The organism is Luteimicrobium subarcticum, assembly GCF_002798015.1.
Classification (GTDB): domain Bacteria; phylum Actinomycetota; class Actinomycetes; order Actinomycetales; family Cellulomonadaceae; genus Luteimicrobium; species Luteimicrobium subarcticum.
Genome location: NZ_PGTZ01000001.1, coordinates 1 through 56,333, shown reverse-complemented (window position 1 = coordinate 56,333; position 56,333 = coordinate 1). Strand labels below are relative to the sequence as shown.

55 protein-coding genes (1 of these 55 running past the window's edge) are annotated in these 56,333 nt (G+C 73.6%); 35 read left to right on the top strand and 20 right to left on the bottom strand.

The genetic code is table 11. The annotated features are described in order from the left end of the window. The 9 genes from recN to CLV34_RS00235 all read left to right on the top strand — a co-directional run. Positions 1-926, top strand: the 3' portion of a protein-coding gene (recN, locus tag CLV34_RS00275; protein ID WP_100348300.1) for a DNA repair protein RecN. Its footprint begins 853 nt before the window's first position; the window shows 926 of its 1,779 coding nt (coding positions 854-1,779); the start codon falls outside the window, past its left edge; the stop codon is at positions 924-926. A 37-nt stretch (positions 927-963) separates the two neighbouring features. Beyond that, positions 964-2,145, top strand: a complete 1,182-nt coding sequence (gene steA, locus CLV34_RS00270) for a putative cytokinetic ring protein SteA (protein ID WP_100348299.1) — start codon at positions 964-966, stop codon at positions 2,143-2,145. Between the two features lie 81 nt (positions 2,146-2,226). Then, a complete protein-coding gene (locus tag CLV34_RS00265; RefSeq protein WP_157803629.1) occupies positions 2,227-3,222 on the top strand; it encodes a copper transporter in 996 nt (331 codons plus the stop codon). After that, positions 3,219-4,082, top strand: coding sequence for a hypothetical protein (locus CLV34_RS00260; RefSeq protein ID WP_100348297.1), 864 nt, complete (start codon positions 3,219-3,221; stop codon positions 4,080-4,082). The genes CLV34_RS00265 and CLV34_RS00260 overlap by 4 nt, the downstream gene beginning before the upstream one ends. Then, on the top strand, positions 4,079-5,779 hold the full coding sequence (gene murJ, locus CLV34_RS00255; RefSeq protein WP_100348296.1) for a murein biosynthesis integral membrane protein MurJ: 1,701 nt from the start codon (positions 4,079-4,081) through the stop codon (positions 5,777-5,779). Before CLV34_RS00260 ends, murJ begins: the two co-directional genes overlap by 4 nt. Then, positions 5,776-6,882 carry a glycosyltransferase gene (locus CLV34_RS00250; RefSeq protein ID WP_100348295.1) on the top strand — a complete coding sequence of 369 codons (1,107 nt, stop codon included), beginning with the start codon at positions 5,776-5,778 and terminating at the stop codon, positions 6,880-6,882. Before murJ ends, CLV34_RS00250 begins: the two co-directional genes overlap by 4 nt. Before the next feature lie 77 nt (positions 6,883-6,959). After that, positions 6,960-8,708 carry a CTP synthase gene (locus tag CLV34_RS00245; protein WP_425436150.1) on the top strand — a complete coding sequence of 583 codons (1,749 nt, stop codon included), beginning with the start codon at positions 6,960-6,962 and terminating at the stop codon, positions 8,706-8,708. Further along, on the top strand, positions 8,705-9,406 hold the full coding sequence (locus CLV34_RS00240; protein ID WP_211289310.1) for an NUDIX domain-containing protein: 702 nt from the start codon (positions 8,705-8,707) through the stop codon (positions 9,404-9,406). Before CLV34_RS00245 ends, CLV34_RS00240 begins: the two co-directional genes overlap by 4 nt. A gap of 61 nt (positions 9,407-9,467) precedes the next feature. Further along, entirely contained in the window at positions 9,468-12,977 is a 3,510-nt protein-coding gene (locus tag CLV34_RS00235) for an AfsR/SARP family transcriptional regulator (RefSeq protein WP_157803628.1), read from the top strand. Positions 12,978-13,010: 33 nt separating this feature from the next. On the opposite strand, the gene CLV34_RS00230 is transcribed toward CLV34_RS00235, so the two are convergent. The 5 genes from CLV34_RS00230 to CLV34_RS00210 are packed head-to-tail and all read right to left on the bottom strand — an operon-like array spanning position 13,011 to position 17,742. Further along, a complete protein-coding gene (locus tag CLV34_RS00230) occupies positions 13,011-13,856 on the bottom strand; it encodes an ABC transporter permease (RefSeq protein WP_100348292.1) in 846 nt (281 codons plus the stop codon). Continuing rightward, positions 13,853-14,866 (bottom strand): ATP-binding cassette domain-containing protein, encoded by a 1,014-nt coding sequence (locus tag CLV34_RS00225; protein WP_100348291.1) that lies wholly within the window; start codon positions 14,864-14,866, stop codon positions 13,853-13,855. The genes CLV34_RS00230 and CLV34_RS00225 overlap by 4 nt, the downstream gene beginning before the upstream one ends. 49 nt (positions 14,867-14,915) lie before the next feature. Continuing rightward, entirely contained in the window at positions 14,916-15,950 is a 1,035-nt protein-coding gene (locus tag CLV34_RS00220) for a COX15/CtaA family protein (protein WP_245858830.1), read from the bottom strand. 56 nt (positions 15,951-16,006) lie between these two features. Then, positions 16,007-16,804 (bottom strand): ABC transporter permease, encoded by a 798-nt coding sequence (locus CLV34_RS00215; RefSeq protein WP_100348290.1) that lies wholly within the window; start codon positions 16,802-16,804, stop codon positions 16,007-16,009. Continuing rightward, complete coding sequence (locus tag CLV34_RS00210; RefSeq protein ID WP_100348289.1) at positions 16,801-17,742, bottom strand: ABC transporter ATP-binding protein; 942 nt, start codon at positions 17,740-17,742, stop codon at positions 16,801-16,803. Before CLV34_RS00210 ends, CLV34_RS00215 begins: the two co-directional genes overlap by 4 nt. Positions 17,743-17,984: 242 nt before the next feature. Here CLV34_RS00210 and CLV34_RS00205 point away from each other — a divergent pair, with 242 nt between their 5' ends. The 8 genes from CLV34_RS00205 to CLV34_RS00170 are packed head-to-tail and all read left to right on the top strand — an operon-like array spanning position 17,985 to position 24,872. After that, positions 17,985-18,791: a helix-turn-helix transcriptional regulator gene (locus tag CLV34_RS00205; RefSeq protein WP_100348288.1), complete on the top strand. Its 807-nt coding sequence runs from the start codon at positions 17,985-17,987 to the stop codon at positions 18,789-18,791. 4 nt (positions 18,792-18,795) lie between these two features. Next, positions 18,796-20,238 carry a Fe-S cluster assembly protein SufB gene (gene sufB / locus CLV34_RS00200; protein ID WP_100348287.1) on the top strand — a complete coding sequence of 481 codons (1,443 nt, stop codon included), beginning with the start codon at positions 18,796-18,798 and terminating at the stop codon, positions 20,236-20,238. Further along, positions 20,238-21,479, top strand: a complete 1,242-nt coding sequence (sufD, locus tag CLV34_RS00195; protein WP_100348286.1) for a Fe-S cluster assembly protein SufD — start codon at positions 20,238-20,240, stop codon at positions 21,477-21,479. The genes sufB and sufD overlap by 1 nt, the downstream gene beginning before the upstream one ends. Further along, positions 21,476-21,814, top strand: a complete 339-nt coding sequence (locus CLV34_RS00190; protein ID WP_100348285.1) for a non-heme iron oxygenase ferredoxin subunit — start codon at positions 21,476-21,478, stop codon at positions 21,812-21,814. The genes sufD and CLV34_RS00190 overlap by 4 nt, the downstream gene beginning before the upstream one ends. Before the next feature lie 25 nt (positions 21,815-21,839). Continuing rightward, positions 21,840-22,604: a Fe-S cluster assembly ATPase SufC gene (gene sufC, locus CLV34_RS00185; RefSeq protein ID WP_100348284.1), complete on the top strand. Its 765-nt coding sequence runs from the start codon at positions 21,840-21,842 to the stop codon at positions 22,602-22,604. Positions 22,605-22,616: 12 nt separating this feature from the next. After that, positions 22,617-23,936 (top strand): SufS family cysteine desulfurase, encoded by a 1,320-nt coding sequence (locus CLV34_RS00180; protein WP_100348283.1) that lies wholly within the window; start codon positions 22,617-22,619, stop codon positions 23,934-23,936. A 13-nt stretch (positions 23,937-23,949) separates the two neighbouring features. Beyond that, complete coding sequence (gene sufU, locus CLV34_RS00175; RefSeq protein WP_100348282.1) at positions 23,950-24,462, top strand: Fe-S cluster assembly sulfur transfer protein SufU; 513 nt, start codon at positions 23,950-23,952, stop codon at positions 24,460-24,462. Next, entirely contained in the window at positions 24,459-24,872 is a 414-nt protein-coding gene (locus tag CLV34_RS00170; RefSeq protein WP_100348281.1) for a metal-sulfur cluster assembly factor, read from the top strand. The genes sufU and CLV34_RS00170 overlap by 4 nt, the downstream gene beginning before the upstream one ends. Positions 24,873-25,045: 173 nt before the next feature. Here CLV34_RS00170 and CLV34_RS17300 read toward each other — a convergent pair whose 3' ends face one another. From CLV34_RS17300 to CLV34_RS00150, 4 genes are all read right to left on the bottom strand, one after another. Next, positions 25,046-25,399 (bottom strand): DUF6228 family protein, encoded by a 354-nt coding sequence (locus tag CLV34_RS17300; protein WP_425436151.1) that lies wholly within the window; start codon positions 25,397-25,399, stop codon positions 25,046-25,048. A gap of 43 nt (positions 25,400-25,442) precedes the next feature. Further along, positions 25,443-25,658 (bottom strand): hypothetical protein, encoded by a 216-nt coding sequence (locus CLV34_RS00160; RefSeq protein WP_100348279.1) that lies wholly within the window; start codon positions 25,656-25,658, stop codon positions 25,443-25,445. 50 nt (positions 25,659-25,708) lie between these two features. Beyond that, the gene (locus CLV34_RS00155; RefSeq protein ID WP_100348278.1) at positions 25,709-26,566 is read right to left on the bottom strand and encodes an SDR family oxidoreductase; all 858 of its coding nucleotides are present in this window, start codon (positions 26,564-26,566) and stop codon (positions 25,709-25,711) included. A 129-nt stretch (positions 26,567-26,695) separates the two neighbouring features. Continuing rightward, positions 26,696-27,220: a MarR family winged helix-turn-helix transcriptional regulator gene (locus CLV34_RS00150; RefSeq protein ID WP_245858828.1), complete on the bottom strand. Its 525-nt coding sequence runs from the start codon at positions 27,218-27,220 to the stop codon at positions 26,696-26,698. 112 nt (positions 27,221-27,332) lie between these two features. Here CLV34_RS00150 and CLV34_RS00145 point away from each other — a divergent pair, with 112 nt between their 5' ends. After that, entirely contained in the window at positions 27,333-27,911 is a 579-nt protein-coding gene (locus tag CLV34_RS00145) for an NADPH-dependent F420 reductase (protein WP_100348277.1), read from the top strand. A gap of 95 nt (positions 27,912-28,006) precedes the next feature. Continuing rightward, a complete protein-coding gene (locus CLV34_RS00140) occupies positions 28,007-28,876 on the top strand; it encodes a VOC family protein (protein WP_245858833.1) in 870 nt (289 codons plus the stop codon). A gap of 36 nt (positions 28,877-28,912) precedes the next feature. Here CLV34_RS00140 and CLV34_RS00135 read toward each other — a convergent pair whose 3' ends face one another. Beyond that, positions 28,913-30,562, bottom strand: coding sequence for a bifunctional NAD(P)/FAD-dependent oxidoreductase/class I SAM-dependent methyltransferase (locus tag CLV34_RS00135; protein WP_100348275.1), 1,650 nt, complete (start codon positions 30,560-30,562; stop codon positions 28,913-28,915). A 178-nt stretch (positions 30,563-30,740) separates the two neighbouring features. Here CLV34_RS00135 and CLV34_RS00130 point away from each other — a divergent pair, with 178 nt between their 5' ends. Beyond that, positions 30,741-31,037 carry a hypothetical protein gene (locus CLV34_RS00130; protein ID WP_100348274.1) on the top strand — a complete coding sequence of 99 codons (297 nt, stop codon included), beginning with the start codon at positions 30,741-30,743 and terminating at the stop codon, positions 31,035-31,037. On the opposite strand, the gene CLV34_RS00125 is transcribed toward CLV34_RS00130, so the two are convergent. After that, the gene (locus CLV34_RS00125; protein ID WP_100348273.1) at positions 31,000-31,506 is read right to left on the bottom strand and encodes a glutathione peroxidase; all 507 of its coding nucleotides are present in this window, start codon (positions 31,504-31,506) and stop codon (positions 31,000-31,002) included. The two genes, CLV34_RS00130 and CLV34_RS00125, sit on opposite strands and share 38 nt — an antisense overlap. A gap of 98 nt (positions 31,507-31,604) precedes the next feature. Between CLV34_RS00125 and CLV34_RS00120 the strand changes: the two genes are divergently transcribed. Beyond that, positions 31,605-32,969 (top strand): Nramp family divalent metal transporter, encoded by a 1,365-nt coding sequence (locus CLV34_RS00120; protein ID WP_100348272.1) that lies wholly within the window; start codon positions 31,605-31,607, stop codon positions 32,967-32,969. A gap of 3 nt (positions 32,970-32,972) precedes the next feature. Here CLV34_RS00120 and ypfJ read toward each other — a convergent pair whose 3' ends face one another. Beyond that, positions 32,973-33,848 (bottom strand): KPN_02809 family neutral zinc metallopeptidase, encoded by an 876-nt coding sequence (ypfJ, locus tag CLV34_RS00115; RefSeq protein WP_100348308.1) that lies wholly within the window; start codon positions 33,846-33,848, stop codon positions 32,973-32,975. Positions 33,849-33,961: 113 nt separating this feature from the next. On the opposite strand from ypfJ, the gene CLV34_RS00110 reads away from it, so the two are divergent. Further along, positions 33,962-35,560, top strand: coding sequence for an ABC-F family ATP-binding cassette domain-containing protein (locus CLV34_RS00110; RefSeq protein ID WP_100348271.1), 1,599 nt, complete (start codon positions 33,962-33,964; stop codon positions 35,558-35,560). On the opposite strand, the gene CLV34_RS00105 is transcribed toward CLV34_RS00110, so the two are convergent. Genes CLV34_RS00105 through CLV34_RS00095 form a run of 3 tightly spaced genes read right to left on the bottom strand, consistent with a single transcriptional unit; the run spans position 35,533 to position 37,233 of the window. Beyond that, positions 35,533-36,522 carry an SURF1 family protein gene (locus CLV34_RS00105; protein WP_245858826.1) on the bottom strand — a complete coding sequence of 330 codons (990 nt, stop codon included), beginning with the start codon at positions 36,520-36,522 and terminating at the stop codon, positions 35,533-35,535. The two genes, CLV34_RS00110 and CLV34_RS00105, sit on opposite strands and share 28 nt — an antisense overlap. After that, positions 36,515-36,790, bottom strand: coding sequence for a hypothetical protein (locus tag CLV34_RS00100; RefSeq protein ID WP_100348270.1), 276 nt, complete (start codon positions 36,788-36,790; stop codon positions 36,515-36,517). Before CLV34_RS00100 ends, CLV34_RS00105 begins: the two co-directional genes overlap by 8 nt. Continuing rightward, positions 36,787-37,233: a DUF3099 domain-containing protein gene (locus CLV34_RS00095; RefSeq protein ID WP_100348269.1), complete on the bottom strand. Its 447-nt coding sequence runs from the start codon at positions 37,231-37,233 to the stop codon at positions 36,787-36,789. Before CLV34_RS00095 ends, CLV34_RS00100 begins: the two co-directional genes overlap by 4 nt. A gap of 230 nt (positions 37,234-37,463) precedes the next feature. On the opposite strand from CLV34_RS00095, the gene CLV34_RS00090 reads away from it, so the two are divergent. From CLV34_RS00090 to CLV34_RS00075, 4 genes are all read left to right on the top strand, one after another. After that, complete coding sequence (locus tag CLV34_RS00090) at positions 37,464-38,198, top strand: beta-ketoacyl-ACP reductase (RefSeq protein ID WP_100348268.1); 735 nt, start codon at positions 37,464-37,466, stop codon at positions 38,196-38,198. 95 nt (positions 38,199-38,293) lie between these two features. Next, entirely contained in the window at positions 38,294-39,070 is a 777-nt protein-coding gene (gene fabI / locus CLV34_RS00085; protein WP_100348267.1) for an enoyl-ACP reductase FabI, read from the top strand. Between the two features lie 14 nt (positions 39,071-39,084). Then, on the top strand, positions 39,085-39,645 hold the full coding sequence (locus CLV34_RS00080) for a SixA phosphatase family protein (RefSeq protein ID WP_245858825.1): 561 nt from the start codon (positions 39,085-39,087) through the stop codon (positions 39,643-39,645). A gap of 69 nt (positions 39,646-39,714) precedes the next feature. After that, entirely contained in the window at positions 39,715-40,401 is a 687-nt protein-coding gene (locus CLV34_RS00075; RefSeq protein ID WP_100348266.1) for a flavin reductase family protein, read from the top strand. Positions 40,402-40,415: 14 nt separating this feature from the next. Here CLV34_RS00075 and serB read toward each other — a convergent pair whose 3' ends face one another. Beyond that, positions 40,416-41,096 carry a phosphoserine phosphatase SerB gene (gene serB, locus CLV34_RS00070; protein ID WP_100348265.1) on the bottom strand — a complete coding sequence of 227 codons (681 nt, stop codon included), beginning with the start codon at positions 41,094-41,096 and terminating at the stop codon, positions 40,416-40,418. Further along, positions 41,089-42,327 carry a glucose-1-phosphate adenylyltransferase gene (gene glgC, locus CLV34_RS00065; RefSeq protein ID WP_100348264.1) on the bottom strand — a complete coding sequence of 413 codons (1,239 nt, stop codon included), beginning with the start codon at positions 42,325-42,327 and terminating at the stop codon, positions 41,089-41,091. The genes serB and glgC overlap by 8 nt, the downstream gene beginning before the upstream one ends. 109 nt (positions 42,328-42,436) lie before the next feature. Here glgC and glgA point away from each other — a divergent pair, with 109 nt between their 5' ends. Next, positions 42,437-43,687, top strand: coding sequence for a glycogen synthase (glgA, locus tag CLV34_RS00060; protein ID WP_100348263.1), 1,251 nt, complete (start codon positions 42,437-42,439; stop codon positions 43,685-43,687). Then, positions 43,687-44,097 carry an NUDIX hydrolase gene (locus CLV34_RS00055; protein ID WP_100348262.1) on the top strand — a complete coding sequence of 137 codons (411 nt, stop codon included), beginning with the start codon at positions 43,687-43,689 and terminating at the stop codon, positions 44,095-44,097. Before glgA ends, CLV34_RS00055 begins: the two co-directional genes overlap by 1 nt. Positions 44,098-44,115: 18 nt before the next feature. Here the strand turns inward: CLV34_RS00055 and CLV34_RS00050 are convergent, their stop codons facing one another. Further along, positions 44,116-44,928, bottom strand: a complete 813-nt coding sequence (locus CLV34_RS00050; protein WP_100348261.1) for a hypothetical protein — start codon at positions 44,926-44,928, stop codon at positions 44,116-44,118. A 26-nt stretch (positions 44,929-44,954) separates the two neighbouring features. On the opposite strand from CLV34_RS00050, the gene CLV34_RS00045 reads away from it, so the two are divergent. From CLV34_RS00045 to CLV34_RS00015, 7 genes are all read left to right on the top strand, one after another. Beyond that, positions 44,955-45,785 carry an ABC transporter ATP-binding protein gene (locus CLV34_RS00045; protein ID WP_100348260.1) on the top strand — a complete coding sequence of 277 codons (831 nt, stop codon included), beginning with the start codon at positions 44,955-44,957 and terminating at the stop codon, positions 45,783-45,785. 107 nt (positions 45,786-45,892) lie between these two features. Next, positions 45,893-46,360, top strand: a complete 468-nt coding sequence (locus CLV34_RS00040) for an NfeD family protein (RefSeq protein WP_100348259.1) — start codon at positions 45,893-45,895, stop codon at positions 46,358-46,360. After that, positions 46,357-47,586, top strand: a complete 1,230-nt coding sequence (locus CLV34_RS00035) for an SPFH domain-containing protein (RefSeq protein WP_100348258.1) — start codon at positions 46,357-46,359, stop codon at positions 47,584-47,586. Before CLV34_RS00040 ends, CLV34_RS00035 begins: the two co-directional genes overlap by 4 nt. A gap of 97 nt (positions 47,587-47,683) precedes the next feature. Further along, positions 47,684-48,388 (top strand): TetR/AcrR family transcriptional regulator, encoded by a 705-nt coding sequence (locus CLV34_RS00030; protein ID WP_100348257.1) that lies wholly within the window; start codon positions 47,684-47,686, stop codon positions 48,386-48,388. Positions 48,389-48,495: 107 nt separating this feature from the next. Then, complete coding sequence (locus CLV34_RS00025) at positions 48,496-50,226, top strand: ABC transporter ATP-binding protein (protein WP_100348305.1); 1,731 nt, start codon at positions 48,496-48,498, stop codon at positions 50,224-50,226. Continuing rightward, on the top strand, positions 50,223-52,271 hold the full coding sequence (locus CLV34_RS00020; protein ID WP_100348256.1) for an ABC transporter ATP-binding protein: 2,049 nt from the start codon (positions 50,223-50,225) through the stop codon (positions 52,269-52,271). The genes CLV34_RS00025 and CLV34_RS00020 overlap by 4 nt, the downstream gene beginning before the upstream one ends. A 146-nt stretch (positions 52,272-52,417) precedes the next feature. Beyond that, positions 52,418-53,776, top strand: a complete 1,359-nt coding sequence (locus CLV34_RS00015; RefSeq protein WP_100348255.1) for an MFS transporter — start codon at positions 52,418-52,420, stop codon at positions 53,774-53,776. A 10-nt stretch (positions 53,777-53,786) separates the two neighbouring features. Here the strand turns inward: CLV34_RS00015 and CLV34_RS00010 are convergent, their stop codons facing one another. Next, positions 53,787-55,673: a hypothetical protein gene (locus CLV34_RS00010; protein WP_100348254.1), complete on the bottom strand. Its 1,887-nt coding sequence runs from the start codon at positions 55,671-55,673 to the stop codon at positions 53,787-53,789. 93 nt (positions 55,674-55,766) lie between these two features. Next, entirely contained in the window at positions 55,767-55,949 is a 183-nt protein-coding gene (locus CLV34_RS00005) for a hypothetical protein (RefSeq protein ID WP_100348253.1), read from the bottom strand. Positions 55,950-56,333 lie beyond the last annotated feature (384 nt).

Below are 56,333 nucleotides of genomic sequence, written 5' to 3'. Positions count from 1 at the left end.
TCGGCGACGCCGCGGCCGAGCTCGCGTCGTACGTCCAGGACCTCCAGGCCGACCCGGCGGCGCTCGAGACGGCCCACGCGCGCCGCGCCGAGCTCACCGGCCTCGCTCGGGCGCACGGCGGCTCGGTGGCCGAGGTGCTGGCGTGGGCGAGCCGGTCCGGGTTGCGGCTGCTCGACCTCGGCGACGACGACACCCGGGTCGACGAGCTCGCCGCGCGTGTCGAGGAGCTCGACGCGCAGGTGGTCGAGCTCGCCGCGGCGGTCTCCGCGGGCCGCCGTGATGCCGCGACCGCGCTGGCCGACGCCGTCACGGGCGAGCTCGCCGGCCTCGCCATGGGCGGCGCGCGCCTCGAGGTCGCGGTGGCCCCCGCGGACGCGCCGGGTCCCTCGGGCGCCGACGTCGTCGAGCTCCTCCTCGTGCCGCACGCCGGTGCGCCGGCCCGACCCCTCGGCAAGGGCGCGTCGGGCGGCGAGCTGTCGCGCGTGATGCTCGCGATCGAGGTCGCGCTCGCGACCCGCTCCCACACGGACGGGCCCCTTCCCACGTTCGTGTTCGACGAGGTGGACGCGGGCGTCGGAGGACGCGCCGCCGTCGAGGTGGGCCGCCGGCTCGCGGAGCTCGGCCGCGTCGCCCAGGTGCTCGTCGTGACGCACCTGCCGCAGGTCGCGGCGTTCGCCGACGCCCACGTCGTGGTCGTCAAGCGGACGACGTCGGCCACCGGGGCCGGGCCGGACGGCCGGGGCGACGGCGCCGGACGGGGCGGTGACGACGACGGCGAGGCGCCGGTGACGGCGTCGGGCGTCCGGCGCGTCGAGGGCGACGAACGGGTGCGCGAGCTCGCCCGCATGCTCTCGGGCCAGGAGGACTCGTCGACCGCGCTGCAGCACGCCACCGAGCTGCTCGAGACGAGCGTCGTCGGACGGTGACGGCGGGAGGGGGGCCCGACGTGGGACGATGGGGCCGATGAGACTCACGCTGCGCAGGACGCCGGTGGGCCCTGAGACACACGGTGTGCAGGGCCCGGCCCGCATCGACCGGCGGACCAAGGCGCTCACGAAGAGGCTGCGGCCGGGTGACGTCGCGGTGATCGACCACGAGGACATCGACCGGGTCGCCGCCGACGCGCTCGTCACCGCGCGCCCCGCAGCCGTGCTGAACGCCGCGCGCTCCATCTCGGGCCGGTACCCCAACCTCGGTCCCGAGGTGCTCGTGCAGGCCGGCATCGTGCTCGTCGACGGCCTCGGCCCCGCGATCATGGACCTGCCCGACGGAGCCTCGGTCCGCGTGGTCGACGGCGTCGTCCTGCGCGGTGACGAGGAGGTCGCGCGAGGGCAGGAGCAGGACGAGGAGAGCGTGCGCGAGGCCCTCGAGGTCGCGCGCGAGGGCCTGTCGGCCGAGCTCGAGGCGTTCGCCGAGAACACCATGACGTACCTGACCCGCGAGAAGGAGCTCCTGCTCGACGGGATCGGCGTCCCGGACATCACGAGCGACATCGACGGGCGGCACGTCCTGATCGTCGTGCGTGGCTACCACTATCGCGAGGACCTGCAGATCCTGCGACCCTACATCCGCGACTACAAGCCGGTGCTCATCGGCGTCGACGGCGGTGCCGACGCGATCCTCGACGGAGGGTTCAAGCCGGACCTCATCGTCGGCGACATGGACTCCGTCTCGGACCGCGCGCTGTCGTGCGGCGCCGAGATCGTCGTGCACGCGTACCGGGACGGCCGTGCCCCCGGCCTCGACCGGGTGCGCGAGCTGGGCGTCGAGCCCGTCGTGTTCCCGGCCACCGGGACGAGCGAGGACGTCGCGATGCTGCTCGCGGACGACAAGGGTGCCGAGGTCATCGTCGCGGTGGGCACCCACGCCACGCTCGTCGAGTTCCTCGACAAGGGGCGCGCCGGCATGTCGTCGACGTTCCTCACCCGGCTGCGCGTCGGCTCCAAGCTCGTCGACGCGAAGGGCGTCTCGCGCCTCTACCGCTCGACGATCTCGAACGTCCAGCTCGTCCTGCTGTCGCTCGCCGGGCTGCTCGCCGTCGTCGCCGCCCTGGCGTGCACGGCTGCCGGGCAGACGCTGCTCGGTCTGCTCGGCGCGCGGCTCGACGACTTCACCTCCTGGGTCGGCTCGCTGTTCGGCGGGTGAGCCGCCCACGACCGCTGCCCGTCCGGTACCCCTGAACCGGCGAGCCACGAGCTCGCCACGACCCCGTCCTGAAGGCTGTCAGTGATCAACTTCCGCTATCACATCGTCTCGCTGATCTCGGTGTTCCTCGCCCTCGCGGTGGGCATCATCCTGGGCGCCGGCCCGCTCAAGGAGTCCATCGGCGACCAGCTCAGCGGTCAGGTCTCCGCCCTGCGGGCCGAGAAGGAGGACCTGCGCGCGCAGCTGCAGCAGGAGCAGGCGGCGTCGGAGCGCGGCGAGACGGTCGTGGGTGCGCTCGCGCCCGCGGTGCTCTCCGGGACGCTCGACGGCGCGGACGTGACGGTCGTCGAGCTCGGCAGCGGGCTGGACGACGAGTTCAAGGCGCTCTCCACGCAGCTCAGCACGGCGGGTGCCGTGGTGCGTGGACGCATCCAGGTCACGAGCACGTGGACCGACCCGTCGGGCGCGACGACGCTCGACGAGACGGCGCCCGAGCTCGCGGCCGAGGGGCTCGCGATCGACACCGGCAGGACGTCCGCGCAGCAGGCGGCTCAGGCGCTCGCGCTCGCCGTCTCGACGGCCGACCCCGCGGGTGACGGGGGCGCGCTGTCCGACCAGGCCCGCACGACGCTCGGGGTGCTGCGGTCCGCGGGTCTCGTCGACGTGGAACGGACGCCCACCGTCGCGGCGGACGCGATCGTCGTCCTCGACGGGTCGCCGGAGGGGCAGTCGTCGGACGCGACCCCCGGCGCCGACGAGTCCCAGGCGTACACGAGCGACCGCGAGCTGGAGATCGTCACGGCGGCCCACGCCGCGGTGCCGGACACCGTGGTGGCCGGCCCGGCCGACGACCCGACGGGCGTGGTGGCCGCGGTCCGCGACGACGGCGACCTGCAGGTCGTCGTGAGCACGGTGAGCGGTGCGGACACCCTGTCCGGGCAGGTCAGCGTCGCGCTCGCGCTCGCCGACCAGGCAGCCGGGAGCGTGGGCCACTACGGGTTCGACGACGGCGCGACCGCGGCCGTGCCGGCCCTGCCGCCGGCGCGCGACAGCTCGCCCTCCGGGACGGGCAAGTGAGCGCGCGGCGCGGTCTCGCGGGTGCGGGGGTCGCCGCGGTGGCGACCTGGGCGGCGCGGTCGCTCGCGGCGCGCGCGGACGTGCCGGGCGGTGCGCGCTGGTCGCGGACGAACCACCGCGGCGAGCCGGTGAGCATGCTCGAGGGTCCGGCCGTCACGCTCGGGCTCGCGGCCGGCGCGCTGGTCGCGGCGCCCGGTCGCGCCGGTGCCGCCGTGGCTCTCGCGACCGCGGGCGCCGGCGCTCTCGGTGTCGTCGACGACCTCGCCGAGGACACCACGACCCGCACCAAGGGCCTGCGCGGGCACCTCGGCGCGCTCCGGGAGGGACGGCTCACGACCGGCGGTCTCAAGGTGCTCGGCATCGGCGCCTCGGCGTTCGTCGCGGCGTGCGTCGCCCCGCCCCGGTCGCGCTCGGCGGCCGGCCGCGCCGTCGACGTGGTCGTCGACACGGCGCTCGTCGCGGGCACCGCGAACCTCGTGAACCTCCTCGACCTGCGTCCCGGACGGGCGCTCAAGGCGTCCGTCGTCCTCTCGGCGCTCGCCGGCCTGGGCGGTGCGCTCACCCCGGCCGCGCAGGGCGTGACCGGCGCCGGCGCCCTGACGGGCGTCGCCGGCGGGGCGGCGGCCGCGGCGGCCCCTGCCGACCTCGGCGAGCGTGACATGCTCGGAGACGGGGGAGCGAACGCCCTCGGCGCGCTCGTGGGCACCCAGGCGGCGCTCGCGCTGCCCCGCCCCGCACGGCTGGCGCTGCTCGCCGGCGTGGTGGCCGCGACGCTGGCGTCCGAGCGGGTGAGCTTCTCCGCCGTCATCGACCGCACCCCGGCGCTGCGTGCCGTCGACCGCTGGGGACGCCGGGCATGAGCCGGCCGGGACCGGCGCCCCGCGAGCGCGCCGGCGCCCGTCGCGCGGCGAGCCAGACGCTCGCGGGCGCAGCCCTCCTCATCACGGCCGTCACGATCGTCAGCCGCCTGCTCGGGTTCGCGCGCCAGGTCGTCCAGGTGCACCAGGTGGGCACCGAGGGCGTGGGCGGCGCGTACGCGGCGGCGAACGCGCTGCCGAACATCCTGTACGAGGTCGCGGCGGGCGGGGCGCTCGCCGGCGTCGTCGTGCCGCTGCTCGCCGGTCCGGTAGCGCGACGACTGCGTCTCGACGTCGACCGGTCGGCGTCCGCGCTCCTCTCCTGGGCGGTCGCCGTGCTCGTGCCCCTCGGGGTGCTGCTGCTCGTGCTCGCCCCGCCCATCGTGTCGGGTGTCCTGGGCATCCACGACGACGCGACGGCCGACGTCGCCACGTACTTCGTGCGCGTGTTCGCCGTGCAGGTCCCGCTCTACGGGGTCGGGGTCGTGCTGTCCGGCGTCCTGCAGGCGCACCGGCGCTTCTTCTGGCCCGCCGCGGCGCCGATCCTGTCGAGCCTCGTCGTGGTCGTCGCCTACCTGGCGTTCGGGCGCCTGACCGCCGACCCCGCGGACGTCGCCGGGACGTCGGATGCCGCCCTCGCCTGGCTCGCGTGGGGCACCACCGCCGGGGTCGCGGCCATGTGCCTGCCGTTGCTGATCCCCGTACGGCGCGCGGGCGTGCGCCTGCGCCCGACGTTCTCGTTCCCCGCCGGGCAGGCGGCCCGGGCACGCCGCCTCGCGCTCGCGGGGGTCGGCGCGGTCGTCGGTCAGCAGGTCGCCACGCTCGCGGCGCTCTGGTCGACGCAGCACTGGGGCGGCAACGGCACCTGGACGGTCTACCAGCTCGCGCAGGCCGTCTACCTGCTGCCGTACGCGGTGCTCGCCGTGCCGCTCGCCACGAGCGCCTTCCCGCGGATCGCGGAGCGGGCGTCGTCGGGCGACCACGCCGGCTTCGCGCGGCTCGTCGGCGGAACGACGCGCGCGGTCCTCGCCGTGAGCGTCGTCGGCGCCGCGGCCCTCGTGGCCCTCGCGCCGGCCGTCGAGGCGGTGTTCGTCCGGATCGCCAAGGGCAGCGTCGCGGGCATGGCCGGCACGGTCGCCTGGCTCGCGCCGGGGCTCGTCGGGTACGCGCTGATCTTCCAGCTCTCCCGGGTCCTGTACACGCTCGACGAAGGTCGGGCGGCGGTCCGCGCCACGGTGCTGGGCTGGGGGACCGCGGCCGTCGCGTCCCTCGTGCTGCCCCCGCTGCTCGTGCGGCACGCGGCCGACCCCGCGGCGACGCTCGAGGGCGTCGCCGCGGCGAGCTCCCTGGGCATGGCCGTCGCGGGCCTCCTCCTGCTGCGCGCCGTCCGCCGCAGCGCACCGGCCGGCGCGCTGCGCGGCACCGGCCGCACCGTGCTCGTGCTCGGGTGCGGCGCCGTCGTCGGGGCGGGGCTCGGGCTGCTCGTCGTCGACGCCCTGCTGCCCGCGCACCCGGGGTGGCCCGTGGCGCTCGCGGTCGGGGCGCTCGGCGCGCTGCTGGCTGCGGCGGTCGTCGGCGCGGCCGTCCTCGTGGGAGACCGGGGGACCGTCAGCGGGCTCGGCGGCCTGCGGCGGTCGTCGGCGCGTGGCGCGTCCGACGAGCCCGACGACTCCGCCGCGCAGGGCGGGGAGGTCCGATGAGGGTCGTGCAGGTGCTCGGGTCGAGCGCGGGCGGCGTCGCACGGCACGTCGGTCAGGTCGCGGACGTGCTCGTGGAGCGCGGGACGAGCGTCCGGGTCGCCGGGCCGGCGTCGGTCGCGCCGACGGTCCGCGCCGCGGCGGGGGCGGCGGGGGCGGCGCTGGACGTCGTGGACGTCGAGATCGCGGACCGCCCGCGGGGCTCCGACGTCGGGGCGTTGCGCCGCCTGCGCGCCCTGGCCCGGGACGCCGACGTGGTGCACGCGCACGGCCTGCGGGCGGGTGCGCTCAGCGTCCTCGGCGCGGTGGGCCTGCGCGCGCGGCGGCCCCGTGTCGTCGTGACGCTGCACAACCTGCCCGTCGGGGGGCGCGGCGTGCGGACCGTGTCCGCGGTGCTGGAACGCGTCGTCGCACGGGGTGCGGACGTCGTGCTGGGGGTCAGCCCGGACCTGGTGGACCTCGCCCGCGTCCGGGGCGCCCGTGACGTCGCGCTCGCGCTCGTCCCGGCCCCGGCCGTGGGGGAGCGACCGGGACGGTCGGCCGCGCAGGTCCGGGACGCGCTCGGCGTGCGGGCCGACCAGGGCCTCGTGGTGACGGTGGCGCGGCTCGCGCCGCAGAAGGGGCTCGACGTGCTGCTCGACGCCGCCTCCCGGTGCGCGATGCCGCTCGTGTGGGCCGTCGCGGGCGACGGGCCCCTGCGCGCCGACCTGGCGGCACAGGTGACCGCGCGCGACCTGCCCGTGCGTCTGCTCGGGGCGCGTGACGACGTGCCCGACCTGCTCGCGGCGGCCGACGTCGTGGTCTCGACCGCGCGGTGGGAGGGACAGCCGCTCTGGCTCCAGGAGGCGCTGGGTGCGGGTGCCGCCGTCGTCGCGACGGACGTGGGCGGCACCGCGGCCGTGACGGGCGACGCCGCCGTGCTCGTGCCGACGGGCCCTCCCGGCACCTGCGCCGAGGCGCTCGCGGCGGCCGTCGGCACGCTCCTCGCGGACCCGGACGAGCGGGCGGCGCGGGCCGCCGCCTCGCTGCGCCGCGCCGCCGCGCTGCCCCGGCGCGCGGACCTCGCCGACCAGCTCGACGCGGTCTACCGTGGGAGCCACGCCTGACCGACGGCAGCCGGCGCACCCGCCACCGCACCAGCCACCGCCCGCGCCTGTTAGGATGGAGTTCCGTGGCAGATCACTTGAGCAGGTCCCTTTCGTCCTCCCGGCTGCGCGCGGAATCCCCGACGCGACACATCTTCGTGACGGGTGGTGTGGCCTCCTCGCTCGGCAAGGGCCTGACCGCCTCGAGCCTCGGCCGCCTCCTGCGGGCGCGCGGCCTGCGCGTCAAGATGCAGAAGCTCGACCCCTACATCAACGTCGACCCCGGCACGATGAACCCCTTCCAGCACGGTGAGGTCTTCGTCACCGAGGACGGGGCCGAGACCGACCTCGACATCGGGCACTACGAGCGCTTCCTCGACGTCGACCTCGAGGCGTCCGCGAACGTCACCACCGGCGTCGTGTACTCGAGCGTCATCGCGAAGGAGCGCCGCGGCGAGTACCTCGGCGACACCGTCCAGGTCATCCCGCACATCACCGACGAGATCAAGGCGCGCATGCGTGCGCAGGCCGGTGACGACGTCGACGTCATCATCACCGAGATCGGCGGCACGGTCGGCGACATCGAGTCGCAGCCGTTCCTCGAGGCCGCGCGCCAGGTCCGCCACGACGTCGGCCGCGACGACGTCTTCTTCCTGCACGTGTCGCTCGTGCCGTACATCGGCCCGTCGGGCGAGCTCAAGACCAAGCCCACGCAGCACTCCGTGGCGGCGCTGCGCAGCATCGGCATCCAGCCCGACGCGATCGTGCTGCGCTGCGACCGCGACCTGCCCGAGTCGACCAAGCGCAAGATCGCGAGCTTCTGCGACGTCGACGACGAGGCCGTCGTGACCTGCAAGGACGCGCCGAGCATCTACGACATCCCGCGCGTGCTGCACGCCGAGGGCCTCGACGTGTACGCCGTGCGCCGCCTCGGTCTGCCGTTCCACGACGTCGACTGGGCGGGGTGGGACCAGCTGCTGCGCCGCGTGCACGAGCCGGCGCACCACGTCGAGGTCGCGCTCGTCGGCAAGTACATCGAGCTGCCCGACGCGTACCTGTCCGTGACCGAGGCGCTGCGCGCCGGCGGTTTCGCGCACGACGCCAAGGTGCACATCCGCTGGGTGGCGTCCGACACGTGCGAGACCCCCGAGGGCGCGCAGGCGCAGCTCGCGGGCGTCGACGCGGTGCTCGTGCCCGGCGGCTTCGGGGTGCGCGGCATCGAGGGCAAGCTCGGTGCGCTGCGCTGGGCCCGCGAGCACCGGGTCCCGACGCTCGGCATCTGCCTCGGCCTGCAGTCGATGGTCATGGAGTACGCGCGGACCGTGCTCGGTCTCGCGGACGCGTCGTCGTCGGAGTTCGACGCGTCGACGCAGCACCCCGTCGTCGCGACGATGGAGGAGCAGCTCACCATCGTGGGCGGCGAGGGCGACCTGGGCGGCACCATGCGCCTCGGCTCGTACGACGCCGTCCTGACGCCCGGCTCGGTCGTCGCGGCCGCGTACGGGACGACGCAGGTGTCCGAGCGCCACCGCCACCGCTACGAGGTCAACAACTCCTACCGCGACCAGCTCGAGGCGGCCGGCCTGGTGATCTCGGGGACGAGCCCGGACGGCTCGCTCGTCGAGTTCGTCGAGCTGCCGGCGGACGTGCACCCGTACTACGTCTCGACGCAGGCGCACCCCGAGTTCAAGTCCCGGCCGACGCGGTCGCACCCGCTGTTCGCGGGGCTGGTCGGCGCGGCGCTGCGGGTCCGTGCGGAGGGCACCGGTACCGGTGCCGCGCAGGGCTCGGACGAGGCGTCGTCGGTCGACGCGTCCGAGGACGCGACGGCGGACGCCGCGCTGTGAGCGACCAGCGCGGGCAGGACCCCGCGGTCCCCGGCACCGCGGTCCAGGACGTGGTCGCGCCGCGGCCCGTGCTGGGCCGCGAGGCCGTGCACCGGGGCCGGGTGTGGGACGTGGTGACGGACCGCGTCGACCTCGGCCACTCCACCGTGACGCGCGAGGTGATCGACCACCCCGGTGCGGTCGCCGTCGTCGCCCTCGACCCGGACGACCGCGTGCTGCTGCTGCGTCAGTACCGCCACCCGGTGGGGCGCGAGCTGTGGGAGGTGCCCGCCGGTCTGCTCGACGTGGACGGGGAGCCCGCAGAGCTCACGGCGGCCCGCGAGCTCGCCGAGGAGGCGGACCTGCGGGCCGCCTCGTGGGCGGTCCTCACGGACTACTACACGACGCCGGGCGGCTCGACCGAGGCCCTGCGGGTGTTCGTGGCGCGCGACCTGTCGCCCGTCCCGGACGACGAGCGGTTCGAGCGCCACGACGAGGAGCGCGACATCGAGGTGCGCTGGGTGCCGCTCGACGACGCGGTGGCCGCCGTGCTGTCGGGTGCGGTGCACAACCCGTCGGCGGTCGTCGGCGTGCTGGCCGCGCACGCGTCCCGCGCGGGCGGCTGGGCGTCGCTGCGTCCCGCCGACGTGGCGTGGCCCGAGCGGCGCCGTGCCCCGTTGCTCGACCGGGCGGCCGACGGCGACCTCGCGACCGCCTGACCGGCCACGGCGCAGCGTCCGGTCACGGCGGGTGACGGTCCAGACGACTAGGGTTGTGGTCGTGCCGTCGTCCTCCTCGCCCGCGCCGTCCGGACGGCCCACCGGATCCGACGACACGCCCGCGCCGCCCGTCGGCGCGCCCGACCTCGCGGTGCTCGGGCCCGTGCTGCTCCGCGGTCCGGGCGGCATGGTCGCCCCGGCCGGGCCTCGGTCGCGGGCCCTGCTCGTCGCCCTCGCGCTCGCCGCGGGACGTCCGGTGTCGTCCGCGCACCTGCTCGACGACCTCTGGTGGGACCGCGGCGAGCAGGGCGACCTCGCCGACCCGCGGGCGGCGCTGCAGACCGTCGTCTCGCGCACCCGACGCATCGGCGCCGAGGGCCTCCTCGCATCGTCGCCGTCGGGCTACGCGTTCGTCGGCTCGAGCGACCTGACGCGGGCGCGGGCCGCCGCGCGCGAGGCGGCGTCGGCGCTGGCGGCAGGCCGCCCCGACGCCGCGCTGGCCGCGGTGGACGACGCCCTCGCGCTGTGGCGCGGCGAGCCCGGCGCCGACCTCGCCCCCGGCTCACCGCTCGCCGAGTCGCTCGGCGCGGAGGCCGGGCGCGTGCGTTCGACGCTGCAGGACGTGCGGCTCGACGCGCTCGTGTCCGCGGGGGACGACGAGGGGGTCCTCGCCGTCGCGGGCGACCGCCTCGCCCACCGCCCCGCCGACGAGGCGGCGTGCCTCGCCTTCATGACGGCCGCGGCCCGGTCGGGCCGGCAGGCCGACGCCCTGCGCGCGTTCGCGACCCTGCGCGAGGCTCTCGCCGACGAGCTGGGCGCGGACCCGTCCGCGGACGTGGTCCGGCTGCACGAGCACGTGCTGCGCGGCGAGGTGCCGGCCGCCGCCGCGCGGGCCGCCCACCCGACCGCGCCGGCGATCGCACCGCCGACCGTGGCCGTGACCTCGGCCGGCCCGGGCACGCCGGAGGACGCGGCTCCGCGCCGCAGCGTGCTCGTCCTGGGCCTGCGGACCCCGCCGAACGCGCTCGTCGGGCGCGACGCGGACGTCGCGGCCATCGAGGTGGCGCTGCGGACGTCCCGTCTCGTCACGGTCCTGGGACCGGGCGGTCTCGGCAAGACGCGCGTCGCGCAGGAGGTCGCGCACCGGGCGGCCGACGCCGGCGCGCCCGTCGTGGTGGTCGAGCTCGCGAGCGTCCGCACGGACGACGACGTCGAGCTGGCGCTCGCGACGCGGCTCGGCGTGGGCGACGGCCAGGGCTCGACGCGCCTGGGTGACCAGCTCGGGCGGACCGACCTGCGGTCCCGGATCCTCGACCGCCTGCGCACCCCCGCGACGCTCCTCGTGCTCGACAACTGCGAGCACGTGCTCGACGGCGCGGCCCGCTGGACGGCCGACGTGCTGGCCGAGACGTCGGCGCGCGTGCTGACGACGAGCCGCGCCCCGCTCGAGCTCACGGCGGAGGCGGTCTTCCCGCTGCCACCGCTCGCGAGCCGGCGGGCGGTGGGGGACGGCGGGTCCGCCAGCACCCCGGGACCTGTCGGCACGGGCGCCGGCGGAGCGTCTGGTCCGGCGGCGCTCCTGTTCGAGCAGCGCGCCCGTGCGGCGCGGCCGGACGTCGACCTCCCGGCCGACGTCGTCGAGCGGCTGTGCGACCGGCTCGACGGGCTGCCCCTCGCGATCGAGCTCGCGGCGGCGCGCACGCGGTCCATGTCGGTCGTCGAGATCGAGCGTCGCCTCGCGTCCCGGTTCGCGCTGCTGACGTCGGGGGACCGGGCGGCACCCGAGCGGCACCGGACGCTGCGCGCCGTCATCGCGTGGTCGTGGAACCTCCTGGGCGGGGCGGAGCAGGCGCTGCTGCGCCGGCTGTGCGTGCTGCCGGGGGCGTTCGACGCCGCGACGGCGGAGCAGGTCACGGCGGCGTGCGACGGGCCCGACGCGGGCTTCGCCACGTTCGACCAGCTCGACGCCCTCGTCAGCCAGTCCATGCTCGTCGCCGTGGACGACCGGATCGCGGGCACGACCCGCTACCGGATGCTCGAGACCGTCCGCGAGTTCGCCGCGCTCGAGCTGGAGCGCTCGGGGGAGCAGGACGCCGTCCGCGACGCGGTCCACGCGTGGGCGCGCGACCTCGCGCGCACGCTCCAGGGAAGGCTCGTCGGCGCCGCCCAGGTCGACGCGGTGCGGCGCGGGCGCGTCGAGCAGGAGAACCTCGTGCAGGTGCTCCGCTGGGCGCTCGCGGACCGGCGCCGCGACGTCCTGCTGCCCGTGTTCGCGTTCCTCGCGCGCCTGTGGATGCTCCGGTCGCAGTTCGGCGAGACCGTCACGCTCGGTTTCGAGGTCGCGCGCGCCCTGGTGGGCCGCGAGCCCGCGGACGACGAGGTGGGCGACCTCGTCTGGGTCCTGGCCGCGGCAGGGTCGCCCATGTCGGCCCTGACGGACCAGGCCGAGGGCATGCGGTCGTTCGCGCGCCTGCGACGGCTGCTGCGGCGGCCGGAGCTGCTCACGCCCGGGCAGCTCGCGACGGCACGGCTCCTCGACGCGACGCTCGACCCGCCGCGCGTCCCGGTCGTCCTCGCGGACCTGCGGGAGTCCGACGACTGGTACGTCTCGCTGGTCGCGTACCTGATGTCGGCGCAGCTCGCGGAGAACCAGGGCAGGCTCGCGGAGTCGCTCGTCCAGTCCCGGCGCGCCCACACGATCGCGACGGCGCACGAGGAGACGTGGGGTGCGGCCATGGCGGCGCAGCACCTCGCCGAGCTCGCCGCGGAGGAGGGCGACCCGGCCGAGTCCCTGCGCTGGATCGCGGTCGCGCGCGAGGGCTTCGAGGCGGTGGACGCCGAGGCGTTCCTGCTCCAGCTCGACAACCTCGAGACGACGATGATGGTCGCGACGGGCCGCGGCGCCGAGGTCCTCCCCGCGCTGCACCGGTTGGCGGCGACCCCGCTCGACGAGCACGACGGCCGGGACGAGGGTCCTGGCGGTCCGTCGGAGCGCCGCATGGTGGGGGCGTCGGGCCTCGCGCACGAGGCGGCGGGCCGCGGCGACCTGGAGGCCGCGCTGCGCACCCTCACCGAGATCCTCGACGAGCTGAAGGGGCAGCGCTTCGGCGCGCTGCAGAGCCGGGTGTCGACGGGGGCCTCGCGGCTCGCGCTGGCCGCGCTCGACGCCGCCGAGGCCGGTCTCGAGGAGCGGACGCCCGTCGCGTCCGCCGAGCAGCTCGAGGTCTGGACCCGCGAGCAGCGCGCCGTCACGCGCGCGCTGCTGCGGTCGTTGCCCGGGTTCGTGGACCGTCCCGTCCTGGGGTCGTCCGCGGCGGCGCTCGGCGCGTCCCTGTGGGCGCGTCCGGAGCTGGGCCGGGTGGCCGACGGCGTGGAGCTGCTGGCCCTCGCCGGCCGTCTCGCGTCGCGCCAGGACGTCCTGGCGCTGCGTCGCGCGCGGCACAGGGACCTCGCCGTCCGGGTGGCGGGCGAGGACGTCGTGCGGGCCGGCGAGGAGCGCGCGGCCGCCGTCGAGGACCCCACGGCCCGTGTCCGCGAGATCATCGACGACGGCCCGTGGCGCCGCGTCTGAGACGCGGTGCCACGAGCCGTCGGGTGTCGGTCGTCACGCCTTGCGCATGTACGCCTTGACGGTCAGCGGGGCGAAGACGGCGACGATCACCGCGGCGCCGAGCAGCGAGATCCACGCGTCCGACCCGAACGTCCCGTCGTTCGCCAGGTCGCGCACGGCGGTGACGAGGTGCGAGATCGGGTTGACGCTCACGAAGCCCTGAAGCCAGCCCGGCATGGTCGACGGGTCCACGTAGGCGTTCGACAGGAACGTCAGCGGGAACAGGACGATCATCGAGATCCCCTGGACGCTCGACGCGGTCCGGGCGACGACGCCGAAGAACGCGAAGATCCAGCTCACGGCCCACGAGCAGACGATGACCATGACCCCCGCCGCCACGACGCCCCCGAGGCCGCCCTCCGGGCGGTAGCCCATGACGAAACCCATGACGAACGTGAGGGTCGTCGCGATGAGGTAGCGCAGGGTGTCGGCCAGCAGCGCACCCGAGAGGGGGGCGATCCGGGCGATGGGCAGCGACTTGAACCGGTCGAACACGCCCTTGTCCATGTCCTCGCGGAGCTGCACGCCCGTCACGACGGACGTCGTGATGACCGTCTGGACGAGGATGCCGGGGATCAGCGTCGGGAGGTAGGACTTCACGTCGCCGGCCAGCGCCCCGCCGAAGATGTACGAGAACATCAGCGTGAACAGGATCGGCTGGAGGGTGACGTCGAAGAGCTGCTCGGGCGTCCGCTTGATCTTGAGCAGGCCGCGGTGGGCCATCGTGAGGGTGTTGTCGACCGTCTGGCGCAGCGAGGTGCGGTTCTTCAGGTCGCGGTCCAGGCCGGGGACGATGGTGGTGCGCGCGTCGCGCGCGGTGGGCAGGAGCGTCGTGGTCATCGCAGGACCGCCTCTCGTGCGGTGGTGTCGGAGGTCTCGTCCGCGTCGTCCGCGGTCTCGTGGCCGGTGAGCGTGAGGAACACCTCGTCGAGGCTGGGCTTCGACATGTTGAGCGACGCGACCTCGATGCGTGCCTCGCGCAGACGCACGAGCAGGTCGGTCACGGCGTCGGGGCCGGTGACGGGGACGGTGATCCGTCGCGCCTCGGGGCTGAGCGTCGCGCTCACCCCGAACGCCTGCTCCGCCAGCGCCTGCGCCGTGCCGAGGTCGGCGGCGTGGGCCACCGCCAGCTGCAGGGACTGGTCGCCGACCGTGTCCTTGAGCTCGTCGGCGGTCCCTTCCGCGACGACCCGGCCGCGGTCGATGACCGCGATGCGGTCGGCGAGCTGGTCGGCCTCGTCGAGGTACTGCGTGGTGAGCAGGACGGTCGAGCCGGTCGCGACGAGGTCGCGGACCGTGTCCCACATCTGCGTGCGGGTGCGCGGGTCGAGGCCGGTGGTGGGCTCGTCGAGGAAGATGAGGGGCGGCTGCGCGATGAGGCTCGCCGCGAGGTCGAGCCGGCGCCGCATACCGCCGGAGAAGTTCTTGAGCGGCCGCGACGCGGCCTCGGTCAGTGCGAACGACTCGAGCAGCTCGGCGGACCGGCGGCGCGCGGCCTTGCCGCGCAGGCCGTTGAGCCGGCAGAAGAGCATGAGGTTCTCGGTCGCGGAGAGCGTCTCGTCGACGGACGCGTACTGCCCGGTGACGCCGATGAGCTGCCGGACGACGAAGGGCTCGCGCCGCACGTCGTGGCCGAAGATGCTGGCCTCGCCGCCGTCGGGGCGCAGGAGGGTCGCGAGCATGCGGATGGTGGTCGTCTTGCCGGCCCCGTTGGGGCCGAGGACGCCGTAGACGGTGCCGGTGCGGACGGTGAGGTCGACGCCGTCGACCGCCCGGTTGTCGCCGAAGAGCTTGACGAGGCCGTGCGCCTCGACGGCCCAGTCCGAGCCGGGCCCCTTGCTGTGTGCCATTGCTGACCTCCTGGTGCGGGATACGTGCCCAGCATCGGAGGTCGCGCTGTCAGGTCGCTGACGCGGCGCTGACGGCCCCTGACGGCGGCTCGAGCCCCGGGCGGACGCGCATCGTGAGCAGGGTCCACGAGACCGTGGCGGTGAACACGGCGGCGAGCATCATGTGCACGGCCACCATGCCGATCGGCAGCCCCGTGAAGTACTGGACGTACCCGACGGCGCCCTGCAGCAGGCACAGGCCGAGGACGGCGAGCAGCGCGCGGCGGACGCGCTGCGGCGTCGGGAAGCGGCGGGTGCGCCACAGCAGCCAGACGAGCACGACGAGGAAGAGCCACACGGCGGAGGCGTGGAGACGCGCGACCGTCTCGGGGTCGAACGGGAGGCGCTCGGCGTGGACGTCGTCGCCGCCGTGGGGTCCGGAGCCCGTCGTGATCGCGCCGAGGACGAGCACGGGCACGAGCAGGACGCCGAGCACGCGCGACAGCGTCCAGGTGCCGGGGTCGACGACGCGGTGCGGGGGACCGTCGCCTTCGACGACGCGTGCGAGCAAGAGCGTCGAGAGGGCCACGAGCGCCATGGAGACCAGCAGGTGGACGGCGACCATCTGCGGTGCGAGGTCGGTGAGCACGGTGATGCCGCCGAGGACGGCCTGGACGAGCACGCCGACGAGCGGCACGAGGCCGAGCCGGCGCACCGACGCGGCGCGCGCGCTGCGCCACACGAGGACCGCGGTCGCGGCCGCGACGACGACGAGCACGAAGGTCACCATGCGGTTCCCGAACTCGATCGCCTGGTGGTACCCGGTCGCGGCGTGCCGGACGGGGACGAACGAGCCGGGGTGGCACTCGGGCCACGTCTCGCACCCGAGGCCGGACCCGGTGAGGCGCACGAAGCCGCCGGTGACGATGATCGCGATCTGTCCGACGAGGTTGGCGAGCACGACCCAGCGCGTCCACCCGGCCGCGCGGTCGAGGACGCGGGTCACGACGGCGCGCGGGCCGTGCTGACTCTGCGGGCCGTGCCCGGGGTCGCGAACGGCGTCCGGCGCAGGGCGTGCGGGGGCGTCGTCGGTCGGCGTGCTCACCGGGCCACCGTAACCGGCGCGGACCCCGGTTCCCGAACCGCGGGGGGCCGGCGAGCTCACTGCCACCGGAACCAGCGCCGTGCGGCCCAGCCGAGCACGACGGTCCAGCCGAGCAGGACCGCGACCGCGCCGAGCGGCACGCTGCCGTCGAGGAGTGCGCCGCGCATGGCGTCGCCGAGCGCGCCGGAGGGCAGGAGGGCGGCGACGTGGCCCCACCCGGGGGCGAGGTGCGACGGGGGCACGAGCACGCCGCCCGCGGCGATGAGGACCACGAGCAGCAGGTTCGCGACGGCGAGCACGCCCTCGGCGCGCAGGGTGCCGGCCACGAGCATCGCGAGCGAGGTGAACGCCGCCGTCCCGAGCAGCCCGGCGAGGACGGCCAGGGGGATGCCGGCGGCGTGCGGGTGCCAGCCGAGCAGCAGCGCGGCGGCGACGAGCACGACCGCCTGCACCACCTCGACGGCGAGGACGCCGAGGAACTTTCCGGCGAGCAGGCCACCGCGGCCCAGGGGGGTGGTCGCCATGAGACGCAGCACCCCGTTGCGGCGGTCGAACGCCGTGGCGATGGCCTGCGACGTGAACGCGGTGGACATGACAGCGACGGCGAGGACGCCCGGGGTCACGAAGTCGATGCGGCTCGCGCCGCCGGTGTCGAGCTCGATCGCGTGCACGCGGTCGAGCGCCACGAGCAGGAACAGCGGCAGGAAGATCGTGACGAGCAGCTGCTCGCCGTTACGCAGGATCATGCGCGTCTCGAACGCGGTCTGCGCCGCGACCCGGCGCGCCGGCGACGCGGCACCTCTGTGCGCGGTCGTGGGGGCGGCGTCCGTCGTGCCCGCCGTGTGCGACGTCATCGCAGGTTCCTCCCGGTGAGGTCGAGGAACACGTCCTCGAGGGTGCGGCGGCCCACCGTGAGCCGGTGCACGAGGACGTCGCGCTCGGCGAGGGCTGCGGTGAGGGCGGCGACGGTCGCGGCGTCCACGGACCCCGCCACGACGTAGGTGCCGGGCGCGGACTCGCGCAGCGCGAGACCGGGCACGAGGTCGGGCGGCAGCCCGGGCGTCGCCTCGAAGCGCAGGGTGCTGTCGGGTGCCCTGGTGCCGTCCGGCCCGGCGCCGGACGTCACGAGGTCGTGCGTCGTGCCGGACGCGATCACGGCGCCGCGGTCCACGACCACCACGTCGTCGGCGAGGGACTCGGCCTCGTCCATGAGGTGGGTCGTCAGGACGATCGCGACGCCCTCGTCGCGCAGCTCGGTGACGAGGTCCCACACGGCGCGGCGCGACTGGGGGTCCATGCCGGCGCTCGGCTCGTCGAGGAACACGAGCTCGGGACGTCCGACGATCGCGACGGCGAGGGCGAGCCGCTGCCGCTGGCCCCCGGACAGGCGCCGGACCGTCGTGCGGGCGAACGACGCGAGACCGAGGCGCTCGGTGAGCTCGCCGACGTCGCGCGGGTCGGCGTACAGGTGCGCGACGTGCTCGAGCATCTCGAGCGCGCGCACCCCCGTGGGCAGGCCGCCGTCCTGCAGCATCACGCCGACCCGGGGTCGCAGCGCCGCGGCGTCGGTGTGCGGGTCGAGGCCGAGGACGCGGACGGTCCCGGCGTCAGGGGTGCGCAGGCCCTCGCAGCACTCGATCGTGGTGGTCTTGCCGGCGCCGTTGGGTCCGAGCACGGCGGTCACGGCGCCACGGCGCGCGGTGAGGTCGAGGCCCGCGACGACACGCCGGCCGTCGTAGGACTTCGCGAGCCCGCGCACGACGAGCGCGTCGTCGACCTCGGTGGGCGACACGGCGCTCGACGGGCTGGCAGACGGGGCGGCCCCGGGCTGCGGGGTGGCGGGTTCGGGCACGGTGCTCGAGTCTAGGCGGCAGGGCTCGGGGTGCGCTCCGCCCGCCCCCGCGGGGGGCGAGATGCTCGTCACTAAGGGGCGCCTTCCTTGCGCGGACGGATTTAGGCAACGAAAATGTTGGCATATCCGATGACGGTGGTGCCAGGAGGCACCCCCGCGCCGCGCGCACCGAGGAGGTGAGCATGTCGACGATCCACGTCCGTGAGGCCGAGACCGCCGCGAGCGCCACCGACGCCTCGACGCGCGAGCGCGTGCTCGCCCTCGTCGCCGAGCGCGGCCCGGTCAGCGCCGCGGCGCTCGCGACCGAGCTCGGGCTCACCGCGACCGGCGTGCGCCGCCACCTCGTCTGTCTCGAGGAGGACGGCCTCATCGCCGTCCACGACATCGGCAGCCAGCCCCACGCCCCCGCGCAGCGCGGCCGGCCCGCGCGCCGCTACGTCGCGACCCGCCAGGGCCAGGCGCACATGGCGGGCGAGTACCCCGAGCTCGCGGCGGCCGCGCTGCGCTTCCTGCGCCAGCACGGCGGCGAGCGGGCCGTCGAGGCCTTCGCCGCCGAGCGCTACGCGGCCATGGCCGAGCGGTACCGCGGCCTCGTCGACGCCGACGACGTCGAGGGACGCGTCGACCAGCTCGCCGCAGCCCTCGCCGGGGACGGCTACGCCGCGAGCGTGCGGCCCGTGCCGTCCGCCCTGCCTCCGACCGCGCGCCCCGCCGGTTCGTCCGCCGGACGGCCCGCAGCCGTCGTCCACACCGTCCAGCTGTGCCAGGGCCACTGCCCGGTGCAGCAGATCGCCGCGGAGTTCCCGCAGCTCTGCGAGGCGGAGGCCCAGGTCTTCGCCGAGCTCCTCGGCACCCACGTGCAGCGCCTGTCGACCCTCGCGGGCGGCGGGCACGTGTGCACCACGAACGTCCCGGTCGTCCGCCGGCCCTCGGCGCCGACCGGTTCTGCGAACCCCCCGAAACCGCCGTCCGCGGCGCAGGAAGGATGATGCTATGAGTGCTCCCACCGAGCAGGTGGCCGGGCAGCCGATGTCCCAGGACGAGGCGATCGCCTCGATCGGGAACTACGGCTACGGCTGGCACGACGCGGACGCCGCGGGCGCGAGCGCGCGCCGCGGTGTCGACGAGGACGTGGTGCGCAACATCTCCGCGCTCAAGAGCGAGCCCGCGTGGATGCTCGAGCGCCGCCTGCGTGCCCTCAAGCTCTTCGACAAGAAGCCCATGCCGAGCTGGGGCGCCGACCTCACGGGCATCGACTTCGACAACATCAAGTACTTCGTGCGGTCCACCGAGGCGCAGGCCAAGAGCTGGGAGGACCTGCCCGAGGACATCCGCAACACGTACGACCGCCTGGGCATCCCCGAGGCCGAGAAGCAGCGGCTCGTCGCCGGCGTCGCCGCGCAGTACGAGTCCGAGGTCGTCTACCACCAGATCCGCGAGGACCTCGAGGAGCAGGGCGTCATCTTCCTCGACACCGACACGGGCCTGCGCGAGCACCCGGAGCTGTTCGAGCAGTACTTCGGCTCGGTCATCCCGTCGGGCGACAACAAGTTCGCCGCGCTCAACACCGCCGTGTGGTCGGGCGGCTCGTTCGTCTACGTGCCGCCGGGCGTGCACGTCGAGATCCCGCTGCAGGCCTACTTCCGCATCAACACGGAGAACATGGGCCAGTTCGAGCGGACGCTGATCATCGCCGACGAGGGCTCGTACGTGCACTACGTCGAGGGCTGCACCGCGCCGATCTACTCGAGCGACTCGCTGCACTCCGCGGTCGTCGAGATCATCGTCAAGAAGAACGCCCGCGTCCGGTACACGACGATCCAGAACTGGTCGAACAACGTGTACAACCTCGTGACCAAGCGCGCGACGGCGGAGGCCGGCGCGACCATGGAGTGGGTCGACGGCAACATCGGCTCCAAGGTCACCATGAAGTACCCGGCGATCTACCTGCTGGGCGAGCACGCGCGCGGCGAGACCCTCTCGATCGCGTTCGCGGGCGAGGGCCAGCACCAGGACGCCGGCTCCAAGATGGTCCACGCGGCCCCGCACACGTCGAGCTCGATCGTCTCGAAGTCGGTCGCGCGCGGCGGTGGCCGCACGTCGTACCGCGGCCTCGTGCAGATCCTCGAGGGCGCCGAGCACTCGGCGTCCAACGTGCTCTGCGACGCGCTGCTCGTCGACCAGATCTCCCGGTCCGACACCTACCCGTACGTCGACGTCCGCGAGGACGACGTCTCGATGGGTCACGAGGCGACGGTGTCGCGCGTGAGCGAGGACCAGCTGTTCTACCTGATGTCCCGAGGCCTGACCGAGCAGGAGGCCATGGCGATGATCGTGCGCGGGTTCGTGGAGCCCATCGCGCGCGAGCTGCCCATGGAGTACGCGCTCGAGCTCAACCGCCTCATCGAGCTCCAGATGGAAGGTGCTGTCGGCTGATGACTGCCACCACTTCGACCACCGACGCGCCCCGCGGCGTGTCGACGGACCACTCCCGCGCGCAGGCGGACGGTGCCCACACGCACGGCGAGAAGGTCGTCCCGGCCGGGTCGCGTGCCGAGCGCCTCACGTCGTTCGACCTCGCCGACATCCCCGTCCCGACGGGCCGCGAGGAGGAGTGGCGGTTCTCGCCGGTCCGTCGCCTCGCGCCGCTGTTCGCCGCGGACCTCTCGGCCTCGGGCGTCAAGACCACGGTCGACGCGCCCGCCGAGGTCTCCGTCGAGACCGTCGGCCGTGACGACGCCCGCCTGGGCCAGGTCGGCAAGCCGGGCGACCGCACCGCCGTCACCGCGTGGAACGCGTTCTCCGAGGCCACGGTCGTGACCGTCGGCAAGGAGGCCGTGGCGTCCGGCGTGACGCACGTGCGCACCGAGGGCGTCTCGCCCGAGGCGTCCGTGCAGCACGTGCTCGTCAAGGCCGAGCCGCTCTCCGAGGCCGTCGTCGTGCTCGAGCACACCGGCGTCGCGACGCTCGACCAGACCGTCGAGATCGACGTCGCCGACGGTGCGCACCTCACGCTCGTGACCGTGCAGGACTGGTCCGAGGGTGCCGTGCACGCCAGCTCGCACCGCGCCCGCCTGGGACGCGACGCACGCCTCAAGCACGTCGTCGTGACGTTCGGCGGCGACGTCGTCCGCGTGACCCCGGACGCCGAGTTCGCGGGCGAGGGCGGCGAGGTCGAGCTCGTCGGGCTGTACTTCGCGGACGCGGACCAGCACCAGGAGCACCGCCTGTTCGTGGACCACGCGGTCCCGAGCTGCAAGTCGCGCGTGACCTACAAGGGCGCGCTGCAGGGCGAGGGCGCGCACACCGTGTGGGTCGGCGACGTGCTCATCCGCGTCGAGGCCGAGGGCACCGACACGTACGAGCTGAACCGCAACCTCGTCCTCACGGACGGCGCGCGGGCCGACTCGGTGCCGAACCTCGAGATCGAGACCGGCCTCATCGAGGGTGCGGGTCACGCGTCCGCGACCGGGCGCTTCGACGACGAGCAGCTGTTCTACCTGCGCTCGCGCGGCATCCCCGAGGTCGACGCGCGCCGGCTCGTCGTGCGCGGCTTCTTCGCCGAGCTCATCCACGAGATCGGCGTCGAGGAGGTCGAGACCAAGCTGCTCGCCTCGATCGAGGCCGAGCTCGCGAAGTCGATGAGCGTCATCGAGGGCAGCGAAGGCGCAGCATGACCGCCCAGGTCGCGTGCACGACGTCCGACCTGGCGCCCGAGGAGGCCCTGCGGGCCGACCTCGTCGCCGCCAACGGGTCGACCGTCGAGGTCGCCGTCGTCCGTGACGGCGACGGCAACTGGCACGCGATCAGCGACATCTGCTCCCACGGGCAGGTCTCGCTGTCGGACGGCGAGGTCGAGGGCTGCTACGTCGAGTGCTGGCTGCACGGGTCGCAGTTCGACCTGCGCGACGGCATGCCGACGGCCCTGCCCGCGATCCGGCCCGTCCCCGTCTACCCGGTGACCGTCGACGGCGAGCAGGTGCTCGTGGACGTCGACGCACCGCTGAACTGACTTTTCTGTGACTGAGGAGAACCACATGTCCACTCTCGAGATCCGCGACCTGCACGTCAGCGTCGAGACGAAGGAGGGCCCCAAGCCCATCCTGCGCGGCGTCGACCTGACCATCGGCTCCGGCGAGATCCACGCCATCATGGGCCCGAACGGCTCCGGCAAGTCCACTCTGGCGTACTCGCTCGCCGGGCACCCCAAGTACCAGGTCACCGGTGGCACGGTGACGTTCGACGGCGAGGACGTCCTCGCGATGTCCGTCGACGAGCGCGCCCGCGCCGGCCTGTTCCTCGCGATGCAGTACCCCGTCGAGGTGCCGGGCGTGTCCGTGTCGAACTTCCTGCGGACCGCCAAGACCGCGATCGACGGCGAGGCGCCCGCGCTGCGCACCTGGGTCAAGGACGTCAAGTCCGCCATGGCCGACCTGCGCATGGACTCCGAGTTCGCGGAGCGCTCCGTCAACGAGGGCTTCTCGGGCGGCGAGAAGAAGCGCCACGAGATCCTCCAGCTCGAGCTCCTCAAGCCGAAGTTCGCCGTGCTCGACGAGACCGACTCCGGCCTCGACGTCGACGCGCTGCGCATCGTGTCGGAGGGCGTGAACCGCGCGCACCAGGCGACCGGGCTCGGCGTGCTGCTCATCACGCACTACACGCGCATCCTGCGCTACATCAAGCCCGACCACGTGCACGTCTTCGTCGACGGTCGCGTCGCCGAGGAGGGCGGCCCGGAGCTCGCCGAGCGTCTCGAGAACGAGGGCTACGACCGGTTCCTCACCTCGAGCGTCAGCGCCTGACGGAGCCCCGAGATGACCACGACGACCGCCCCGCAGGCGTCCTCGGCCGCGCGCCTGAGCGACGCCGAGCTCGCTGCCGTGCGCGCGGACTTCCCGCTGCTCGGACGTGAGCTGCGGGGCGGTCGTCCGCTCGTCTACCTGGACTCCGGGGCGACGAGCCAGAAGCCCGACCCCGTGCTCGACGCGGAGCAGGACTTCTACCTGCAGCGCAACGCTGCGGTGCACCGCGGCGCGCACCAGCTCGCGGAGGAGGCGACCGAGGCGTTCGAGGACGCCCGGGCGGCCGTGGCCGCGTTCGTCGGCGCCGACCCGGACGAGATCGTCTGGACGTCCGGTGCGACGACGGCGCTCAACCTCGTGACGCACGCCCTGCTGGGTGCGACGCTCGACGCGGCCCGGGGGCGGGGGCGGGCCGAGTCGCGGCGCTTCGCCCTGGCCGAGGGCGACGAGATCGTCGTGACCGAGGCCGAGCACCACGCCAACCTCGTGCCGTGGCAGGAGCTCGCTGCCCGCACGGGTGCGACCCTGCGCTGGCTCGAGGTGGACGACGAGGGCCGGATCCGTGTCGACCAGGTCGGCGACGTCGTGACCGAGCGCACCAAGGTGCTCGCGTTCACGCACGCGTCGAACGTCACGGGGGCGATCACGCCGGTCGCGCCGCTCGTCGCCCGGGCGCGCGAGGTCGGGGCGCTCACCGTGCTCGACGCGTGCCAGTCCGTGCCCCACCTGCCCGTCGACCTGCGCGCCCTCGGCGTGGATCTCGCCGCGTTCTCCGGGCACAAGATGCTCGGGCCGACGGGTGTGGGCGCGCTGTACGGGCGCCGGGACGTGCTGGCCGACCTGCCTCCGTTCCTCACGGGCGGGTCGATGGTCGAGGTCGTGACCATGGAGACGACCACGTTCGCGCCGCCGCCGCAGCGGTTCGAGGCGGGCACGCAGCCCGTCGCCCAGGCCGTCGCCATGGGTGCCGCCGCGCGGTACCTGAGCGAGCTCGGCATGGACGCGGTCGCCGCGCACGAGCGCGAGGTCGCCGCCGAGCTGCTGCGCATCCAGGAGGTCCCGGGCGTCCGCGTCATCGGTCCGACCGAGGCGGTCGAGCGCCTGGCCGTCGTGTCGTTCGTCGTGGACGGCGTGCACGCGCACGACGTCGGCCAGTACCTCGACGACACCGGTATCGCCGTGCGCGTCGGGCACCACTGCGCGCAGCCCCTGCACCGCCGGTTCGGTGTGGCCGCGACCGCCCGCGCGTCCGCGTCCGTCTACACGACCCTCGACGAGGTCCGCGCGCTGCGGGAAGCACTCGGCGGGGTCCGCGCGTTCTTCGGGGCATGAGGAAGGTGACGTCATGACCGGGCCCAGCGCGCTCGAACAGCTCTACCAGCAGGTGATCCTCGACCAGGCTCGCGCGAGCCACGGCCGGGGGCTCGCCGCGCTGGACGTGCCCACCGAGGCCGCCGCCCACGACCACGCTCACCACACCGGCGAGTCGCACCAGGTCAACCCGACGTGCGGCGACGAGGTGACCCTCGGGGTCGTGCTCGACGCCGGCACGATCGCCGACCTGCGGTGGGACAGCCAGGGCTGCTCCATCTCGCAGGCGTCGCTGTCGGTGCTCACCGAGCTCGTCACGGGCAAGCCGGTGGACGAGGCCGAGCAGCTCGGCGAGACGTTCCGCGCCCTCATGGCGTCCCGCGGCCAGGGCATCGACGACACGGCCGCCGACACGCTGGGGGACGCGTCCGCGTTCGTCGGCGTGTCCAAGTTCCCCGCCCGCATCAAGTGCGCGCTGCTCGGCTGGGCCGCGCTGCGCGACGCGCTCGCGCGCGCCACCACGACCCCTCTCAAGGAGGACGCATGACCACCGAACAGTCGGCCCCCGCCGACATCGAGGCCGCCGCCCCGGCCGCCGCCTCCACTGAGGCGCCCGCCGTGACCGACGCCGCCGCCGCCGCGGCGACACCCGCGTCCGTCGAGGACGTCGAGGAGGCGATGCGTGACGTCATCGACCCCGAGCTCGGCATCAACGTCGTCGACCTCGGGCTCGTGTACGGCGTGCACGTCGACGAGAACAACCACTGCGTCATCGACATGACCCTCACGTCGGCCGCGTGCCCGCTGACGGACATGATCGAGGAGCAGTCCGCGATGGCGCTCGAGGACGTCGTCTCCGGGTTCCGCATGAACTGGGTCTGGATGCCGCCGTGGGGTCCGGAGAAGATCACCGACGACGGCAAGGACCAGCTCCGGGCGCTGGGGTTCAACGTCTGACCCCGCCCGGCCTGTCGTGACGACGAAGGTCCCGACCTCCTGGAGGTCGGGACCTTCGTCTCTTGACGAGCGATCCGCTCCGGAGACCGGTGTCCCGGGCGTCGGTGCTCCAGACTGCGACAGTGTCTTTGACGCGCGGAAGTTCTGTCTCGGGGGTTCAGCAGACGTTGTTGTCAGCAGGACCTCGATCTCGTCGGCGTGCGACGCATGTCTTCGCCGGCACCGTGCTGCGTGACGGTGGAGAAGGTCCATGACGTCTCCCGCCATCTCGCGCAGCTGAGCTCCCACCGGAGGTGGACGTGTCCGTCGTGGTGTGCCGTGACACGGAGCTCGTCCTCGAGGGAACGCCACACCCGATCTCCCTCCCAGCCTCGGAAGTCGTCGTAGAGACCCCGGAAGAACTGGGGTAGCTCCGTGGAGCCGATCAGCAGGACAGGCGCTTCCACACGCGCCCCGTCGCCTACCGCGTGGAACAGCAGGCCGGTGAGGTAGGGGTCGTGTTCGTCTGCGCACGGCTCGAGCGACAGTGTCAGAGCGTCGCCGCCGGAGCCCTGACCGAACTCCTGGAGATCAGTCGACCGTCACCTCGATGCCGGTGGTCTCCCAGCCGTCGGTGCCGGAGCGTTCGAGCCGGACGAGGGCTCCGGGTTCCTGCCAGTTCTGCGCCAGGATCTCGTCGAGGCGGGCCTGGGCCTCGTCGGGCGTGGACTGGAACGTCGGCCCGATCTGCTGCGCCGACTGCATGCCGCCGGACAGGACGGCGCGGTACGTGGATGTCTCGCTCATGCGTCGACGGTAGGCGCGGGCCGCTGCCGAGGCGCGCCGAGCCGGGTGCGCTAGAAGACCGCCTTGCCTCCGGTCACACCCAGCACGGTGCCGGACACGTACGACGCCTCCGTCTCCGACGCGAGGAACACCAACGCCGGAGCGACCTCCGCAGGCTGCCCCGCGCGTCCGAGCGGGGTGTCGACGCCGAAGCTCTCGAGGGTCTCTGCGGGCTGGGTGGCGGGCTGCAGCGGCGTCCAGATCGGTCCGGGCGCCACGGCGTTGACGCGGATTCCTCGCGGGCCGAGCTCCGCGGCCAGGTTGACGGTGACGTTGTTGATCGCGGCCTTCGTGGCCGCGTAGTCGACCAGGGCCGTCGACGGCTGGTACGCCTGGACCGACGACACGTTGATGATCGACGCGCCCCGGCCCAGGTGGGCGAGCGCCGTCTGGGTGACCCAGAACAGGGCGTACAGGTTCGTCTTCAGGACGCGGTCGAGGTCGTCGCTCGCGAGGTCCTCGAACCGGTCGCGACGCGCCATCTGGTAGGCCGCGTTGTTGACCAGCACGTCGAGCCCGCCGAGCGCTTGCGCCGCATCGGCCACGACCGCGCGGGCCGTCTGCTCGTCCCGCAGGTCGCCGGGGAGCAGGACGCAGCGTCGCCCGGCCCGCTCGACCCACCGGGCGGTGTCGTCCGCGTCGGGCTGCTCCTCGGGCAGGTACGAGATCGCCACGTCGGCGCCCTCCCGGGCGAACGCGATCGCGACCGCGCGTCCGATGCCCGAGTCACCGCCCGTGATGAGGGCGCGTCGACCGGCCAGGCGCCCGTGCCCCACGTAGGACGACTCGCCGTGGTCCGGCACCGGATCCATGCTGCTCGTGAGACCCGGCGGCTCCTGCTGCTGCGCGGGAAAAGCGTCGTCCGCCATCGGTGCTCCTCGGTCGAACCGCACGGGTGCCGTGGTCCCGGACGTGTCCCGGGCGGCGTCCTGGCCACCGTAGGTCGGTCGATGGCCCGACGCGCGGAGGGGCCGCCGCACCTCAGGGACGGGGGTGCTTCAGGGGCGTGGCGCGGGATCGGCGCTGCACGTGGCGGTGACGTCGAGGCGGCGGCCCGGGTCGAGTCGGCGCAGGACGGCGAGCGTGAGGTCGGCGAGCCGGTCGACGTCGTCGCCGTCGAGCCCGTCGAGGATCATCGTGCGCACCGCGCGGTCGTGCAGGGGCCGCGCGTCGGCGTACGCGGCGGTGCCGGCGGCGGTGAGGACGGCGTTGGTCGCGCGGGCGTCCTGCTCGCACGGCACGCGGTCGACGAGGCCCTTGCGCTGCAGCCCGGTCACGACGCGCGAGAGTCGGGGGAGCGTCGCGTTGGTGCGCGCCGCGAGCGCGGACAGGCGCAGCCGGTGGTGGTCGGCCTCCGCGAGCGCCTCGAGCAGCGTGAACTCGAACGACGTGAGCCCGGCGGGCGCGAGCTGCTGGTCGAGCGCGGCGGGCAGCAGCTCGAGCAGCGCGTGCAGGCGCGCGACGGCGACGCGCTCGCTCTGCTGCAGCGCAACGGCGCTCCGCGTCGTACCTGTCGTGGTCACGGCCTCGTCCTCCTAGTTGGTTGCACGTACAACTATAGCGCGCTATCGTGTTGGTTGTAGATACAATCAATTGCTCGACGGCTTGGCCCGTCGGCTGACGAGGAGCAGCACGATGACCACCTTCACCATCATCGGCACGGGGAACATGGCGCACGCGATCGGCGGCGTGCTCGCCGACGGCGGCAACGACGTCGCGTACGTCTCGCACGCGGAGGTCGGCACCGCGCCGCTCACCGGCGACGTGGTCGTCCTCGCCGTCCCGTACCCGTCCGTCGCGGGCATCCTCGAGGCGTACGGCGACCAGCTCGCCGGGAAGGTCGTCGTCGACATCACCAACCCGCTCGACTTCGCGACGTTCGACGCGCTCGTCGTGCCCGCCGGGTCGTCCGCCGCCGCCGAGATCCAGGCCGCACTGCCGCAGAGCCGCGTCCTCAAGGCGTTCAACACGACGTTCGCCGCGACCCTCGCGAGCAAGAAGACCGGCGACCTGCCGACGACCGTCCTCGTCGCGGGCGACGACGACGCCGCCAAGTCCGCGCTGGTCGCCGCGGTCGAGGCGGGGGGAGTGCACGGCCTCGACGCCGGTTCGCTCGCCCGCGCCCACGAGCTCGAGGCGATCGGCTTCCTCCAGCTCACGCTCGCCGTCGGCGAGAAGCTGCCCTGGACCGGCGGGCTGGCGGTCGCTCGATGAGCACGGCTGCCACCGGCACCTCGTCGGCAGCCGCCGGCGCGACCGCTCCCGACACCACGACCGCTCCCGACACCACGATCAACCCCGACACCGTGATGGACGCCGTCACGCTGCGCGTCGGGGACCTCGAGCAGATGACCGACTACTACGCCGGCGCCCTCGCGATGGAGCCCGTCGAGGAGCGGACCCGCGGACGCGAGGTGCACCGGGTGCTCGGCCGGGGGACGACGCCCATGATGCGGCTCGTCCACACGCCCGACCTGCCGGCGGTGGACCCGCGCCAGTCCGGCCTGTTCCACACGGCGTTCCTGTTCGACGACCAGCCCGGGCTCGCCGCCACCGTGTACCGGGCGGCGCAGGACCCCCGCAGCCGCTTCGTCGGGTCGAGCGACCACTCCGTGAGCGAGGCGTTCTACTTCACCGACCCCGAGGGCAACGGCATCGAGCTGTACACCGACCGGGACCGCAGCCTGTGGCTGCACGCGCGCGGGCAGGTGCTCATGGACACCACGTACCTCGACCCGAACGACTTCCTGCGCGCCCACCTCACGCAGGACGCGCTCGATGCCGGCCCCGCGCTCGCGGGTCGCGTCGGGCACGTGCACCTGCAGGTGGGCGACATCGAGCGGGCTGACGCGTTCTACGTCGGCACCCTCGGGTTCGAGGCGACCATGCGCGAGTACCCCGGCGCACTGTTCGCGTCCGCGGGCGGTTACCACCACCACGTCGCCATGAACGTGTGGAACAGCCGGGGTGCGGGACCGCGCGCGTCGACCCTGGGGCTGGGGGACGTCGCCGTGACCGTCCCCGGCCGCGACGACCTCGACGCGCTGGCTGCCCGCCTCACCGCGCGCGGCGTCGCGTTCACGGACGACGGCCGCGCCGTGACGACCCGCGACCCGTGGGACACGCAGGTCACGGTGTCCCTGCCCGGGTCGAGCGTGGAGGACGTCCTCGCACGCTGATGCCCGGCGCGTCGGTGCGGCGCGTCGGGCGTCTCCTCAGCCGGCGCGGCGCGCGCGCAGCACCACGTCGTCCACGTGGTGCGTGGTCGCGGCGCCCGGAGGACGCGTGCGCGTCTCGTGGACCTCGACGTCCCAGGTGCCGGGGTCGTCGCTGAGCGCCGCAGCGATCTCGTCGACGCCCACGAACGCCGCCGGGTCGAACGTCCGGGTCTGGGCGGCCACGTCCACGGGCTCCTGCAGCGGGGCGAGGTCGTGGTGCACCACGAGGAGCGTGCCGCCCGGCGCGACGGCGTCGAACAGGTTCCGCAGCCCGCGCTGGTCGGGCGTCCGCTTGAACGCCCCGTACTGCAACGAGACGAGGTCGAACGTCCCGTTGCCGAACGGCTCCGGGTCGTTGGCGTCGCTGCGCACGAGCTCGACGGCGAGGCCGCGACGGTCGGCCTCGGCGCGGACCCGGGCGAGCGCGTTGCCGGAGATGTCCGTGGCGGTGACCTGCCACCCGCGCTCGGCGAGCCAGAGCGCGTCGGCGCCCTCGCCCGTCCCCACGTCGAGCGCCCGGCCGGGCTCCAGGTCTGCGACCTCGCGCACGAGCGTGCCGTTCGGGTTGCCGCTCCAGGCGCGGCCCTCGCCGCCGTACCGGTGGTCCCAGTCGGTCTCCTCGCCCGAGCGGCGTGCGGCGTCGCGCAGGTCCTCGTCGGCCAGGGAGAAGGCGATCATGGCACCCGCCTGGCTACCCTGGGCCGCCGACGGGAGCACCTGGAGGCTCGGGTCGGTGACGTTCCCGGCCGCGTAGACGCCCGGGACGGCCGTCTCGCCGCGCGGGTCGACGGCCAGCACGTCGCCCGCGCCCGACGCGTGCGGGGTGGCGGTGATCCCGAGCCCGGCAATCGTGTCGACGCGCGCCTGGAAGCGGGACCCGGCGACCACGGCGTCGGCGTCGAGGACGCGCCCGTCGGAGAGCTCGACGCCCGACACCGCGTCGTCCGCCCCGGTCAGCACCCGGGCGACCGGGGTGCGCTCGATCGTGACTCCCGCGGCGGCGAGCGTGTCCACGGCGGCCTCGTCGACGCCTGTCGGGTCGTGCAGCACGACGGTCAGCCGGTCGGTGAGGTGCCGGAACAGGGGCGTCGGGTGCAGGCCCAGCGGGCTCGTCACGATCTGCACGAGCCTCTGGTCGCGCACCTCGAAGCCGTGGCAGAAGGGGCAGTGAACGACCCCGCGCCCCCACTGCTCCGCGACGCCGTCGATCGCCGGCAGGTCGTCGGTGAGTCCCGTGGCGACCAGCACACGGCGCGCCACGAGGGTGTGGCCCCCGGTGAGGGCGACGACGAACCTGCCGTCGTCGCGGCGGTGCACGCCCGTGGCGCGTCCGGGGAGCACCTCGCCGCCGTGCGACCGCACCTCCTCGCGCCCGGCGGCCACGAGGTCGCCGGGGGCCACGCCCTCGTGCCCGAGGTAGCCGTGCATGTGTGCCGCCGGGGCGTTGCGGGGCGTGCCGTCGTCGACCACGACGACGCTCCGGCGCTGGCGGGCGAGCTGGAGCGCGGCCGCGAGCCCCGCGGCGGAGCCGCCGATCACCGCGACGTCGCAGTGACGCTCCGTCGGGGGGTGCTTGTGGTGTCCGTGGTCCCGTGGGTGGTCAGGGTCCCGGTGGTGGTCGGCGTGATCAGGGTGCGCGGTGGTCATGAGGCCGACGGTACGGGCCGGCGACCACTGCGGCAACGACGCTTGCGGTATCGGCAAGAGGTTCCTGGCCGTGTACCGGGCGCGGTCCGAGGAACCTCCCAGGTCGGCCGGGAAGGATCGGCCGGTCGGCACCACCCTCGCCGGCGCACCTACCAGCCCGCACACCCGGAGGCGCGCGATGAGCACCCAGACGACACGTCCGACCCCCTCGCTCGCCGACGTCCACGCCCTGCTGGACGCGACCGACCGGCGCCGGCTGGCGGAGCTGGACCACCTCGAGAGCGTCGTCCTGCGCCGCCTCGTCGACCAGGGCGACTCGACCGAGATGCCGCTCTTCTCCGAGGTGGCGGCACGCCGCGGCGCGGTCTACCGGGAGGCCGTCGAGCGACCCGCGACCCGGACGACCGCCCTCGACGTCGTCACGCCCGCCGAGGGCGTCACGCTGCCGGTGCGGAGCCCGTCCACTCCTCGATGACGGAGACGATCGCGGGGTCGTCCGGGACGGTCCGCGGACGGAACCGGCGCACCCGGCCGTCCGGGTGCACGAGGAACTTCTCGAAGTTCCAGGTGACGCGCCCGGCCTTGCCGTCGTCGTCCGGGGTCTGCTTGAGCGCCTGGTAGAGCGGGTGCGCGTTCTTCCCGTTGACGCGCACCTTGTCGGTCATGGGGAACGTCACGCCCCAGGTCGCCGAGCAGTACTCGGCGATCGCGTCCTGCGAGCCCAGCTCCTGGAGGAACTGGTTGCTCGGGAAGCCGACGACGGTGAACCCGGCGTCGCCGTACTGCTTCTGGAGCGCCTCGAGCTGCTCGTACTGCGGCGCGAGCCCGCAGCGCGACGCCACGTTCACGACGAGAGCCACCTTGCCGTCCGTCAGCGCCCCGAACGTCGTCGTCTCGCCGCGCAGCGTGGTGACCTCGATGTCCGCCAGTCCCGTGTCCGTCATGGTGCGACCCTACCGCCGTCGCGGGCGCCCGCGGCGGCGCCCGTCGTCAGGAGTTCGGCGAGGCGAACTCTTGTCGACGGATAGCCTAAGATCGTGGGATGGAGCAGGGTCACCCCGCAGTGCGCACCGAGGAGCCGACCGTGTCCGCGCCTGCCGGCACCGCGCCTGCCGGCACGGAGCCGGTCGGCGTGCCCGACCGTCGTGCGCCCACCGGCCGGCTCGGACGCGGGCTCCTGCCGCTGCTCGGCCCCGCGTTCGTCGCCGCGATCGCGTACGTCGACCCGGGGAACGTCGCGGCCAACGTCAGCGCGGGCTCGCGCTACGGGTACATGCTGCTGTGGGTCCTCGTCGCCGCGAACCTCATGGCCGTCCTCGTGCAGTACCAGTCGGCGCGGCTCGGCATCGTCACCGGCAAGTCGCTGCCCGACCTCCTGGGCGAGCGCCTGCGCCGGCCCGCACGCCTGGCGTACTGGGGCCAGGCGGAGGTCGTCGCGGCCGCGACCGACGTCGCCGAGGTCATCGGCGGCGCCATCGCGCTCCAGCTCCTCTTCGACCTGCCGCTCGTGCTCGGCGGCGTGATCGTCGGAGTCGTGTCGCTCGGGCTGCTGCTCGTCCAGGGGCGCGGGCAGCGACGCTTCGAGGCCGCCGTGATCGCCCTGCTCGCCGTCATCACCGTCGGGTTCGTCGCCGGGCTGTTCGTCGCGCCCCCCGCGCCGGGCGACGTGCTCGGCGGGCTCGTGCCGCGGTTCGACGGCGCGGACTCGGTGCTCCTCGCCGCGAGCATGCTCGGCGCCACCGTGATGCCGCACGCCGTCTACCTGCACTCCGCGCTCGCGCGCGACCACCACGCGCGCGGCCAGCACGCCCCCGACCAGCACGGCCGCGGCGTCGACGCGACGGCCGACCACCGGCGCGTCCGCCGGCTGCTCGGCGCGACGCGGTGGGACGTGGTCGGGGCGCTCGCGGTCGCGGGCGTCGTCAACGTCGCGCTCCTGCTCGTCGCCGCGACCACCCTGCGCGGCGTCGACGGCACCGACACCATCGAGGGCGCCCACCAGGCGATCGTCGACGCCCTCGGACCAGGCATCGGTGTCGTCTTCGCCCTCGGGCTGCTCGCGTCGGGGCTCGCGTCGACGTCCGTCGGCGCCTACGCCGGCGCCGTGATCATGGGCGGTCTCCTCAAGGTCCGGGTGCCGCTCGCCGTGCGGCGCGTCGTCACGCTGATCCCCGCCCTCGTGATCCTCGCCGCCGGCGCGGAGCCGACCTGGGCGCTCGTCGTGAGCCAGGTCGTGCTGAGCTTCGGCATCGCGTTCGCGCTCGTCCCGCTGCTGCGCCTCACGGGCAACAGCGAGGTCATGGGGGAGTTCGTCGACGGGCCGCGGATGCGCGTCGCCGGGTGGACCGTCGCCGCCGCGATCGTGACGCTCAACCTCGCGCTGCTCGTCCTGACCGTCGCCGGGTGAGCGTCAGACCCCCTTCGTGAGGATCGCCGCGCACCGGTCGTACGAGCCCGTCGAGTAGCCGAGCCGGAACGCGGCCTCGCGCTGCGCGGCGCTGCCGTGCGTCCACGAGTCCGGGTCGACGTGCCCGGTGCCGGCCCGCTGCAGACGGTCGTCACCCACCGCCGCGGCGGCGGACAACGCGTCGGCCACGTCCTGCTGCGTGAGCTTCTCGAGGAACGGCGTCCCGGACGCGTCCTTCGTGCTGGACGCGCCGTGCGCCCACATGCCGCCCAGGCAGTCGGCCATGAGCTCGGTCCGGACCGACCCCTCGTCCGCGCCCACCGCGTGCCCGCCCGCGCGGTCCAGCACGCCGGTGAGGTCCTGGACGTGGTGGCCGACCTCGTGCGCGACGACGTACTCCTGCGCGAGCGGGCCACCGTTCGCCCCGTACTGGCTCGTCAGGTCGTCGAAGAACGCCACGTCGAGGTACACCGTGCCGTCGGAGGGGCAGTAGAACGGTCCCGTCGCCGAGCTCGCCGTGCCGCACCCGCTCGACGTCGAGCCCGAGAAGCTCACCGCCTCCGGCTCGGTGTAGCGGACGCCGGCCTGGTCGGGCAGCGTCTTCGCCCAGTACGCGTCGGTCGACTCCAGGGTCGCGACGTACCGGCACTCGGCGTCGCGGTTCGCGTCGGCACCCGCGGTGCAGTCCGTCCCGGACTCGTCGCCGGCGTCCGACCCGGACGTCAGCCCGGACAGGTCGATCGAGCCGTTGCCGAGGAAGATCGCGAGGAGCGCGACCACGAGCGTGCCGATCCCGCCGCCCGCGATCGCGGTCGTGCGGCCGGGGCCGCGGCGGCGGACGCGGTCGGGGTCGAGGTGGGAACCGTCGGAGAACGTCATGACGCCCGAGCGTAGGAGGTACGGCACCTTCACGGTCTGCCGGAAGCGCCAAAGGCGCCGCCAGGGCCGTCCGCGGAACCTCGGGCCGGCGCACCCCCGTAGGATGGTGGGTCGTGATCTCAGCCCAGAACGTCGAGCTGCGCGTCGGCGCCCGTGTCCTCGTCGAGGACGCCTCCTTCCGTGTCGGCCCCGGGGACCGTGTCGGTCTCGTCGGCCGCAACGGCGCCGGCAAGACGACGCTCACCAAGACCCTCGCTGGCGACACCCAGCCCGCGGGCGGCACCATCGTCCGCTCGGGCGAGATCGGCTACCTCCCGCAGGACCCCCGCACGGGCGACCTGAGTCAGCGCGCGATGGACCGCGTCCTGTCGGCCCGCGGCCTCGACGACATCGTGCGTCGCATGCGCGACACCGAGGGCGAGATGGCCAGCGCCGACCCCGACACCATGGCGGCCGCGCTCGACCGGTACCCGCGCCTCGAGGCGCGCTTCCTCGCCGCGGGAGGCTACGCCGCCGAGTCCGAGGCCGAGCGCATCACCGCGAACCTCGGGCTCGACGAACGCATCCTCAACCAGCCCATGAGCACCCTCTCGGGTGGTCAGCGGCGACGCATCGAGCTCGCCCGGATCCTCTTCTCCGGCGTCGACACGCTCCTGCTCGACGAGCCCACCAACCACCTCGACGCCGACTCGATCATCTGGCTGCGCGACTACCTGAAGAACTACGCGGGCGGCTTCATCGTCATCAGTCACGACGTCGAGCTGCTGCGCGCCACCGTCAACAAGGTCCTGTACCTCGACGCGAACCGGTCCGTCATGGACACCTACGCGATGGGGTGGGACGCGTACCTCAAGCAGCGCGAGACGGACGAGCGCCGGCGTCGTCGCGAGCGCGCCAACGCCGAGAAGAAGGCGGGCACCCTGCTCGCGCAGGCCGAGAAGATGCGCGCCAAGGCGACGAAGGCCACGGCCGCGCAGAACATGATCCGCCGCGCGGAGAAGATGCTCGGGTCGCTCGAGGGCGAGCGCGTGAGCGACAAGGTCGCGCACCTGCGGTTCCCGACCCCGGCTCCCTGCGGCAAGACCCCCATCACGGCGGAGGGGCTCTCCAAGGCCTACGGGTCGCAGGAGGTGTTCATGGACGTGTCCCTGGCGATCGACCGGGGCAGCCGCGTCGTGATCCTCGGGCTCAACGGCGCCGGCAAGACGACCCTGCTGCGGATGCTCGCGGGCGTCGACACGCCGGACTCCGGCGAGGTCGTCCCCGGGCACGGGCTGAAGCTCGGCTACTACGCCCAGGAGCACGACACCCTCGACATGGACGCGACCGTCCTGGAGAACCTGCGCCACGCGGCGCCGGACCTCGCGGACACGCAGGTGCGCTCCGTGCTCGGCTCGTTCCTGTTCTCGGGCGACGACGCGGAGAAGCCCGCGCACGTCCTGTCCGGCGGCGAGAAGACGCGCCTCGCCCTGGCGACCCTCGTGGTGTCGTCCGCGAACGTGCTGCTGCTGGACGAGCCGACCAACAACCTCGACCCGGCGTCGCGCGCGGAGATCCTCGGCGCGCTGCGCACCTACGAGGGTGCCGTCGTGATGGTGACCCACGACCACGGAGCGGTCGAGGCCCTGGCGCCGGAGCGCGTCCTGCTGCTGCCCGACGGCGACGAGGACCTGTGGAACGACGGCTACGCGGAGCTCGTGTCGCTCGCCTGACGCTCGCGCTCGCCGGCTCGCGTGGCGATCGCCGCCTCCTGCGCGTCGAGGTACGCGTCCTCCTCGTCCTCGAGGGAGACCCGGCGGGGCTTGCCCGAGCGGCGCGCGGCGCGCGCCGCCTCCGCCTCGTCGACGTCGGTGTGCCCGGCGAGCAGGTCGCCCGCCGTGAGGCGCGGACCGCGCTCCCGGCGCCACAGGACGATGTACGCGCCCAGGAGCCCCGCCGCGAAGAGGCACCACTGCACGGTGTACGACATGTTGGTGCCCGCGTCGGGGAGGTCGGGCGTGGGCAGCGGCGTCACCGTGTGGTCGGCGTCAGCGGCGGGGACGGACGGGTCCTCGCTGTCGGCGACGAGGTACGCGTCGGTCGTGCGGCCGTCGGCCCACGCGGCACCGTCCGCGCCCTGCGCGAGCACCATCGGCGTCGAGATCGCCTGGACCTGTCCGGGCGGTGCGGTGCGCGTCGTCACGGGCTCGTCCGGGCGGAGCCGCGCGGTGAGCGTGAGCTCGCCCGCCGGGGGAGCCGGGACGTCGTCGGGACGCAGCGCCCCACCGTTCGACAGAGGCACCGTGCCACGGTCGACCACGAGGACCATCTGGTCCGTCGGGTCGCCGGGGGCGTCCACGACGAACGGGACGAGCACGTGGAACACCGCGCCCGTGCCCACCGGACGGTTGCGCAGCAGGACGGTGTCGTCCGGCTCGTAGTGGCCGCGGACGGTCACCGGGCGCCACTCGTCGTCGGCGGCGAAGGTGTCGCCCGGTCCGGGCACGAGGGTGCCGAGCGAGACCGGGTCGGCGGTGTATGCGCCCGAGATCTGCTCGGCCTGCGACCGGTGCAGGTCGTAGCGCGCCCACTGCCAGCGGGCAGCCACCAGGCACAGCAGCGCCATGATCACCGCCCCCACGGCGAGGGTCACCCACTGGCGGCGCGTGCGCGCGCCGTGCCGGACCTCAGCCACGCGCGTCGAACCCCCCGCCCAGGACGTCGGTCGGGCCGGCCTCGACCGTCGGGACCTCGGACGCCGGCACGGTGTCCTTGAGGAACCCGCGCAGGTCCAGGAAGGACGTCAGGTGCTCGCGGTGCTCGTCGCACGCCAGCCAGACCTTGCGCCGGTCCGGCGTGTGCAGGCGGGGGTTGTTCCACAGCAGGGCCCACGTGGCCTCAGCCCGGCAGCCCTTCGCGCTGCATACCAGGTCGCCGACCGCGTCGGGGGAGGGAGCGGTCATGCGGCGTCCCCGGAGTGCCGGGCGGGACCGTGCCCGTCGTCGTGCGGGTGCTCGCCCGGGCGCCCGGAGCCCGGCTGCGCGTCGGGCTCCTCGGCCCGCGCGTCCGGCTGCTCGTCGACGACCTCGACCTGCTCGATGACGACGGGCGGGGCGGCCTCCGGCGCGGAACCGATCGCCGGCAGGTCGACCTCGGACACGGTCGTGGACCGCCGCTCGCCGCTCGCGTTGGCGAAGATCACGGCCGTGTAGGGAAGCACCACGGCACCCACGATGAGGACGATCTGGAGCGGGCCGCGCGCGAACAGCGCACCGACGAAGCATCCGATGCGCACGATCATCTGGATCACGTAGACGTGCCAGCGTCGGTCGACCTCGTCGCTGCGCGGCTCGGGGACGGACGTGAGGCTGACGGGCTCGTCCCGGTCCTCGTTCCTCCTGCTCACGCTGCCAGTCTAGGTCCGCTCCGAGAACCTTCGGACCGGCGCATGGAGCGGGCCGTTTTGTAGGGTAGGCACAAAACGGGTCCGAGGCGTTCGCGCCGGTCGGCACCCGGTGGACCCCCGTCGGCGGGATAGGTTCGACCGGGACCACCCGTGACACGGACCAGCGACGCCACGGGCCACCCGCGACCGTCCGCCGGCGCCCGGAGCGCCGCACCCAAGGAGCACAGCACATGAGCGAGTCCACGCCCGAGACCGGCCGCACCCCGCGGACCGTCGTCGTGACCGGCGCCAACCGTGGCATCGGCCGCGCGATCGCCGAGCGCTTCGTCGCGCAGGGCGACCGGGTCGCGACGGTCTACCGCGGCGGCGACCTGCCCGACGGCGTCTTCGGCGCCGTGGCGGACGTCACCGACACCGAGGCCGTCGACGCCGCGTTCAGCGCGATCGAGGCCGAGCTCGGCCCCGTCGAGGTGCTCGTCGCCAACGCGGGCATCACGCGCGACGGCCTGCTCATGCGCATGAGCGACGACGACTTCCAGACCGTCCTCGACGTGAACCTCACGGGCGTCTTCCGGTGCGTGCGCCGCGCGTCCAAGGGCATGATCCGCCTGCGCCGTGGCCGCATCGTCCTCATCTCGTCCGTCGTGGGCCTCTACGGCGGCCCGGGCCAGGTGAACTACTCGTCGTCGAAGGCCGCACTCGTCGGCATGGCCCGCTCGATCACGCGCGAGCTCGGCGGCCGCGGGATCACCGCGAACGTCGTCGCGCCCGGCTTCATCGAGACCGCCATGACGGCCGAGCTGCCCCAGGACCGTCAGGACTCCTACAAGGCGACCATCCCCGCGGGCCGCTACGGGCAGGCCGACGAGGTCGCCGGCGCCGTCGCGTTCCTCGCGTCCGACGAGGCCGGCTACGTCAGCGGCGCCGTGCTGCCCGTCGACGGCGGCCTCGGCATGGGCCACTGACCCGCTCCACCACCAGACCTCATGACGGGCTCCGGCCCGCCCGCCCGGCCCCGAGCCGCTACGCTCGGGACGGGCGACCACCTGAAAGGACACCGATGGGCCTGCTCGACGGCAAGACGATCCTCGTGACGGGGGTCCTCACCGACTCCTCGATCGCGTTCCACACCGCGCGTCTCGCGCAGGAGGAGGGCGCCACCGTCCTCCTGACGTCCTTCGGCCGCCAGGCCAAGCTGACGCAGGCGTTCGCGAAGCGCCTCCCGCAGACGCCTCCCGTGCTCGAGCTCGACGTGCAGAACTCCGAGGACCTCGCGAACCTCGACGGCGCCGTGCGCGAGCATGCCGACTCGCTCGACGGTGTCGTGCACTCGATCGGGTTCGCGCCGCAGTCCGTGATGGGCGGCAACTTCCTCGCGGGCGAGTGGCCCGACGTCGCGACCGCGGTCGAGATCTCCGCGTACTCGCTCAAGGCGCTCGCGGTGGCCACCCACCAGCTCCTCAAGGACGGCACGCCGGGCGGCTCGATCGTCGGCCTGACGTTCGACGCGACGCTCGCGTGGCCCGTGTACGACTGGATGGGTGTGGCGAAGGCCGCGTTCGAGTCCACGTCGCGCTACCTGGCCCGTGACCTCGGTCCGGACAACATCCGCGTGAACCTCGTGTCGGCGGGCCCGATCCGCACGACGGCCGCGAAGTCCATCCCCGGCTTCGAGCAGCTCGACGCCGCGTGGCCCGAGCGCTCGCCGCTCGGCTGGGACAACACGACCGCCGAGCCCGCCGCGCGCGGTGTCACGGCGCTCCTGTCCGACTGGTTCCCGGCGACGACGGGCGAGATCGTCCACGTCGACGGCGGCTTCCACGCGATGGGCTTCTGAGTGAGGCCCGCCGCGTGACGGCCCCCGAGGCCCAGACGCACGCCACCGCCGACACCGGCGGTGGCGTGCGTCGCCTCGTCCTGCTCCGCCACGCCAAGGCGGAGCCGGGCGGCAACGGTCCCGACCACCACCGCGCGCTCGCCCTCGCCGGACGCCAGCAGGCGACCCGGGTGGGGGAGGCGCTCACGGCGGGCGGGCTCGTCCCCGACCTGGTGCTCTGCTCGTCCGCGCTGCGCACCCGGCAGACGTGGGAGCTCGTCGCGAGCCGGCTCGACGGGTCGCCGCGGGTCGAGGTGAGCGACGACCTCTACGAGTGCACGCTGCGCGGCCTGCTCGGCATCGTGACGGCGCTGGGGGACGACGCCCACCAGGTGCTGGTCGTGGGGCACGAGCCCACCGTGAGCACGACCGCGACGTTCCTCGCCGGGCCGGAGTCGGACGACGCGGCGATCGCGCAGGCGCGGGTCGGCATGCCGACGTCCGCCTACGCGGTGCTCGACGGACCCGGCGCGTGGAGCGCGTGGGACCGCAGCACCGCGACGCTGACGTACCTCGGCCGTCCGGCGACGGGCTGATCCCGCCTGCGCGGCTGACACGTCGGAAAGCCGCCAGCGCCGTGGCGTCCCTGCCGCGACGCTGGCGTCATGGATCCCACACTCACCCCGCGCCCTCGACCGGTCCGCGCGGCCGCAGACCCCCACGACGTCATCGATCCCGCCATCCTCTACTTCGGGACGCCGGTCGCGCTGCTCAGCACGGTCGATGCCGACGGCCGCGCCAACCTCGCACCGATGTCGTCGGTGTTCTGGCTCGGCAGCACGGCGCTCCTGGGGCTCGGGGCGCGCTCCCAGACGGCACTCAACATCGCCGCGACGGGCGAGGTGGTCATCAACCTGCCGTCGTCGTCGCAGGTCGACGCGGTCGACCGGCTGGCGCTCACCACCGGACGCGACCCGGTGCCGCCGCGCAAGCACGCGGTCGGCTACCGGCACGTGGCCGACAAGTTCGCGCGGGCGCACCTCACGCCGCTCCCGTCGGACAGGGTCGTCCCGGCGCGCGCCGCCGAGTGCCCTGTGCAGATGGAGGCGCGGCTGACGAGCACGCACCCGCTCGAGCGCGACGACGCGCACGAGGCCGGGACGATCGTGGCGTTCGAGGTCGCCGTCGTGCGCACCCACGTCCACCGCGCGATCCGGGCACCGGGTACGTCGCACCGTGTCGACCCCGCACGCTGGCGGCCGCTCATCATGAGCTTTCAGCGCTTCTACGGCTTGGGTGGCGAGCTGCGCCCGTCCCGGCTCGCCGGCATCGACGAGGAGTGGTACCGGTAGCGCGTCGGGCGACGTCAGCGGGCGAGGTCGGGCGCGGCGAGCGCGTCGACCAGGGCGAGGACCTCGTCGAGCCGGCCGTCGACGGAGTGCGGCGCCTGCTCCTTGACGACGGGCTTCGCGCGGAAGGCGATCCCGACGCCCGCCGCCGCGATCATGTCGAGGTCGTTGGCGCCGTCGCCGATCGCGACGGTGTCCGCGAGGTCCACGCCCTCGGCCGCAGCGAACTCGCGCAGTGCCGCCGCCTTGGCGGCGCGGTCCACGACGGGCCCGACGGTCCGGCCCGTCAGGCGCCCGCCGGTGACCTCGAGCCGGTTCGCGCGGAACGTCGTGATGCCGAGCTCCGCGGCCAGCTCCCCGACGATCTCCGCGAACCCGCCCGACACGAGCGCGACCGTCCAGCCGCGGCGGTGCGCCTCGGCGACGAGCTCGCGTGCGCCGGGCGTGAAGGTCGCGCGGGCGCGGACGTCGTCGAGCGCGGAGACCGGGACGCCCGCGAGGGTCGCGACGCGCTCGCGCAGCGACCCCGCGAAGTCCAGCTCGCCGCGCATCGCGGCCTCGGTGACGGCCGCGACCTGCTCGCGGGTGCCGGCGTGGTCGGCGAGGAGCTCGATGACCTCCTGCTCGATGAGCGTCGAGTCGACGTCCATCACCACGAGCCGGCGACGGCTCCCCGGACGAGGCGCGGCACTACTCAACGACGGTTCCCTTCGGCACGACGGTGATGCCCGACGGGGTGACGGTGAACCCGCGGGCGCGGTCCGCGTCGGCGTCGAGGCCGATGCGGGCGCGCGCGCCCACGATGACGTTCTTGTCGAGGATGGCGCGGTGCACCTGCGCGTGGCGGTGCACCTGGACGCCGTCCATCAGCACGCTGTCGGACACGGACGACCACGAGTGTAGGTGGACGCCGGGGGACAGGACGGAGCCGACCACGGTCGCGCCCGACACGAGCACGCCGGGGGAGACGATCGAGTCGGCGGCGTGCCCGAGCCGGCCGGGGCCGGCGTGCACGAACTTCGCCGGCGGCAGGCCGGTGTACCCGGTGAACAGCGGCCACTCGTCGTTGTACAGGTTGAAGACCGGGTTGATCGAGATGAGGTCCTTGTTGGCCTCGAAGTACGAGTCGATGGTGCCGACGTCGCGCCAGTAGTTGCGGTCGCGGTCGGTCGAGCCGGGGACGTCGTTCTCGATGAAGTCGTACACGCCGGCGGTCCCGCGCTCCACGAACCACGGCACGATGTCGCCGCCCATGTCGTGCTTGGAGTCCTCGTTCGCGGCGTCGCGCGTCACGGCGTCGATGAGGGCGTCGGCGTTCGCGACGTAGTTGCCCATGGACGCGAGCACCTCGCCGGGCGAGTCCGCGAGCCCCTGCGGGTCGGTCGGCTTCTCGAGGAACGCGCGGATGCGGCCCGGCTTGTCGGGGTCGACGTCGATGACGCCGAACTGGTCGGCGAGCGCGATGGGCTGCCGGATGCCCGCGACCGTGAACTCGGCGCCCGACGCGATGTGCGCGTCGACCATCTGCGAGAAGTCCATGCGGTACACGTGGTCGGCCCCGACCACGACGACGATGTCGGGACGCTCGTCCTCGAGGATGTTGAGGCCCTGGTAGATCGCGTCGGCGCTGCCGAGGTACCAGTGCTTGCCGACCCGCTGCTGCGCGGGGACGGGGGCCACGTAGTTGCCGAGGAGCGGCGACATGCGCCACGTCTTCGAGATGTGCCGGTCGAGGCTGTGCGACTTGTACTGCGTCAGCACGATGACGTGCAGGTAGTGCGAGTTGATGACGTTCGACAGCGCGAAGTCGACGAGGCGGTAGATCCCGCCGAACGGTACGGCGGGCTTGGCCCGCTGCGCTGTCAGCGGCATGAGCCGCTTGCCTTCGCCACCCGCCAGGACGATCGCCAGGACTCGCTTCGCTGCCATGCCCCGACCCTAGGGCCAATCCGGCGGCGAGGTGACATCGGGACGCCGGTCGGACGGCGGACGGTGGAAGTTCGCCCGAGCGGGTGCGTCGGGCGATAGGTTGTGCGGCATGCGCGTCGACCTCCTCACCCGTGAGTACCCGCCGAACGTCTACGGAGGGGCCGGCGTGCACGTGGCCGAGCTCTCCCGGGTCCTGGCCCGCCGCATGGACGTGCGCGTGCGCGCGTTCGGCTCGGCCGCCGACGGCCCGCTGCGGGAGCCGTCCGCTGCGGTGCCCGGCGAGCCCGTCGTCACGACGTACGGCGTCCCTGCCGAGCTCGCGGGGGGCGACGCGGCGCTCGCGACGTTCGGCGTCGACCTGCAGATCGCGAACGACGTCGCGGGCGCCGACGTCGTCCACTCGCACACCTGGTACGCGAACCTCGCCGGCCACCTCGGCGGCCTGCTGCACGGCGCTCCGCACGTCCTGTCGGCGCACTCGCTCGAGCCGCTGCGCCCCTGGAAGGCGGAGCAGCTCGGCGGCGGGTACCGGCTGTCGGGCTGGGCGGAGCGCACGGCCTACGAGGCCGCCGACGGGATCATCGCGGTGAGCGGCGGCATGCGCGCCGACATCCTGCGTTGCTACCCGGACGTCGATCCGGCGAAGGTCCACGTCGTGCACAACGGCATCGACCTCGACGGGTGGAAGGCGCCGGCCACGGACGACGAGCTCGCCGCCGCCCGCGCGACGGTGACGCGTCTCGGCATCGACGCCGCGCGGCCGACCGTCGTGTTCGTGGGGCGCATCACCCGGCAGAAGGGGCTGCCGTACCTGCTCCGGGCGGTCGAGCGGCTCGCGCCCGAGGTCCAGGTGGTGCTGTGCGCCGGGGCGCCCGACACCCCGGAGATCGCGGCCGAGGTCTCGGGCGCGGTCGCCGAGCTGGCCCGCCGTCGCACCGGCGTCGTGTGGATCGAGGAGATGCTCCCGCGGCCCGAGCTGGTCGCCGTGCTCGCCGCGTCGACCGTGTTCGTGTGCCCGTCGGTCTACGAGCCCCTCGGCATCGTGAACCTCGAGGCCATGGCGGTCGGCCTGCCCGTCGTCGGCTCCGCGACCGGCGGCATCCCCGAGGTCATCGACGACGGTGTCACGGGCTCGCTCGTCCCGATCGAGCAGGTCCAGGACGGCACGGGCACGCCGGTCGACCCCGAGCGGTTCGTCACCGACCTCGCCGACGCACTGACCCGCGTGCTGTCCGACCCCGCGCACGCCGCCGAGCAGGGCGTCGCCGCGCGCCGGCGCGTCGAGGAGCACTTCTCGTGGGACGCGATCGCCGACCGGACCCTCGCGGTCTACGAGCAGGTGCTCACCGGGCGCGCCTGATGGGCGCCGCCCGACCGGAGTCCCCGGTCATCCGCGTGGCGGCCGGGATCGTCGTGGACGACGCCGGGCGCTGGCTCCTGGTGCGCAAGCAGGGGACGAGCCGGTTCATGCAGCCGGGCGGCAAGCCCGAGCCGGGTGAGTCGGGTGCCGAGACACTCGCCCGCGAGCTCGCCGAAGAGGTCGGCGTGGTGGTGTGTGCGGACGAGCTGGTCCCGCGCGGGACGTGGCACGGCGACGCCGCCAACGAACCCGGTCACGCCCTCGTCGCCGACGTCTTCGAGGTGCCCGGCAGGCACTCGCCCGTCGCGGCCGCCGAGATCGCAGAGCTCGTGTGGGTCGACCCGGGGGAGCCCGGCGTCCCGCTCGCCCCGCTCACCGTCGCCCTGCTCGCGCTGCACGCGCGCCCCTGACGCCCGACCGGGAGGGCGTCAGTCCCGGTCGCCGGGACCCGGCACCACGGACGCCGCCGCCATCGCGTGCCGGGCCGCGACCTCGACGGAACGCAGCGCGGCGTCGCGCTGGTCCGTCTGGAACACGTTGACCGCCGCGCCGTCGTCCACCGTCGCGAGCCGGACGATCGCGCCCAGGCGCACCGCCTGCGACAGCGCCCGCACGCGCCGGGGGTCCAGCCCGCGCGGGACGAACGGGGTGAGGTCCACGGGCTCGCGCAGCCGGGCGATCTCCGCCGCCGCGTCCTCGCGCCACCGCGACACGTCGAGCGCGTCGAGCGCCTCGACCGCCGTCGCGAGCGCGCGGCGCAGGCCGCGTTCCGCCTCTTCCAGCGTCCCGAGGGTGCCGAGCAGTCGTAGGCGCCACGGCTCGACGGGCTGCACGTGCCAGCGCACCAGGTGGCCCGGCTCGAGGTCCGACCCGAAGCGATCGACGTGGGGCACCGCGGCGAACGACCCGCCCGGCGTCTCGACGAGCACGCACTCGCCCGCGTCGACGGCGTCGTGGGCGACTCCCACCGGGACGGCCGCGGAGTCGCCCGGCGCGGGGAGCAGCGCCGCGACGGCCGTCGCCCGGCGTGCCGACGCGTCCCCCGACCACGTCTCGAGGAGCGTCGCGAGGTTCGCCGCGCCGCCCAGACCGTCGACGACGTGCGGCTCGTCGTCCCCCTGGACGGCCGCCGCGGCACGGGTCACGGCGTCGCCCGCACCGGGCCGCGAGGACGCGCCGAGCCACAGGGCGAGCATGACGCTGCGGGGGAGCGGGGAGGCGTTGTCGGCGTACGGATCCATCCCGCCCAACCTATAGGGTCGTGGCCATGAGCCAGCCCTCCAGCGCTTCGGTCACGACCGCCGGCCCGTCCTCGGACTGGGTCCTCGAGCTGGAGGGGGTGTCCGTCCGCCGCGGGACCAAGATGATCCTCGACGCGGTGGGCTGGCAGGTGGCCGAGGACGAGCGCTGGGTCGTCCTCGGGCGCAACGGCGCCGGCAAGACGACCCTGGTCCAGATCGCCGCGGCACGACTGCACCCCACGCGCGGCACGGTGCACGTGCTCGGTGAGCGGCTCGGCGGGTCGGACCTGTCGGAGCTGCGGCCGCGCATCGGTCTCGCCAGCGCGGCGCTCGCGGAGCGGATCCCGGCGGACGAGTCGGTGCGCGACGTCGTCGTGACCGCGGCCTACGGCATCACCGGCCGGTGGCGCGAGGAGTACGAGGACTTCGACACCGAGCGCGGCACCGACCTGCTGCGGCTGTTCGGGGTGGACCACCTCGCCGACCGCGCGTTCGGGACCCTCAGCGAGGGCGAGCGCAAGCGCGTCCAGATCGCCCGCTCGCTCATGACCGACCCGGAGCTGCTGCTGCTCGACGAGCCCGCCGCGGGCCTCGACCTCGGGGGGCGCGAGGAGCTCGTGGAGGCGCTCGCGGAGCTCGCCGGCGACGCGGCCGCGCCCGTCCTGGTGCTGGTGACCCACCACGTCGAGGAGATCCCGCCGGGGTTCACGCACCTGCTGCTGCTGCGCGACGGCCAGGTCCACGCGGCCGGCCCTCTCGAGGAGGTCCTCACCTCGGAGAACCTGTCGGGCGCGTTCGGCATCCCCCTCGTGGTCGAGCGTGCGGGCGACCGGTGGGCGGCCCGTTCGGCCCGCTGACCGCCTCCGTGCAACCGAGACGGCGGGGGAGTTGACACGAGGGTAAAATCTGAGCAAAGGTCGACCCGCGCCGTTCCCACGGCGCTCGACGCGCGGAAGGGGCCGCCATGGACTGGCACTGGCTCTGGTGGATCGTGGCGGCGCTCGTCTTCGCCCTCCTCGAGGTGGTCACGCTCAGCTTCGTCCTGCTGATGTTCGCGGGCGGCGCCGTCGCTGCCGGCATCGTCGCTCTGGCGGGCGGGAGCGCGTGGTGGCAGGTCGTGGCGTTCGCGCTGGTGTCGACCGTGCTGCTCCTCACCGCGCGCCGCGCGCTGCTCGAACGCTTTCGCGACCGCACGCCCAAGCACCTCACCAACGCTGACGCGCTCGTCGGGCGCGAGGCGCTCGTCCTCGACGCCGTGACCGGGACGGGGGGTCGCGTGAAGCTCGGCGGTGAGGTCTGGACCGCGCGGACCGCTTCCGGCGCACGCCCCGAACCCCTGTCCGCGGGTGAGCCCGTCCGCGTCGTCCGCATCGACGGCGCGACCGCTGTCGTCGAACCGCTGCACCTCACTCCGGGAGGACCCAAGGAATGAACGACCCCGCGACGATCGTGGTCTGGATCGTCATCGCCCTCATCGTCATCTTCGTCATCGTCGCGCTGGCGAAGGCCGTCCGGATCGTGCCGCAGGCGGTCTCGCTGATCGTGGAGCGGCTCGGCCGCTACTCGCGCACCCTCGACGCCGGCTTCCACCTGCTCGTCCCGTTCGTGGACCGCGTGCGCGCGGGAGTCGACCTGCGCGAGCAGGTCGTCTCGTTCCCGCCGCAGCCCGTCATCACGAGCGACAACCTCGTGGTGAGCATCGACACGGTCATCTACTTCCAGGTGACCGACCCGAAGGCCGCGGTCTACGAGATCGCGAACTACATCACGGCGATCGAGCAGCTCACCGTGACCACGCTCCGCAACGTCATCGGGTCGATGGACCTCGAGCAGACCCTGACGAGCCGTGACCAGATCAACGGCCAGCTCCGCGGCGTGCTCGACGAGGCGACCGGCAAGTGGGGCATCCGCGTCAACCGCGTCGAGCTCAAGTCGATCGACCCGCCCGCGAGCGTGCAGGGCTCGATGGAGCAGCAGATGCGCGCCGAGCGTGACCGCCGCGCCACCATCCTGACCGCGGAGGGTGTCAAGCAGTCCCAGATCCTCACGGCCGAGGGCGAGAAGCAGTCCCAGATCCTGCGGGCCGAGGGGCAGGCGCAGTCCGCGATCCTGCGGGCCGAGGGTGAGGCCCGCGCCATCCTCCAGGTCTTCGATGCCATCCACCAGGGCGACGCCGACCCGAAGCTGCTGGCCTACCAGTACCTGCAGATGCTCCCGCAGATCGCGAACGGCACCGCGAGCAAGCTCTGGGTCGTGCCCACCGAGTTCACCGCCGCGCTCGGGTCGATCGCCAAGGGGTTCGGGGGCGACGGCGGTCCGGTCGGTCCTTCGGGCGACCCGGCGGGACCGGGCGGGTCCGACGGCCCGGCGCAACGTGCCCCGCGTCCGCGTGTCGAGAACAGCCTGCCGCCGTCGGCGCTGACGGACCCGGCCGAGGCGCTCGCGGAGGCGCGGCGCCAGGCCGAGGCCGCGACTGCGGACGCGACGAGCGCGGGGACGCACTCGGGCATGCCGGTGGACCCGTCGGTCGAGCTCGGGCAGCGCCCTGGCGCCGGCCACGTGCCGCCGCCCGCGCCGCCCGTGCGTGGGACGACGCCGCGCCCGGTGGGCGAGGAGCCTCCGGCGGACGACGTGCCCGGCGGTCCGCAGCAGGTCTGACCTCCGAGAGCTGAGGCGGCTGCGTTCGCTTCTGGCGAACACGATGCATGGCCGGACAGGCTATGTGAGTGAGCACTCACTCACATAGCCTGTTCGCGTGTCCGTAACCGCGTCGTCCCCGGGGTCTGCAGCCGCCTCCGGCTCGCGTCGGGCCACCCCGCTGCCTGCGGACGAGCGGCGTGCCGCGATCCTGGGTGCCGTCGGCCCCGTGCTGCTCTCGCGCGGGCTGAGCGTGACCACCAAGGAGCTCGCGGCCGTAGCGGGGGTGGCCGAGGGGACGATCTTCCGGGTGTTCGACGACAAGCTGAGCCTGGTCGGCGCGGCGGCGTTCGACGGGCTCGACCCGCGCCGGGTCCTGCCCGACATCGAGGCGATCGACCGCTCGCTCCCGTTGCGGGAGCGTCTCGTCGCCGTCATGAGCGCCGGCCTGGCTCACGTGTCCGAGACGATCCGCTGGGTCGGGATCCTGCACGAGATCGGGCGCATCGACCCGCGACCCGACGACGAGCGCCAGCAGGCCGGCCGCGAAGGCTGGCAGCGCCACATGTCACGTCAGGCGGACGCCGAGCAGGAGGTGCGCGCCGCCGTCGCGCGCCTCGTCGAGCCCGACGCCGCGCAGCTGCGTACCGGGGTCGCCCAGGCCGTGGACCTGTTCGACGTCGTGCTGGTCGGCGCCTCCATGCGTCAGGTCGACGCGCGTCGGCGCGGCGTCGAACCGGAACCGGCCGACCCCGGGCAACTGGTCGACCTCGTGCTGCACGGTGTCGTCGCCCACCCTGCAGCGCTGGAACCGCCGCCCTGATCGTGCTGTCCTGGACCGGTCGCGAGGCCGTCCAGCGAAGCCCGCCCGTCCTGCAGCGGCAGCCGTCGCGTGCAGGCACCACGACCTTCCGCACCCCGAGGAGCCCCATGCTCGTCGCACTGCTCAAGCAGTACCTGAGACCGTACGCGCGGCCGCTCACGCTGCTGCTCGTCTTCCAGCTGGTCGCGACCCTCGGGTCGCTCTACCTGCCGACGCTCAACGCCGACATCATCGACAAGGGCGTCACGACCGGCGACATCGGCTACATCTGGCGCGTCGGCGGCTGGATGCTCGTCGTGAGCCTGGCGCAGGTCGCCTGCTCGATCGCGGCCGTCTACCTCGGCGCGCGCACCGCGATGTCGTTCGGCCGCGACGTGCGCCGCGCCCAGTTCGTGCGCGTCGAGAGCTTCTCCGCCCAGGAGATGGGGACGTTCGGCGCGCCGTCGCTCATCACGCGCGCGACCAACGACGTCCAGCAGGTCCAGATGCTCGTCGTGATGAGCCTGACGATCATGGTCATGGCGCCGATCATGCTCGTGGGCGGTGTGATCCTCGCCCTCCAGCAGGACGTCGAGCTCTCCGCGCTCCTGCTGGTCATCGTCCCCGTCCTCGGCGTGAGCGTCGGCCTCATCATCTCGCGCATGGTCCCGTACTTCCGGTCCATGCAGAAGAAGATCGACGGCATCAACGGTGTGCTGCGCGAGCAGATCACGGGCATCCGCGTGATCCGGGCGTTCACCACCGAGCCGCGCGAGCGGCGCCGCTTCGGCGCCGCGAACGAGGACCTCTACCAGACCTCGCTGCGCGCCGGCCGGCTCATGGCGCTCATGTTCCCCGTGGTCATGCTGGTCATGAACTCCTCCAGCGTCGCCATCATGTGGTTCGGCGGGCACCGGGTCGAGGACGGCATGCAGATCGGCGCCCTCACCGCGTTCCTCAGCTACATCATGTACATCCTCATGGCCGTCATGATGTCGACGTTCATGTTCATGATGGTGCCGCGCGCCGCGGTGGCCGCCGACCGGATCGGCGCGGTCCTCGACACCGAGACGTCCGTCGTCGAGCCGGTCGAACCAGTCGTCGGCACCGCCCACGCGGGCGTCGTCACGTTCGACGACGTGTCGTTCGCGTACCCCGGCGCCGAGCAGGCCGTCCTCCACCACGTGTCGTTCGAGGCGCGGCCCGGGCAGACCACCGCGATCATCGGCTCGACCGGCTCCGGCAAGTCCACGCTGCTCAACCTGGTGCCACGACTCTTCGACGTCACCGAGGGCGCCGTGCTGCTGGACGGCGTCGACGTGCGCCGGCTCGCCGGCGCCGACCTCGGCGCCGTGCTCGGGCTGGTCCCGCAGAAGGCGTACCTGTTCTCCGGCAGCATCGCGGACAACCTGCGGTACGGCCGGCCGGACGCCACCGACGACGAGATGTGGGCCGCGCTCGACGTCGCGCAGGCCCGGACGTTCGTCGAGGGACTCGACGGCGGGCTCGACGCGCCGGTGGCGCAGGGCGGCACCAACTTCTCGGGCGGCCAGCGGCAACGGCTCGCGATCGCCCGCGCCGTCGTCCGGCGACCCAAGGTGTACCTGTTCGACGACTCGTTCTCCGCGCTCGACTACGCGACCGACGCCGCGCTGCGGCTCGCGCTGCGTCCCATCACCCGGGACGCGTCGGTGATCGTCGTCGCGCAGCGCGTCGCCACCATCCGGCACGCGGAGCAGATCGTCGTGCTCGACCACGGGGAGGTCGTCGGCGTGGGCACGCACACCGAGCTGCTCGAGACCTGCGACACCTATCAGGAGATCGTGTACTCCCAGCTCTCGGCGGAGGAGGCGGCATGAGCGACGAGACCACCGGCGCAGAGACCAGCCACGAGGAGCGCACCGAGCTCGTGCGCGCGCAGAGCCGCCGCGGCGGGCCGGGCGGCGGACGCGGCCCCATGGGCGGCATGGGCATGCCGACCGAGAAGGCCATGAACTTCGGCGGGTCGCTCAAGCGGTTCGCCGGCTACCTGCGGGCCGAGCGGCTCCGCGTCGTTGCCGTCGTGCTCGTGACCGTCGGGTCCGTGGTCGCGGCCGTGGCCGGCCCCAAGCTGCTCGGCAACGCCACCAACGTCATCTTCGAGGGGGCGACCGGGTCCCTGCTCGGCCGCTACCTGCCCGCGGGCACCACGGCCGACCAGGCCGCGGCCGCGCTGCGCGCGCAGGGACAGGACACGCAGGCCGACATGGTCGCGTCGATGCACGGGCTCGTCGTCGGGCAGGGCATCGACTTCCACCGGCTCGCCGTCCTGCTCGGCTGGGTGCTCGCCGTGTACGTGCTGTCGGCCGTGCTCATGTGGCTGTCGGGGTGGATCACCACGACCGTCGTGCAGCACACCGTCCGGCGCCTGCGCGACGAGGTCGAGGGGAAGCTGCACCGGCTGCCGCTGTCCTACTTCGACCGGCAGCAGCGCGGCGAGATCCTGTCGCGCGTCACCAACGACATCGACAACGTCGCCCAGTCGATGCAGCAGACCCTGTCGCAGATGATCAACTCGATCCTCACCGTCGTCGGCGTCCTCGCCGTGATGTTCTGGATCTCGCCGCTCCTCGCCGTCATCGCGCTCGCCACGGTGCCGCTGTCCGTGTGGCTCGCCGCCACGATCGCGAAGCGGTCGCAGCCCCAGTTCATCAAGCAGTGGGCCACCACCGGTCGCCTCAACGCGCACATCGAGGAGATGTACACCGGTCACTCGCTCGTCAAGGTGTACGGGCACCAGCAGCGGGCCATCGACACCTTCGACCAGGAGAACGAGGAGCTGTACGGCGCGAGCTTCCGGGCCCAGTTCATCTCCGGCACCATCCAGCCGGCGATGGGCTTCGTCGGGAACCTCAACTACGTGATCGTCGCCGTCGTGGGCGGGATCAAGGTCGCGAGCGGGTCGCTCAGCCTCGGCGACGTCCAGGCGTTCATCCAGTACTCGCGCCAGTTCACCCAGCCGCTCACGCAGCTCGCCTCCATGATGAACCTGCTGCAGTCGGGGGTGGCGTCCGCCGAGCGGGTGTTCGAGCTGCTCGACGCCGACGAGCAGACGCCCGACGCGGGCGCCGCCGGGCCGGAACGCGTGCGCGGTCGCGTGGCCTTCGAGGACGTCTCGTTCTCGTACGTGCCCGACAAGCCGCTCATCGAGCACCTCGACCTCGTGGTCGAGCCCGGCCAGACCGTCGCCATCGTCGGACCGACCGGCGCGGGCAAGACCACGCTCGTGAACCTCGTCATGCGGTTCTACGACGTCGACGGCGGGCGCATCACGCTCGACGGCGTCGACACGCGCGACATGCCCCGCGCCACCCTGCGCTCGCAGGTCGGGATGGTGCTCCAGGACACCTGGCTGTTCAAGGGGTCCATCGAGGAGAACCTGCGCTACGGCGTCGCGGACGGTCGCACCGTCGACGAGGACGAGTTCCTCGAGGCGGCGCGGGCGACCCACGTCGACCCGTTCGTCCGGACGCTGCCCGACGGCTACGCGACCCTGCTCGACGACGAGGGATCGAGCGTCAGCGCGGGGGAGAAGCAGCTCCTCACCATCGCGCGGGCCTTCCTCGCCGACCCGCCGATCCTCATCCTCGACGAGGCGACGAGCTCGGTCGACACCCGCACCGAGCTGCTCGTCCAGCACGCCATGAACGCCCTGCGCGAGGGGCGGACGTCGTTCGTCATCGCGCACCGCCTCTCGACCATCCGCGACGCCGACCTCATCCTCGTGATGGAGCACGGGTCGATCGTGGAGCAGGGCACGCACGACGACCTGCTCGCGTCCGGGGGCGCGTACGCGCGGCTGTACGAGAGCCAGTTCGCGGGGGCGGCGACGGAGGAGGAGACCGAGCAGTCGCCGGTCGGCTGACCCCCGGCGCCTGCGGCGCCCTGTCCGTCGCCTACGCAAAGTCGCTTCGCGTGTGTTTCGGCGCACGCGAAGAGCCGTTGCGTAGGCGACGGACAGCCGGGAGCGGGTGGACGGAGCACGGTTACTCGTGAGTAACAATTGATGCCATGGGGATGCGCGGCTACCGGGAGGTCCTGCGCGACCCCCAGATCCGTCGGCTCGTGCTCGTCGCGATGGTCGCCCGGATCCCCAACACCGCGTCCGCGCTCGTGCTCACGCTGCACGTCGTCCAGACGCTGCACCAGTCCTACGCGTCCGCCGGCGTGGTCGCCGCGGCGTCGACCATCGGCATGGCTGCCGGCTCCCCCTGGCGTGGCCGCCTCGTCGACAAGTTCGGCCTCCGACGCGCCGTGTGGCCGAGCGTGGTGGCCGCCGTCGTCCTGTGGCCCCTCATGGCGTTCCTGCCCTACCCCGCGCTCGTGGTCGCCGCGCTCGTCTGTGGGCTGTTCGCGATGCCGATCTTCACCGTGGTGCGCAAGTCCCTCAGCGTGCTCGTGCCGATCGGTCGGCAACGCACCGCGTATGCGCTCGACTCGATCGCCAACGAGCTCGTGTTCATGGTCGGGCCGGCGGTCGGCGTCGGGGTCGCCACCCAGGTCGGCACCGTCCCGGTGATGATCACGATCGGCATCGCGGTGAGCGCCGCCGGGTCGCTGCTGCTGGTCCTCGACCCGCCGACGCGCCTCGACCAGGTGGGCGGCGTCGCGGGCGGGACCGTCCCCGCGGCGGTCGACGCGCACCACATCGCACCCGATCCCGAGCACGACAGGCCCGCACCGCTCGACCCGGACGCCCTCGCCGCCGGTCAGCTCGCCGTCGCGCTCGACCCGACGGCCGACACCTTCGGCACCCCGGCGCGCCGCGCCTGGCGCGCCGGCCTGCGCCGCCTGCTCCCACCGTGGATGACGGCCCGCGTCCTCATGGTGCTCGCAGCGTCGCTCGGCACGACCCTCGTCCTCGTCGGCACCGACCTCGCGATCCTCGCCCAGCTCCGCGCCGACGGCGAGGTCGGGTCGCTCGGCGTCGTGTACTTCACGTGGTGCCTCGGGTCTGTCGTCGGCGCCGTCGTCTACGGCGCGCGGCACCGGCCGATCGACCCCATGGTCCTGCTGCTCGGCCTCGGCGTGCTGACCGTCCCGATGCTGCTCGCGCACTCCGTGCCCGCGCTCGCGGTTCTCGCGTTCATCGCCGGACTGCCGTGCGCGTCCGTCATGACGGCGACCGCCGAGGAGATCGCGCGGATCGTCCGAGAGGACCGCCGTGGCGAGGCCATGGGCTGGCAGGGCACCGCGTTCACCGTCGGGTCCGCGGTCGGCGCACCCGTCCTCGGCGTCGTCCTGGACGCGTCCGGGCCGTGGGCCGCGTACGTCGCCGCGGGCGGGTGCGGTGCGCTCATCGCGGTCGTCGGGCTGCTCGTCGGACGCCGCCGTCGGTCCGCGGCGTCGGCCGCACAGCTGCGGTTCTGACGGGTCGTGGTCAGTTCGTCTTCTGTGTGGGCAGGTGTCGACCGATATAGCCCACGTAGATGTGGCCGTCGGTGGTGACGGCATCGAAGTAGTGCATTCGCGGGGAGATCATCCCTGACTGTGCGATCTTGATGTGTGCGCCCATGAAGACTCTGCCGGATGGGTCGATCGAGGCGGGCACCACGAAGAGCCGCGGCGCTGCGTACTTCGCGGTGTGCTTGACGTCGTCACTCTCGTCGCGTGCGTGCCGGTTCGCAGGATAGGCGTGACACCCGGAGGGGATGTCCTTGAGGTAGGCATCGAAGGTGGTGCACCGGCCAGCGAGTCGTTCGCGGGCGTAGTCGTCGAGCGCGCGCAGGGCATCCCACGTCTTGCCCGCCCAGCCGCCGAGCGGGTTGCGCTCGTCGAGCTCCTCCGTGGTGCCGGAGTCTCCTGTCCACACCACGTGCTCCAGCTCGGAGAACCTGCTGAGAAGGTCGCCGAAGGACTCCGGGACGGGCGACTCTCTCTCGGTGTCGCTGAGCGGCGCCCAGGCTTCCGTTGCTGCGACACGGTTGAGACGGAGACGCAGGGCGCGGACGAGCTCGGTCTGCTCGCGGGCGTCCTGTGCCGTGATCCCGTGCTCGTTCTGTTCGTCGTCCAGCCGGTGGTTCAGGTCCTCGACCTGATCGCGCAGCTCGATCACGGTGTTCGTCAGCGTGTCGAGCTGGCTCTCCCTGCGCGCCAGAACGGCGCGAAGGCGAGCCGATTCGAGGGCTTGCTCAGCCAGCGCGCTGACGGCGTCCGGTGTGACGGCGCCGGATCCCAGCACCCTCTCCAGGGCGGACGCCAGCGCGAGGCGCGTCTCGACGTTCTCGGCCGCCGCGACCGGGGACGTCACCGGAGCAAGGTCGCCAGTTGACGCGGAATCTCCGACCCGGCCCGTCGGCGCCTCCTGGTCGACCGAGTGCGGGATCGGTCGCGGAGGTGGGGGAGTGGTGGTGCGAGTCAGCGCATCGGCAGGTCGCCCGAGAAGCTCGTTGTCCGTCTGTCGAAGAAGCCGCTCCTCGACGCGAACCGCTGCGCGAGGCAATGGCGTGTCGAGCGTGGTCTCCCGTGCGCGAGCGCCCAGGATCCGAACGATGCGCTTGCCGTCGTCCTGGAGGATGGTCGCCGTGTGCAGCACCCGATGGCGCCGCGCGTCGAAGTCGTCGCCGAGCTGCACGCCGGGGAGGTACGTCCGCATGGTCCCGGCGTCGACGTGATGCGTGCCCCCCGTGAGTTCGGCGAAGGCTGTTGTCGCGGCAGGGTCGAGCACGTAGCCGGCGGCGAGGCCGGTTGTCTGCACGAGCAGTTTCCGGATGAGCTGTCGCCACGGTTGCATCGGCAACGACTCGTCGCTGCCTGCTACGAACACTGGCCCACGTCGGTGGGGGTCCTCGAGCGCCGTGACCAAGGACTCGACGTCGTCGACCGTGGTCGTCGTGATGTTCGGGTCGAGCCGAGCGCCCCCGTCACGCGCGTCGAGCACCTCGAGGAGCGACGAGGCGAGTCGCGGGACTGCTGCCCAACGTCGCCGCTCGACGTCACCGCCGGGCGCGACGACGTCGAGCCACACCCAGGGAAGGCGCCCGTGGTGTCGGGGGTCGTGCAGGAGGAGCTGTGTCGTCCACGTCCCGCCGGAGCCCGCCTTCTCCTCCAGACGGAAGAGCGCGGACTCGGATCCGTCGCTCGCGCGCTCCTGTGTCAGCGCGGCTTCGACCGCTGGCCCGATCCCGACGGTTCGCCCGGATACCACGAGGTCGGCTTCATACCGCTTGCTCCGCAACCAGGCGTGCACCTGGGCGAGCGACGTGGTGATGAACGGGGCGTCGTCCGCGACGCCATCCGCCGTGAAGTAGGACCTGTACTCGAGCATCGTCGCTCCCTGCAGCGCGCTGGACGGGGTGGAGACACTTCAGCACGTGCTACTGACAGGACCCGTGTGGCACGCGGCCGCGGCCCCTGACTTTCACCCGCCCGTGGCAGGAAAGGTGGCTTCGAAGAGCAGGCGGTCCGCACGCTCGCTGGCGGCCTTGGCGCCGAGGGAGATCTTCATCGCCTGAAGCTTCGCTTCGACCTTGCGCGATGTCGTGTGCTCTCGGCTCACAGAGATCCGGACGTGCCTCGCGCCATTGTTGAGCGCGGCGTCCACGGCGGAGGCGATGCCAGGCTCATCGGGCCATGTCAGTGGGCGACGATCCCGGGGAGCAGCACCGGCTCGGTGCTGCTTTCGAGGACGTCGGACCGGGTGAGTTCTTCCCAGAGATAAACGGCGCGATGCCCGACATGTGGACCGGGGCAGAGAGACCGACTGGTGCCGCTACGGTGTCGTGAGACATCCGACGGTGCGGGGGCACGATGACGTTGCAACGATGCTCGATCTCAGCAGGGCCCGAGGCTGTGCGCCATGATGTGGGGTGCTCGTGATCCGCCCGTCTGACTGGTCGCCGGTGGGTCTGGATATCGATCCGACGCCGGGTGATCCGGTGCTGGTGCTGGCGGGTGGTCGGGACTACCTGGACGTCGCGACGGCGAT

Coding starts and splice junctions, on each gene's coding strand:
- steA (WP_100348299.1), top strand. CDS start 964: ATGAGACTCACGCTGCGCAGGACGCCGGTGGGCCCTGAGACACACGGT.
- murJ (WP_100348296.1), top strand. CDS start 4,079: ATGAGCCGGCCGGGACCGGCGCCCCGCGAGCGCGCCGGCGCCCGTCGC.
- CLV34_RS00250 (WP_100348295.1), top strand. CDS start 5,776: ATGAGGGTCGTGCAGGTGCTCGGGTCGAGCGCGGGCGGCGTCGCACGG.
- CLV34_RS00230 (WP_100348292.1), bottom strand. CDS start 13,856: ATGACCACGACGCTCCTGCCCACCGCGCGCGACGCGCGCACCACCATC.
- CLV34_RS00225 (WP_100348291.1), bottom strand. CDS start 14,866: ATGGCACACAGCAAGGGGCCCGGCTCGGACTGGGCCGTCGAGGCGCAC.
- CLV34_RS00215 (WP_100348290.1), bottom strand. CDS start 16,804: ATGACGTCGCACACGGCGGGCACGACGGACGCCGCCCCCACGACCGCG.
- CLV34_RS00205 (WP_100348288.1), top strand. CDS start 17,985: ATGTCGACGATCCACGTCCGTGAGGCCGAGACCGCCGCGAGCGCCACC.
- sufB (WP_100348287.1), top strand. CDS start 18,796: ATGAGTGCTCCCACCGAGCAGGTGGCCGGGCAGCCGATGTCCCAGGAC.
- sufD (WP_100348286.1), top strand. CDS start 20,238: ATGACTGCCACCACTTCGACCACCGACGCGCCCCGCGGCGTGTCGACG.
- CLV34_RS00190 (WP_100348285.1), top strand. CDS start 21,476: ATGACCGCCCAGGTCGCGTGCACGACGTCCGACCTGGCGCCCGAGGAG.
- sufC (WP_100348284.1), top strand. CDS start 21,840: ATGTCCACTCTCGAGATCCGCGACCTGCACGTCAGCGTCGAGACGAAG.
- CLV34_RS00180 (WP_100348283.1), top strand. CDS start 22,617: ATGACCACGACGACCGCCCCGCAGGCGTCCTCGGCCGCGCGCCTGAGC.
- sufU (WP_100348282.1), top strand. CDS start 23,950: ATGACCGGGCCCAGCGCGCTCGAACAGCTCTACCAGCAGGTGATCCTC.
- CLV34_RS00170 (WP_100348281.1), top strand. CDS start 24,459: ATGACCACCGAACAGTCGGCCCCCGCCGACATCGAGGCCGCCGCCCCG.
- CLV34_RS00160 (WP_100348279.1), bottom strand. CDS start 25,658: ATGAGCGAGACATCCACGTACCGCGCCGTCCTGTCCGGCGGCATGCAG.
- CLV34_RS00155 (WP_100348278.1), bottom strand. CDS start 26,566: ATGGCGGACGACGCTTTTCCCGCGCAGCAGCAGGAGCCGCCGGGTCTC.
- CLV34_RS00145 (WP_100348277.1), top strand. CDS start 27,333: ATGACCACCTTCACCATCATCGGCACGGGGAACATGGCGCACGCGATC.
- CLV34_RS00140 (WP_245858833.1), top strand. CDS start 28,007: ATGGACGCCGTCACGCTGCGCGTCGGGGACCTCGAGCAGATGACCGAC.
- CLV34_RS00135 (WP_100348275.1), bottom strand. CDS start 30,562: ATGACCACCGCGCACCCTGATCACGCCGACCACCACCGGGACCCTGAC.
- CLV34_RS00130 (WP_100348274.1), top strand. CDS start 30,741: ATGAGCACCCAGACGACACGTCCGACCCCCTCGCTCGCCGACGTCCAC.
- CLV34_RS00125 (WP_100348273.1), bottom strand. CDS start 31,506: ATGACGGACACGGGACTGGCGGACATCGAGGTCACCACGCTGCGCGGC.
- CLV34_RS00120 (WP_100348272.1), top strand. CDS start 31,605: ATGGAGCAGGGTCACCCCGCAGTGCGCACCGAGGAGCCGACCGTGTCC.
- ypfJ (WP_100348308.1), bottom strand. CDS start 33,848: ATGACGTTCTCCGACGGTTCCCACCTCGACCCCGACCGCGTCCGCCGC.
- CLV34_RS00100 (WP_100348270.1), bottom strand. CDS start 36,790: ATGACCGCTCCCTCCCCCGACGCGGTCGGCGACCTGGTATGCAGCGCG.
- CLV34_RS00090 (WP_100348268.1), top strand. CDS start 37,464: ATGAGCGAGTCCACGCCCGAGACCGGCCGCACCCCGCGGACCGTCGTC.
- fabI (WP_100348267.1), top strand. CDS start 38,294: ATGGGCCTGCTCGACGGCAAGACGATCCTCGTGACGGGGGTCCTCACC.
- CLV34_RS00075 (WP_100348266.1), top strand. CDS start 39,715: ATGGATCCCACACTCACCCCGCGCCCTCGACCGGTCCGCGCGGCCGCA.
- glgC (WP_100348264.1), bottom strand. CDS start 42,327: ATGGCAGCGAAGCGAGTCCTGGCGATCGTCCTGGCGGGTGGCGAAGGC.
- glgA (WP_100348263.1), top strand. CDS start 42,437: ATGCGCGTCGACCTCCTCACCCGTGAGTACCCGCCGAACGTCTACGGA.
- CLV34_RS00055 (WP_100348262.1), top strand. CDS start 43,687: ATGGGCGCCGCCCGACCGGAGTCCCCGGTCATCCGCGTGGCGGCCGGG.
- CLV34_RS00050 (WP_100348261.1), bottom strand. CDS start 44,928: ATGGATCCGTACGCCGACAACGCCTCCCCGCTCCCCCGCAGCGTCATG.
- CLV34_RS00045 (WP_100348260.1), top strand. CDS start 44,955: ATGAGCCAGCCCTCCAGCGCTTCGGTCACGACCGCCGGCCCGTCCTCG.
- CLV34_RS00040 (WP_100348259.1), top strand. CDS start 45,893: ATGGACTGGCACTGGCTCTGGTGGATCGTGGCGGCGCTCGTCTTCGCC.
- CLV34_RS00035 (WP_100348258.1), top strand. CDS start 46,357: ATGAACGACCCCGCGACGATCGTGGTCTGGATCGTCATCGCCCTCATC.
- CLV34_RS00025 (WP_100348305.1), top strand. CDS start 48,496: ATGCTCGTCGCACTGCTCAAGCAGTACCTGAGACCGTACGCGCGGCCG.
- CLV34_RS00020 (WP_100348256.1), top strand. CDS start 50,223: ATGAGCGACGAGACCACCGGCGCAGAGACCAGCCACGAGGAGCGCACC.
- CLV34_RS00015 (WP_100348255.1), top strand. CDS start 52,418: ATGGGGATGCGCGGCTACCGGGAGGTCCTGCGCGACCCCCAGATCCGT.
- CLV34_RS00010 (WP_100348254.1), bottom strand. CDS start 55,673: ATGCTCGAGTACAGGTCCTACTTCACGGCGGATGGCGTCGCGGACGAC.